The sequence below is a fragment of the Saccharopolyspora gloriosae genome, from assembly GCF_014203325.1.
In the GTDB taxonomy this organism is placed as follows: domain Bacteria; phylum Actinomycetota; class Actinomycetes; order Mycobacteriales; family Pseudonocardiaceae; genus Saccharopolyspora_C; species Saccharopolyspora_C gloriosae.
On record NZ_JACHIV010000001.1, the window covers coordinates 922,339 to 980,009 of the forward strand.

At 71.5% G+C, this 57,671-nt stretch carries 45 protein-coding genes, 1 tRNA gene and 1 riboswitch (2 of these 47 only partly in view); of the genes, 28 read left to right on the forward strand and 18 right to left on the reverse strand.

Annotated elements, in window-relative coordinates; all coding sequences use genetic code 11:
* Window positions 1-27, forward strand: the 3' end of a protein-coding gene (locus tag BJ969_RS04390) for a TetR/AcrR family transcriptional regulator (RefSeq protein WP_184477535.1). 588 nt of this gene lie to the left of the window's left edge; the window shows 27 of its 615 coding nt (coding positions 589-615); the start codon falls outside the window, past its left edge; its stop codon occupies window positions 25-27.
* Between the two features lie 118 nt (window positions 28-145).
* Here BJ969_RS04390 and metE read toward each other — a convergent pair whose 3' ends face one another.
* Window positions 146-2,434 (reverse strand): 5-methyltetrahydropteroyltriglutamate--homocysteine S-methyltransferase, encoded by a 2,289-nt coding sequence (gene metE, locus BJ969_RS04395; RefSeq protein WP_184477537.1) that lies wholly within the window; start codon window positions 2,432-2,434, stop codon window positions 146-148.
* Between the two features lie 127 nt (window positions 2,435-2,561).
* Window positions 2,562-2,800, reverse strand: a riboswitch (cobalamin riboswitch).
* Between the two features lie 206 nt (window positions 2,801-3,006).
* Between metE and BJ969_RS04400 the strand changes: the two genes are divergently transcribed.
* The 10 genes from BJ969_RS04400 (at window position 3,007) to BJ969_RS04445 (ending at window position 18,586) form a co-directional block, all read left to right on the forward strand.
* The gene (locus BJ969_RS04400; RefSeq protein ID WP_184477540.1) at window positions 3,007-3,627 is read left to right on the forward strand and encodes an FG-GAP-like repeat-containing protein; all 621 of its coding nucleotides are present in this window, start codon (window positions 3,007-3,009) and stop codon (window positions 3,625-3,627) included.
* A 248-nt stretch (window positions 3,628-3,875) separates the two neighbouring features.
* Window positions 3,876-3,949 (forward strand) — tRNA-Arg (locus BJ969_RS04405).
* A gap of 460 nt (window positions 3,950-4,409) precedes the next feature.
* A complete protein-coding gene (locus BJ969_RS04410; RefSeq protein ID WP_184477542.1) occupies window positions 4,410-4,577 on the forward strand; it encodes a hypothetical protein in 168 nt (55 codons plus the stop codon).
* A 129-nt stretch (window positions 4,578-4,706) separates the two neighbouring features.
* On the forward strand, window positions 4,707-6,740 hold the full coding sequence (locus tag BJ969_RS04415) for a bifunctional copper resistance protein CopD/cytochrome c oxidase assembly protein (protein WP_343071220.1): 2,034 nt from the start codon (window positions 4,707-4,709) through the stop codon (window positions 6,738-6,740).
* A gap of 158 nt (window positions 6,741-6,898) precedes the next feature.
* The gene (locus BJ969_RS04420) at window positions 6,899-7,336 is read left to right on the forward strand and encodes a single-stranded DNA-binding protein (protein ID WP_184477545.1); all 438 of its coding nucleotides are present in this window, start codon (window positions 6,899-6,901) and stop codon (window positions 7,334-7,336) included.
* Between the two features lie 128 nt (window positions 7,337-7,464).
* Window positions 7,465-9,141, forward strand: coding sequence for an energy-dependent translational throttle protein EttA (gene ettA, locus BJ969_RS04425; RefSeq protein ID WP_184477548.1), 1,677 nt, complete (start codon window positions 7,465-7,467; stop codon window positions 9,139-9,141).
* 129 nt (window positions 9,142-9,270) lie between these two features.
* Window positions 9,271-12,246, forward strand: a complete 2,976-nt coding sequence (locus BJ969_RS04430) for a hypothetical protein (RefSeq protein ID WP_184477550.1) — start codon at window positions 9,271-9,273, stop codon at window positions 12,244-12,246.
* Window positions 12,247-12,372: 126 nt separating this feature from the next.
* Complete coding sequence (locus BJ969_RS04435; RefSeq protein ID WP_184477552.1) at window positions 12,373-17,304, forward strand: NAD-glutamate dehydrogenase; 4,932 nt, start codon at window positions 12,373-12,375, stop codon at window positions 17,302-17,304.
* A 204-nt stretch (window positions 17,305-17,508) separates the two neighbouring features.
* Window positions 17,509-17,952 (forward strand): thioesterase family protein, encoded by a 444-nt coding sequence (locus tag BJ969_RS04440; RefSeq protein WP_184477554.1) that lies wholly within the window; start codon window positions 17,509-17,511, stop codon window positions 17,950-17,952.
* Entirely contained in the window at window positions 17,945-18,586 is a 642-nt protein-coding gene (locus BJ969_RS04445; protein ID WP_184477556.1) for a DUF8010 domain-containing protein, read from the forward strand. Before BJ969_RS04440 ends, BJ969_RS04445 begins: the two co-directional genes overlap by 8 nt.
* A 249-nt stretch (window positions 18,587-18,835) precedes the next feature.
* Here BJ969_RS04445 and BJ969_RS04450 read toward each other — a convergent pair whose 3' ends face one another.
* The 5 genes from BJ969_RS04450 to BJ969_RS04470 all read right to left on the reverse strand — a co-directional run bounded on the left by BJ969_RS04450 (window position 18,836) and on the right by BJ969_RS04470 (window position 25,387).
* Window positions 18,836-20,152, reverse strand: a complete 1,317-nt coding sequence (locus tag BJ969_RS04450; RefSeq protein ID WP_184477558.1) for a heparan-alpha-glucosaminide N-acetyltransferase domain-containing protein — start codon at window positions 20,150-20,152, stop codon at window positions 18,836-18,838.
* A 283-nt stretch (window positions 20,153-20,435) separates the two neighbouring features.
* Entirely contained in the window at window positions 20,436-21,680 is a 1,245-nt protein-coding gene (locus BJ969_RS04455) for an alpha-amylase family glycosyl hydrolase (RefSeq protein WP_184477560.1), read from the reverse strand.
* Between the two features lie 17 nt (window positions 21,681-21,697).
* The gene (locus BJ969_RS04460) at window positions 21,698-22,090 is read right to left on the reverse strand and encodes a globin (RefSeq protein ID WP_184477561.1); all 393 of its coding nucleotides are present in this window, start codon (window positions 22,088-22,090) and stop codon (window positions 21,698-21,700) included.
* A gap of 22 nt (window positions 22,091-22,112) precedes the next feature.
* Window positions 22,113-23,090: a mechanosensitive ion channel family protein gene (locus BJ969_RS04465; RefSeq protein ID WP_184477563.1), complete on the reverse strand. Its 978-nt coding sequence runs from the start codon at window positions 23,088-23,090 to the stop codon at window positions 22,113-22,115.
* A gap of 191 nt (window positions 23,091-23,281) precedes the next feature.
* Window positions 23,282-25,387: a prolyl oligopeptidase family serine peptidase gene (locus tag BJ969_RS04470; protein WP_343071222.1), complete on the reverse strand. Its 2,106-nt coding sequence runs from the start codon at window positions 25,385-25,387 to the stop codon at window positions 23,282-23,284.
* A gap of 255 nt (window positions 25,388-25,642) precedes the next feature.
* On the opposite strand from BJ969_RS04470, the gene BJ969_RS04475 reads away from it, so the two are divergent.
* From BJ969_RS04475 to BJ969_RS04490, 4 genes are all read left to right on the forward strand, one after another.
* The gene (locus tag BJ969_RS04475; protein WP_425503521.1) at window positions 25,643-26,272 is read left to right on the forward strand and encodes an HNH endonuclease; all 630 of its coding nucleotides are present in this window, start codon (window positions 25,643-25,645) and stop codon (window positions 26,270-26,272) included.
* Window positions 26,273-26,399: 127 nt separating this feature from the next.
* The gene (locus BJ969_RS04480; protein ID WP_184477565.1) at window positions 26,400-27,311 is read left to right on the forward strand and encodes a hypothetical protein; all 912 of its coding nucleotides are present in this window, start codon (window positions 26,400-26,402) and stop codon (window positions 27,309-27,311) included.
* A gap of 824 nt (window positions 27,312-28,135) precedes the next feature.
* Window positions 28,136-28,402, forward strand: coding sequence for an aa3-type cytochrome oxidase subunit CtaJ (ctaJ, locus tag BJ969_RS04485; RefSeq protein WP_184477567.1), 267 nt, complete (start codon window positions 28,136-28,138; stop codon window positions 28,400-28,402).
* A complete protein-coding gene (locus tag BJ969_RS04490; RefSeq protein ID WP_184477569.1) occupies window positions 28,389-28,871 on the forward strand; it encodes a DUF5130 family protein in 483 nt (160 codons plus the stop codon). Before ctaJ ends, BJ969_RS04490 begins: the two co-directional genes overlap by 14 nt.
* A gap of 87 nt (window positions 28,872-28,958) precedes the next feature.
* Here BJ969_RS04490 and pepN read toward each other — a convergent pair whose 3' ends face one another.
* Complete coding sequence (gene pepN / locus BJ969_RS04495) at window positions 28,959-31,538, reverse strand: aminopeptidase N (protein ID WP_184477571.1); 2,580 nt, start codon at window positions 31,536-31,538, stop codon at window positions 28,959-28,961.
* 315 nt (window positions 31,539-31,853) lie between these two features.
* Here pepN and BJ969_RS04500 point away from each other — a divergent pair, with 315 nt between their 5' ends.
* From BJ969_RS04500 to nfi, 5 genes are all read left to right on the forward strand, one after another.
* Window positions 31,854-32,465, forward strand: coding sequence for a mycothiol-dependent nitroreductase Rv2466c family protein (locus tag BJ969_RS04500; protein WP_184477573.1), 612 nt, complete (start codon window positions 31,854-31,856; stop codon window positions 32,463-32,465).
* A 70-nt stretch (window positions 32,466-32,535) separates the two neighbouring features.
* Window positions 32,536-33,276: an alpha/beta fold hydrolase gene (locus BJ969_RS04505; RefSeq protein ID WP_184477575.1), complete on the forward strand. Its 741-nt coding sequence runs from the start codon at window positions 32,536-32,538 to the stop codon at window positions 33,274-33,276.
* Window positions 33,277-33,361: 85 nt separating this feature from the next.
* Window positions 33,362-34,789: an aldehyde dehydrogenase family protein gene (locus BJ969_RS04510; protein ID WP_184477577.1), complete on the forward strand. Its 1,428-nt coding sequence runs from the start codon at window positions 33,362-33,364 to the stop codon at window positions 34,787-34,789.
* 66 nt (window positions 34,790-34,855) lie between these two features.
* Entirely contained in the window at window positions 34,856-35,266 is a 411-nt protein-coding gene (locus tag BJ969_RS04515; RefSeq protein WP_184477579.1) for a prevent-host-death protein, read from the forward strand.
* Between the two features lie 446 nt (window positions 35,267-35,712).
* Window positions 35,713-36,384 carry a deoxyribonuclease V gene (gene nfi, locus BJ969_RS04520; RefSeq protein ID WP_343071223.1) on the forward strand — a complete coding sequence of 224 codons (672 nt, stop codon included), beginning with the start codon at window positions 35,713-35,715 and terminating at the stop codon, window positions 36,382-36,384.
* A 352-nt stretch (window positions 36,385-36,736) separates the two neighbouring features.
* Here the strand turns inward: nfi and BJ969_RS04525 are convergent, their stop codons facing one another.
* The 6 genes from BJ969_RS04525 to BJ969_RS04550 form a co-directional block, all read right to left on the reverse strand.
* Window positions 36,737-37,075 carry a toxin-antitoxin system YwqK family antitoxin gene (locus tag BJ969_RS04525; RefSeq protein ID WP_184477581.1) on the reverse strand — a complete coding sequence of 113 codons (339 nt, stop codon included), beginning with the start codon at window positions 37,073-37,075 and terminating at the stop codon, window positions 36,737-36,739.
* A gap of 164 nt (window positions 37,076-37,239) precedes the next feature.
* On the reverse strand, window positions 37,240-37,797 hold the full coding sequence (locus tag BJ969_RS04530) for a hypothetical protein (protein ID WP_184477583.1): 558 nt from the start codon (window positions 37,795-37,797) through the stop codon (window positions 37,240-37,242).
* Window positions 37,790-42,463 (reverse strand): WXG100-like domain-containing protein, encoded by a 4,674-nt coding sequence (locus tag BJ969_RS04535; protein WP_184477585.1) that lies wholly within the window; start codon window positions 42,461-42,463, stop codon window positions 37,790-37,792. The genes BJ969_RS04530 and BJ969_RS04535 overlap by 8 nt, the downstream gene beginning before the upstream one ends.
* Window positions 42,464-42,504: 41 nt before the next feature.
* On the reverse strand, window positions 42,505-42,825 hold the full coding sequence (locus BJ969_RS04540; protein ID WP_343071224.1) for a WXG100 family type VII secretion target: 321 nt from the start codon (window positions 42,823-42,825) through the stop codon (window positions 42,505-42,507).
* Entirely contained in the window at window positions 42,822-43,382 is a 561-nt protein-coding gene (locus BJ969_RS04545) for a YbaB/EbfC family nucleoid-associated protein (protein ID WP_343071225.1), read from the reverse strand. Before BJ969_RS04545 ends, BJ969_RS04540 begins: the two co-directional genes overlap by 4 nt.
* Window positions 43,383-43,567: 185 nt before the next feature.
* The gene (locus tag BJ969_RS04550) at window positions 43,568-44,386 is read right to left on the reverse strand and encodes an MBL fold metallo-hydrolase (RefSeq protein WP_184477589.1); all 819 of its coding nucleotides are present in this window, start codon (window positions 44,384-44,386) and stop codon (window positions 43,568-43,570) included.
* A 56-nt stretch (window positions 44,387-44,442) separates the two neighbouring features.
* On the opposite strand from BJ969_RS04550, the gene BJ969_RS04555 reads away from it, so the two are divergent.
* From BJ969_RS04555 to BJ969_RS04565, 3 genes are read left to right on the forward strand one after another with little or no spacing between them, the layout of a single operon-like run.
* A complete protein-coding gene (locus BJ969_RS04555) occupies window positions 44,443-44,913 on the forward strand; it encodes a ribose-5-phosphate isomerase (protein ID WP_184477591.1) in 471 nt (156 codons plus the stop codon).
* Between the two features lie 7 nt (window positions 44,914-44,920).
* Window positions 44,921-45,262 (forward strand): hypothetical protein, encoded by a 342-nt coding sequence (locus tag BJ969_RS04560; protein ID WP_184477593.1) that lies wholly within the window; start codon window positions 44,921-44,923, stop codon window positions 45,260-45,262.
* 3 nt (window positions 45,263-45,265) lie between these two features.
* Entirely contained in the window at window positions 45,266-46,069 is an 804-nt protein-coding gene (locus BJ969_RS04565) for an Fpg/Nei family DNA glycosylase (protein ID WP_184477595.1), read from the forward strand.
* A gap of 289 nt (window positions 46,070-46,358) precedes the next feature.
* On the opposite strand, the gene BJ969_RS04570 is transcribed toward BJ969_RS04565, so the two are convergent.
* The 5 genes from BJ969_RS04570 to BJ969_RS04590 all read right to left on the reverse strand — a co-directional run bounded on the left by BJ969_RS04570 (window position 46,359) and on the right by BJ969_RS04590 (window position 52,920).
* Window positions 46,359-47,096, reverse strand: a complete 738-nt coding sequence (locus tag BJ969_RS04570; protein ID WP_184477597.1) for a hypothetical protein — start codon at window positions 47,094-47,096, stop codon at window positions 46,359-46,361.
* 425 nt (window positions 47,097-47,521) lie between these two features.
* Window positions 47,522-48,154: a 2'-5' RNA ligase family protein gene (locus tag BJ969_RS04575; protein ID WP_343071226.1), complete on the reverse strand. Its 633-nt coding sequence runs from the start codon at window positions 48,152-48,154 to the stop codon at window positions 47,522-47,524.
* Window positions 48,155-48,200: 46 nt separating this feature from the next.
* Window positions 48,201-49,685, reverse strand: coding sequence for an MDR family MFS transporter (locus tag BJ969_RS04580; protein WP_184477599.1), 1,485 nt, complete (start codon window positions 49,683-49,685; stop codon window positions 48,201-48,203).
* Between the two features lie 377 nt (window positions 49,686-50,062).
* Complete coding sequence (locus BJ969_RS04585; RefSeq protein WP_184477601.1) at window positions 50,063-51,529, reverse strand: dihydroorotase; 1,467 nt, start codon at window positions 51,527-51,529, stop codon at window positions 50,063-50,065.
* Window positions 51,529-52,920 carry an FAD-dependent oxidoreductase gene (locus BJ969_RS04590; protein ID WP_184477603.1) on the reverse strand — a complete coding sequence of 464 codons (1,392 nt, stop codon included), beginning with the start codon at window positions 52,918-52,920 and terminating at the stop codon, window positions 51,529-51,531. The genes BJ969_RS04585 and BJ969_RS04590 overlap by 1 nt, the downstream gene beginning before the upstream one ends.
* Before the next feature lie 204 nt (window positions 52,921-53,124).
* Between BJ969_RS04590 and BJ969_RS04595 the strand changes: the two genes are divergently transcribed.
* The 5 genes in view from BJ969_RS04595 to BJ969_RS04615 are tightly spaced (each overlapping or abutting the next) and all read left to right on the forward strand, a layout consistent with a single transcriptional unit that may run on beyond the window.
* Window positions 53,125-53,919, forward strand: a complete 795-nt coding sequence (locus BJ969_RS04595) for an IclR family transcriptional regulator (RefSeq protein WP_184477605.1) — start codon at window positions 53,125-53,127, stop codon at window positions 53,917-53,919.
* The gene (locus tag BJ969_RS04600; protein WP_184477607.1) at window positions 53,916-55,112 is read left to right on the forward strand and encodes a CaiB/BaiF CoA transferase family protein; all 1,197 of its coding nucleotides are present in this window, start codon (window positions 53,916-53,918) and stop codon (window positions 55,110-55,112) included. The genes BJ969_RS04595 and BJ969_RS04600 overlap by 4 nt, the downstream gene beginning before the upstream one ends.
* A complete protein-coding gene (locus BJ969_RS04605; protein ID WP_184477609.1) occupies window positions 55,109-55,984 on the forward strand; it encodes an aldolase/citrate lyase family protein in 876 nt (291 codons plus the stop codon). Before BJ969_RS04600 ends, BJ969_RS04605 begins: the two co-directional genes overlap by 4 nt.
* Window positions 55,981-56,799 carry a cyclase family protein gene (locus BJ969_RS04610; RefSeq protein ID WP_343071227.1) on the forward strand — a complete coding sequence of 273 codons (819 nt, stop codon included), beginning with the start codon at window positions 55,981-55,983 and terminating at the stop codon, window positions 56,797-56,799. Before BJ969_RS04605 ends, BJ969_RS04610 begins: the two co-directional genes overlap by 4 nt.
* Window positions 56,796-57,671: the 5' portion of an MmgE/PrpD family protein gene (locus BJ969_RS04615; RefSeq protein WP_184477611.1), read on the forward strand. The gene runs 543 nt beyond the window's last position; only the first 876 of its 1,419 coding nucleotides appear in the window; it begins with the start codon at window positions 56,796-56,798; its stop codon lies beyond the right edge, outside the window. Before BJ969_RS04610 ends, BJ969_RS04615 begins: the two co-directional genes overlap by 4 nt.

The following is a 57,671-nucleotide window of genomic DNA, read 5'->3' on the forward strand; positions in this document are numbered from 1 at the left end:
ATTCCGCCCCGCCCGCGAACAGGGTGAGCCACCCGGATCTGAGCGGCGCGAGAAGGGAACGGCCCCGTCCGGTTGACCGGACGGGGCCGCACGAGGGGTGCCGGGGGCGGGAGCGGTGGGAACGACTACCGCCCCCGGCTTCGGATCAGCCGGAGGCCGGGCGCACGGCCTCCGTCGCGCTGATCACGTTCTTGAGCGCGGTCTCCACCTCCGCGTAGCCGCGGGTCTTGAGACCGCAGTCCGGGTTGACCCACAGGCGTTCCGCGGGCACCGCCGCCAGCGCCGCCTTCAGCAGGTCGGTGACCTCCCCGGCTTCCGGGACGCGCGGCGAGTGGATGTCGTACACGCCCGGCCCGACCCCGCGGGCGAACCCGACCGCGTTGAGGTCGTCGAGCACCTCCATGCGCGAGCGGGCCGCCTCGATGCTCGTCACGTCCGCGTCCAGCGCCACGATCGCGTTGATCACGTCGCCGAACTCCGAGTAGCACAGGTGGGTGTGGATCTGGGTGCTCTCGGCGATGCCGGAGGTGGCGAGGCGGAACGATTCCACCGCCCAGTCCAGGTAGTCCTGGTGCGCGGCGGAACGCAGCGGCAGCAGTTCGCGCAGCGCGGGCTCGTCGACCTGGATCACCCGGATGCCCGCGTTCTCCAAGTCCTTGACCTCGTCCCGGATGGCGAGCGCGACCTGCCGCGCGGTGTCGCCCAACGGCTGGTCGTCGCGCACGAACGACCAGGCGAGGATGGTGACCGGTCCGGTCAGCATGCCCTTCACCGGTTTCTCGGTGAGCCGCTGCGCGTACTTCGCCCAGTCCACCGTGATCGGCTCGGGCCGGGACACGTCGCCGAACAGGATCGGCGGGCGCACGCAGCGCGACCCGTAGGACTGCACCCAGCCGTTGTGGGTGCTCACGAATCCGTCCAGGTGCTCGGAGAAGTACTGCACCATGTCGTTGCGCTCCGGCTCGCCGTGCACCAGCACGTCGAGGCCCAGGTCTTCCTGCAGCCGGATGACGCGTTCGATCTCGTCCCGCATCCGCTGCTTGTAGGTGGCCTGGTCGATGCTGCCGGAGCGCAGTGCGGCGCGAGCCTTGCGCACGTCGGTGGTCTGCGGGAAGGAGCCGATCGTCGTCGTCGGCAGCGGCGGCAGGCGCAGCGATTTCCGCTGCGCGGCGAGCCGTTTCGCGTAGTCCCCGCGCTGGGCGTGCTCGGGTTTGAGCGCGGTGAGCCGGGCCTGCACCCGGTCGTTGCGCACCCGTTCGGCGTTCGCCCGGTCCGCGATGCGCCGGCGGCCGTCCTCCAGCTGCTCGGACACCGAGTCGCGGCCCTGGTGCAGCGCGCGGTCGAGGACGACGACCTCGTCGACCTTCTGCGCCGCGAACGCCAGCCACGACTTCACCTGCGGGTCGATGTCGGTCTCGGCTTCGACGTCGTAGGGCACGTGCAGCAGCGAGCACGAGGTGCTCACGGCCACCTCGCCCGCGAGGCCCAGCAGCGTCGCCGCTTTCGCCAGCGCCCCGTCCAGGTCGGTGCGCCAGATGTTGCGGCCGTCGACCAGGCCCGCGACCAGCGTCTTGTCCCGGAGCCCGGAGACCGACGGCAGTTCGTCGACGGTGCGTTGACCTGCGACGAGGTCCACGCCGAGCGCTTCGACCGGTGAGGACGCCAGCACGCCCAGCGCATCGCCGAGGTCGCCGAAGTAGGAGGCGACCAGGATCTTCGGGCGCTGCGCGAGCTCGCCGAGCCTGCGGTAGGCGGTGCGCAGCGCGTCCAGGTCGGCCTGCGAGCGGTCCGCGGCGAACGCCGGTTCGTCCAGCTGGACCCACTCCACGCCCGCGCGGTGCAGCTCGCCCAGCAGTTCCGCGTAGGCCGAGACGAGCTCGTCGACCTTGTCCAGCGGCCGGAACGACGCGGGCGCGCCGTCCCGCGGCTTCGACAGCAGCAGGAACGTCAGCGGGCCGACCACGACCGGGCGGGTCTTGACGCCCAGCTCAGCGGCTTCGTGGTACTGGTCCACCACGGTCTGGTCGGACAGCCGGAACGCGGTCTCCGGGCCGATCTCCGGCACGATGTAGTGGTAGTTCGTGTCAAACCACTTAGTCATCTCCAGCGGTGGCGCGGATTCCACGCCGCGCGCCATCGCGAAGTAGGTGTCGAGCGGGCTCAGCCCCAGCTCCGCGAAGCGGGGCGGTACCGCGCCGAAGGTGACGGCGGCGTCGAGAACCTGGTCGTAGTAGGAGGAAGTGTTCCCCGGCACGGAGTCCAGACCGGCATCGCGCAGCGAGCGCCACGCGTCGGTGCGCAGCGTGCGGGCGACTTCGCGCAGCTCCGGCTCACCGATGCGGGACTTCCAGTAGTTCTCCAGTGCCCGTTTCAGTTCCCGGTTCGGTCCGATCCTGGGATACCCGAGCACGGTGGATCCGATGGTGCTGGTCAACGCTCTCTCCTCGCGAGCTGGACGACAGTTCTGCGAGGTTCGGGCAGGCGTGATCGGCACCCGTCGCCGCGGACGGCGACTCGTCGACCAGGTCCTCCCGCGAGACCTCGCAACAGCGCGCGTCGCGTGGACGCGCGCACCGGCGGCAGGTCTTCGGACTCGTGGGCGTTCCCGGAGGACCGGGGTTCCTACTGGCCGTCGCTTCCCGAGCTCGCGCCCAGTGCTGTGACCGGTCTTCTCAGACCGGTGACGGCGTTCGTTCCCACTCACCGCTGCGGGGCAGTCCCGGATTCGCACCGGGTTCCCTCTTGCCTCGCGCAGCGCCGCTTTCGCAGAGCTGTGCGAACCACCAGCACTTCGGAGGCTACTTGCTTCTGGCGGGAAGACAAGGCCTTGACGTCCCGGTCACCCGGCGTGCACGTGGCCGCGCACGCGAGGATTTCCCGGCCCGGCGGGCAACCCGCGGCGCTCGGGAGCGTCTTCAGGACAGGTGGGGGGAGCGGTTCCCGTCCTGCCGAGCAGGTGGATTCGAGAGGGAGAAAACTGTGGGGATCAACGGAATTCGAGTAACCGTGAGCATCGGTGCGTTGGCCGCGGCGATGGCCCTGGCCCCGTTCGGCGTCGCCACCGCGGATTCGACCGAGACGTCCACAGTGGACTTGAACGGTGATGGGACGCCGGACACCGCGACGCTGGCCGCCGTCGGTGACGGCTCGCGGCAGGTCCTCAAGTTCACAGTGGACGGACGCGTCACCGAGGCGACGCTGACCGGTGACGCCTACGCCGGTACGCGGCCCATGCGGGTGCTCGACGTCAACCACGACGGCAAGCAGGAACTGCTGGTGAGCGAGTCCGTCGGGGCGAACACCGAGTGGTTCGGCGTCTGGGATCTCGGCGCCGACGGCGCCCCGCGCGAGATGACCACTCAGGACGGTCGGCCGCTCAAGATCAACGAAGGTGGCGGCGTCGCCGCGCGGCTCGGCTACGAGTGCGCCCCGGCGGGGTCGGACGGCCGCGTGCTGATCACCCTCGCGGCGTCGAACGAGAGCCAGACGACCGAACCCGCCTACGACGGCAAGCGCGTCGCCTACGACGTGCGCGACGGCGTGGCCGCTCCGGTCGACGAGTACCCGTTCGCCGGGGTCGGCCAGGACGACCCGGTGCTGGTCGTGGAGCCCGGCAGCTGCGCGTGAGCGGACGTCGGGGCCGTCGTGCCGGAGAGCGGCGCGGCGGCCCCGGCGCACGTCCTCCGGCCGTGCGGCCGTGACTCCTTTGTGACCGTTCAGCGGGTTCGAGGACCCGTAGCGGGGTCCGTTCCCGGGCTGAGTTGTCGATCAGCTTGCCGTTCGATACCGGCTCTGCAACGCCGATGGCGTCGGTACCACTGTCGACGGAGTGGCCGGTTACCCTGCTTCCTGCAGCTCACGTGAGCGATGCGCGGGCCCTCGTAGCTCAGCTGGACAGAGCAAAGGACTTCTAATCCTTAGGTCGCAGGTTCGAGTCCTGCCGGGGGCGCTTTTTCCTGGTCACCGGGCGCAGAGCCGATCTCGATCAAGATCGGCTCTGACCTTACCCCCACTCCGCGCGGTAGTCGCACGGAGTGCGGCGGCAGCCGGATCGACGTGCGCCTCGCGGGGAAGGCGTAGGGTCGGGGTACCGGAGGCGATCGGCTGCCGGTGACCGCGAGTGCCGCCGCAGGCGCCCCGCGGTCGTCCCGATCGACATCGCGCCGGAACCGCCGAGATGATCTCGGCCTCGTCGAATCCACACTGCACTCGTGCCTCCGCGATCGCGGACGGCGCCGCAGTGCCCGGTCTCCCTCCGGTGCCGAAGACGGGGCCGACGTCCGGCACGAACGCACTTCCAGAGCTGCGGAGCGGTGGAAGGCCGACCGAGCCGCGCAGCGAGCGTCCGCCGAGCGGACGTGATCGCGCACCCGCCGCAGCCGATTCACCTGACGCATGAGGAGATTTCGATGAACACGCACACCCAGCAGTGGTCCACCGACGTCGTCGTGGAGCCCGCGGTGTTCAGCCACCCCGAGGACCAGCAGCCCGCCCCGCGCCCGGAGGCGGGTGGGCGGACCGACCTCCGCTCGCGCGACATCCGGTTCTCGGAGCAGCCGGCCACCGCGGGGCGGTGAGCGCGCCGCCCGATCCGCGGCGGACCTCGCGTGGCGTCTCCGCCGGTCATCTCCGGCCCCGTGCCGCTGCCACCGTTGTGATGTCCGACCCGAAACCGCAGGTCAGAGTCCGGAAGTTAGGCTCGTTGCGTGGCTTCTGAGACCGTTACGCCCGACCCGCGCACCAGGTCCACCACCGTCGGGATCTTGGTCGTCACGGCCGGGATCCTCGCCGCGGTGGTGGCCGCGGCACTCACCGCGATGTCGGCGAGCGACTCCTACGCCGCCTACGGACTGCCCGATCCGGGAACGGTCACCAGCCTCGGGCTGCCGGTCGTCCGGGTGCTCGCCGAGGCCGGTGCGGTCGTGTGCATCGGCTCGTTGCTGCTGGCGGCGTTCGGCATCCCCGCGCGGCGCTCCGGACCACTGCTCGCCGACGGCTACGCCGCGGTGCGCACCGCCGGCTGGGCCGCGGCGGTGTGGTGCGCCGGTGCCTTGCTGCTCGTCCCGTTCACCGCCGCCGACGCGACCGGCCGCCCGATCCACGAGGTGCTCAGCGCCGAGGTGCTGTTCGGGCTCGTCGACGCGCTGGAAGAGGCCAAGGCGTGGCTGCTGACCGCGGGGATCGCGCTGGTGCTCGCCGTGGGCTGCCGGGTCGTGCTGTCCTGGGGCTGGACGGTCGTGCTGTTCGCGATCTCGCTGCTCGGGCTGTTCCCGGTGATCGCCACCGGCCACTCCGCCAGCGGCGGCGCCCACGACATCGCCACGAACAGCCTGCTGTTCCACCTGTTCTCGGCCACGTTGTGGGTCGGGGGGCTGGTGGCGCTGCTGGCGCACCTGGCGCGCGGCGGCGCGCACGCCGGGCTGGTGGCGCGGCGGTTCTCCCGGATCGCGCTGGTGTGCTGGATCGTCATGGCCGTCTCCGGCGTCCTCAACTCCTTCGTGCGGGTTCCGCCGGACCAGCTGGTCACGACGACCTACGGGCTGCTGGTCCTGGTCAAGATCGTGCTGCTGGCCGTGCTCGGCGTCATCGCCTACTTCCAGCGGGAGCGGGCGGTGCGGCGCGTCGAGGAGGGCGCGGACACCCTGCTGCGCCTGGGCGCGATCGAAGTGCTGACCATGTTCGCGACGATCGGGGTGGCCGTCGCGCTCGGCCGCACCCCGCCGCCCGCGGAGCTGGGCGCGGTCCCGGACCGCACGGAGCTGCTGATCGGCTATCCGCTGGACGGGGCTCCGACGGCGCTGAAGCTGTTCTTCGACGGCCGGTTCGACCTGGTCTACGGCACCGCGTCGCTCGTGCTGGCCGGGCTGTACCTCTACGGCGTGCGCGTGCTGCGCCGCCGCGGCGACCGGTGGCCGGTGGGCCGCACCGCGGCCTGGCTGCTCGGCTGCGCGAGCATCCTGTTCGCCACGTCCTCGGGCATGGGCCGCTACGCGCCGGCGATGTTCAGCGTGCACATGGGCCAGCACATGATCCTGTCCATGCTCGCGCCGGTGCTGCTGGTGCTGGCGGGGCCGACGTCGCTCGCGCTGCGGGCGCTCAAGCCCGCGGGGAAGGGCGAACCGCCCGGCGCCAGGGAGTGGCTGCTGGCGTTCCTGCACTCACCGCTGACCCGGTGGCTGACGAATCCGTTCGTGGCGCTGGCGCTGTTCGTCGGCTCGTTCTGGGCGCTGTACTTCTCCGGGCTGTTCGACGCGGCGCTGCCGGAGCACTGGGCGCACCTGCTGATGAACGCGCACTTCCTGCTGGCGGGTTACGTCTTCTACTGGCCGGTGATCGGCATCGATCCCGCGCCGCGGCCGTTGCCGTCGCTGGCGAAGGTGGGGCTGGTGTTCGCCTCGATGCCGTTCCACGCGTTCTTCGGCATCACCTTGATGATGTCCAAGAACGTGATCGGCTCGGACTTCTACCGTGGCCTGTCGCTGCCGTGGGCGCCGGATCTGCTGGCGGACCAGAACCTGGGCGGCGGGCTCGCGTGGGCGTCGGGGGAGGTGCCGCTGGTGGTGGTGATGCTGGCGCTGCTGATCCAGTGGTCGCGCGCCGATGATCGGGAGGCCCGGCGCTACGACCGCAGGGCCGCCGCCGACGGGGACGCGGATCTGGTCGCCTACAACGAGATGCTGCGGCGGCTCTCCGGTGGTGATGCCGCCGGTTCGGGCTCGCAATCTCGTTCCGATGGGTGACCCACGAAGGTGGAATCAGCCTCGATCTCGGGTGCGGTTGTCCACAGGCGCTCGATCTGTGCACAGATCGTGAAATCGGGGTAGCGCGGCGTGATCGCCGCGGCGCACTCTGGAATCGGGCCGAGGGACGGCTCCGATGCTCCGAAGGGTGGGCCGTGATGTTCGAGACGACCGTGGCAGTGGTGGGGACCGTGCTCACCGAGCCGAAGATCCGGGAGACCTCCCGCGGCGAGCGGGTCGTCAGCTTCCGGCTGGCGGGCAATTCCCGGCGCTACGACAAGGAAGCCGAGAGGTGGGTGGACGGCGACCGCCTGGTGGTCACCGTCAACTGCTGGCGCAGGGTGGCCGACGGGGTGATCGGAGTGGTGGGCAAGACCACGCCGGTGCTCGTGTCCGGGCGGCTGCACACCCGCGAGTACGAGTCGGCCGCCGGGTGGCGCACCGCCGTCGAGGTGGAGGCCGCGGCCGTGGGACTGGATCTGGCGCGGGGCAACCGTTTTCCCGGATCAGCCGATCGGCTCGCCGCCGAGCTCGACGCCGTCCAGGGCGAATCCGGCGTCGACCGGCCGCGGCCCGCGGCGGCCAGGGGCGGGTGACCTGCGGGGGTGCGGGGCGGTCCGGTGACCAGCGGTGGAGCCGGGCGAGCACGGGACGTGCGCTGCCGGTGGAGCGGCAACCGACGGCGGTGCACGGGCCGACACGGGTCGCAACTACGATTCAGGGCATGGCCGAGTTCATTTACACCATGAAGAAGGTGCGGAAGGCGCACGGGGACAAGGTCATCCTCGAGGATGCGACCATCCAGTTCCTCCCCGGTGCCAAGATCGGCGTCGTTGGCCCGAACGGCGCCGGCAAGTCGACCGTGCTCAAGATCATGGCGGGACTCGAACACCCGAACAACGGTGAAGCGTTCCTCTCGCCCGGTTACACCGTCGGCATCATGCAGCAGGAGCCTCCGCTCAACGAAGACAAGACCGTCCTCGGCAACGTCGAGGAAGGCGTCGGCGAGATCATGGAGAAGCTGCACCGCTTCAACGCGATCGCCGAGCAGCTCGCCACGGACTACACCGACGAGCTGATGGAAGAGATGGGCAAGCTCCAGGAGGACCTCGACCACGCGGACGCGTGGGAGATCGACTCCCAGCTCGAACAGGCGATGGACGCGCTGCGCTGCCCGCCGCCGGACGCGGCGGTCACCCAGCTCTCCGGCGGTGAGCGCCGCCGGGTCGCGCTGTGCAAGCTGCTGCTGAGCAAGCCCGATCTGCTGCTGCTGGACGAGCCGACGAACCACCTGGACGCCGAGAGCGTGCTGTGGCTCGAGCAGTTCCTGGCGACCTACCCGGGCGCCGTCCTCGCCGTGACGCACGACAGGTACTTCCTGGACAACGTCGCGGGCTGGATCCTGGAGCTCGACCGCGGGCGCACCTTCCCCTACGAGGGCAACTACTCCACGTACCTGGAGAAGAAGCAAGAGCGGCTCGCCGTGCAGGGCAAGCGCGACCAGAAGCTCCAGCGCCGCCTCAAGGACGAGCTGGAGTGGGTCCGCTCCAACGCCAAGGCCCGCCAGACCAAGTCGCGCTCCCGGCTGGAGCGCTACGAGGAGATGGCGGCCGAGGCGGAGAAGACTCGCAAGCTCGACTTCGAGGAGATCCAGATCCCGCCGGGCCCGCGACTGGGCAACCAGGTCGTGGAGGTGGAGAACCTCAAGAAGGGCTTCGGCGACAACCTGCTCATCGACGGTCTGTCGTTCGACCTGCCGCGCAACGGCATCGTCGGCGTCATCGGTCCGAACGGCGTCGGCAAGACGACGCTGTTCAAGACCATCGTCGGCCTGGAGCAGCCGGACGCGGGCACCGTCAAGGTCGGCGACACCGTTCGGCTGTCGTACGTCGACCAGAACCGGTCCAACATCGACCCGAAGAAGAACGTGTGGGAGGTGGTCTCCGACGGTCTCGACTACATCCAGGTCGGCCAGGTCGAGATGCCGTCCCGCGCGTACGTCAGCGCGTTCGGCTTCAAGGGCCCGGACCAGCAGAAGCCGGCGGGCGTGCTCTCCGGCGGTGAGCGCAACCGGCTGAACCTCGCCCTGACCCTCAAAGAGGGCGGCAACCTGATCCTGCTGGACGAGCCGACGAACGACCTCGACGTCGAAACGCTGGGCTCGCTGGAGAACGCGCTCGAACAGTTCCCCGGCTGCGCCGTGGTGATCTCGCACGACAGGTGGTTCCTGGACCGCGTCGCGACGCACATCCTGGCCTGGGAAGGCGACGACGAGAACCCGGCCAAGTGGTACTGGTTCGAGGGCAACTTCGAGGGCTACGAGAAGAACAAGATCGACAGACTGGGGCAGGAAGCCGCCCGTCCGCATCGTGTCACCCACCGGAAGTTGACCCGGGGCTGATCCTGGCGGGGAGGCGTCTTGGCCAGCGTGCACGGAGCTCAACCGGGCGGTGCGCAAGAGTTGTTCGAACCCGCTTGGCAGATGCGTTGGCGGGTTCCCGAGCTTGCCCTGATGCTCGGCGATCAAGCCGTGGCACAGGCCAGACGTGTCGGAGATCGTTCGCTGCGGCTCCGTGCCGAGGCGGTGGCGCTGTTCGCGTCCAACCGCCTCGGGCACGGCGTCGCGGTGACCAACCGGGCCATCACGGCGGTGCGCGACGCGGAGCGCGCGGGTGATCATGAGATCGCCGCGGAGCTGCGCGTCGAACTAGCCTGCTGCGCGCGTACCGCCGGTGGGCACGAGGTCGCGCTGCGCGTGTTGCAGCCGGTGCTCGAGCGCGAGCGGATCGAGCCGTCGCTGCGCGCGCACGCACTGCTGGAGCTCGCGGCGGCCCTACCGGGCAAGCAGCGGGAAGCGGAACGCTCCGAGGCGCTCGACGAGGCCGATCGGCTCTACGCCGCCGCCACCGAGCTGAACCGGGACACCAGCAGGCTGCTGCTGGCGCGGGTGCGCACGGCACGGGCCGGGCACCTGCGGCGCAACGGGGACTTCGAACAGGCCGCTCGCGCGGCCGAGGCGGGTCTGGCCCTGCTGGACCGGCTCGGAGATCCCGCCGCGGAGAGCGGTGAGATCCGGGCGCGCCTGGTGCTGGAGCGGGTGCACTCGCTGCTGGACCTCGGTCGTCGCGTCGAGGCCGTCGAAGCCGCCTTCCCGGTGATCCGCACGCCCGTCCGGGCTGCGGCGGCCGGGCCGTCGGGGTGGCTGCGGCTGGCGTTGGCGACCCGCGTGCACCTGCCCTCCGGCGAGCTCGCCGCGGCGGTCAGGTTGCTCAACGACGCGGCGGCCAACGCCGAACGGCACAAGCTGGACTGCCTGCTCGCCGAATCGCTGAGCATGTCCTCGCAGACCCACGAGCGGGCCGAGGAGTACGTCGAGGCCCTGGCCATGCTGCGACGCGCGTACGCCGCCGACCGGCGGTGGCGTACCGCGGTGCACTCGGCGCGGGTCCGGCTGCTGGAGGAGTTCCCGGCGCTGGCGACCGCGAACCCGGCAGCGCAGGGCACCGCGGCGCGGCCCGCCGAGCCCGCGGAACCCGTCGTGCCCGCCGCCGAAGCGGGCGCCGGGCAGGCCGCCGAAGCGGTCGCCGAACCCGCGCCGGAACGCCCCCGGCGAGCGCGTGCCGCCGCCGAGCCCGTCAACGAGACCACCGCGCACGACTCGGACGGTGCGGGAACGCACGGCACCGACGTCCCCGCACCGCGGCAGACCGCCGGGCGCCGCCGCGCTGACGGCACCGGTCGCCCGCAGCGCCTCGCGGACCCCGAACCGCAGGCCTTCCCCGCCTCGGCCGCACCGCCGGAGACCTCCTGGCCGGAGCCCGAGCCGGAACCCGAACCCGAAGCGCGCACCGAGCAGCAGTCCCCGTCGGGCGACCCGCTCGACGAGTACCGCAAGCCGGGGGAGAGCAGCGTGCGCGACGCCGCGCGCAGGCTGATGGACACGCTCACCAGCCGCGTGGCCGACGACCGCAGGCCGCACTCGGACACCGCGGACCAGGACCGGCCCACCCCGGCGTCGGAGACCGCGGGCACCGCGATGCCCGAGCCCCGCGCGCCGGAACCCGCCGCGCCGACCGCGGGCGCCGCGGGCTCCGGCGGCAAGCGCCGCGCGCCGGAACCGGAACCGCCCGCCGCGGAAGGCCGTCACGGCGGCGTCGACGTGCCCGTCGGGCGCGTCACCGCCGCGCCGTTCGGCGAAGGGTTCCCGGTCTACGACTTCGGGTCCGGTGGCGCGGCCGACCGGGGCGCCGAGAGCAGCGCCGAGGACTTCCCGGAGTTCCGCACCCGGGGAGCGCGCCGCGAGGAACCCGTCGCCGACGAGCAGCCCGCCGACATGGGCGCCCCTTGGGATCGGAGCCCGGCCGCCGAGCCGGTCGCGCCGCCGGACGTGACCGCGATCATGCCGGTGATCTCCATCCCGGACGACGAGCCGCCGGCCCCCGCGGGGCAGGTCGGCGCCGTGGAGCACCTCGACGACTCCGCCGTGCCGCGCGGCCCCGAGCGGTGGTCGGCCGATCCGGGCCCGGCCACGCCGGAATCCTTCGGTGCGGCCCCGCCCGCGGCGTACGAGGAAGGCGGTCGCCGGTCCCGCGGCCGGTCGCTCGCGGAGATCCGCGAAAGCCTCGCGGAGATGCAGCGCCACGGCCGGGAGGACACCGGGCAGGACGCACCGCGCCGGGCCGCCCCGGATCCGCTGGACTCCGATCCGCTGGGCGACCGGGCCGACGACCCGCCGCGATCCGGCGCGTCGTGGGCGGACCGCTACCTGGGCGCGTACCTCGACGGCGATCCGCAGGAGTCCGCGCCGGAGCCGCGCTCCGGCGGCAGGCGCCGCGCCCGGCACGCCGATCCCGACGAACAGCCCGACACCCCCGCCCTGCCGGAGACGCCGCGCTGGGGGGCCGAGCCGGAGGCGTACCGGGATTCCCCGCAGTGGGGCTCGAACGCGACGCGGTCCGGCACGTCCGACCCGCTCGGAACGGCCGATTCGGGGTTGCCGCCGAACTTGGGCGCGCTGTCCGAATCTCCCTACGCCGAGCCGTACTACGCCGGAACGTCCTACGCGGAGTCCGTGTTCGCGGATCCGGGCGACGACGCGTCCCCGCACGACAGGACCCGTCCCGAGTTCGGCCCGGCGCATTCCGCGGGCGCCGACTCCGCCGGTTCGGCGCTCGCCGATCCCGGCCGTCCCGCCGCGGAACGGCTCGAATCGGCCGCGGAACTGCTGGCGCGCCACCGCGACGGCGGAACCGAGCAGTCCTCCGACGACGAGCCCGGCAACGAGGTCGGCCTGGCGGACCTGCTGGCCGAAGCGCTGCTCGCCTACGAGAACGGCAGACGCGGCCAGGACGACACCGACGGTGCGGGAAGGCACGGGCAGCCCACGGCGAACGGGCACCCGATCGGCCTGCCGCACCCGCACGACGCGGAGCCGGAAGATCCCGGCACGCCACGCCATCGGCGGCCCGCGTCGCACCACGAGCCCTGGTCGTCATGGGGCCACTGAACGTTGTGCCGGGGGGTCTCCCCAGGGGGCGGTGCCGCTCCCACCTGATCCGCTCTCAGCCTGGCAGGCTTAGGGTGGAATCCGTGTTGGCACAACGCGGTGCCGTCAAGCGTGGAGCAGCTGAAGATGACCTCGAAACCCCGATCCGCCATCCCTGACGCCGACACCGTCAGGCCTGCCGTGCTGGAGAATCCGGAGGCCTCGAAGGCCTGGTTGCTGGATCGCTCCGCCGAAGCCGCCGGGGAGCTCGGCGAGCTGTTGCGGACCTACTTTCGGCATGTGCCTGCCGAAGAGCTCGCGGGCGACGAACCGGCGGAACTGGTCGCGGCCCTGCGGTCGCACCACGCGCTGGCCGGTGTGAGAGCGGCGGGCCGTCCGCTGGTGCGGATCGTGAACCCCAGCCTCGAACCGGACGGCTGGCGGAATTCGGCGACCGTGCTGCAGCTGGTCACCGACGACATGCCGTACCTGGTGGACAGCGTGATCGCCGAGCTGACCCGGCACGGCGCCGAGGTGCAGCGCATCATCCACCCGATCGTCGTGGTGCGCCGCGACGCCGCGGGCGAGCTGCTCGAAGTGCTGCCGCAGGCCGATCCGGGCGACCCGCCGCAGGACGCGCTGGCCGAGTCGTGGATGTTCGCCGAAGTCGACCGGATCACCGACGCCGACCGGTTGCAGGCGCTGGAGCAGGGCCTGCTCACCGTGCTCAGCGACGTCCGGGAGGTCGTCGAGGACACCGAGCGGATGCTGGCGAAGGCCCGTTCGGTGGCCGACGAGCTCGAAGCGCAGCGCGGCCAGCAGGCGCAGGACGGCGCGGGGCTGCTGCGCTGGCTCGCCGACGGCCACTTCACCTTCCTCGGCTACCGGCACAACGAACTCGCCGAGCAGGACGGCCGGCCGGAGCTGAGCCCGGTGCTCGCGTCCGGGCTGGGCGTGCTGCGCAGCGACGCGGTGGCGGCCGAGGACCTCACCACCGGCCCCGACGTGCTCACCAGCACCGGGTCCGGGGAGCCGCTGGTGCTCACCCAGGCCAGCGCACCGTCCACTGTGCACCGTTCGGTGCACCCGTTCTACGTCGGCGTGCTGACCTACGACGAGGGCGGCGCGGTCAACGGGGAACACCGCTTCCTCGGCATGTTCACCACCACGGCACTGCACGAGAACGTGCTCGACATCCCGTTCATCGAGCGCCGGGTGCGCAAGGCGATCCACGGCGCCGGGTTCCCGCTGGAGTCCTACTCGGGGCAGCGGATGCTGGAGGAGATCCAGAACTACCCGCGCACCGAACTGTTCTCCACCGACCTGGAGATGCTGCGCGACACCGTGACCGGTGTGCTGGCGCTCGCCGAACGCCGCAAGCTCAAGCCGTTCGTGCGCCGCGACCCGTACGGCCGGTTCTTCTCCTGCCTGGTGTACCTCCCGCGGGACCGCTACACGACCCGTTCCCGGCTGGCGATGCAGGAGGTCCTGCTGGCCGAGCTGGGCGGCGGCAGCGTCGAGTACAGCACCCGCGTCGGCGAGTCGGCGCTGGCCCGCGTGCACTTCGTGGTGCACACCAAGCCCGGCGGGCAGGCCCCGGAGCCGGACTTGGCGCGCATCCAGCAGCGGCTGTCCGAAGCGATCCACACCTGGGAAGACCAGATGGTCGACGAGGTGGAGATCGCCCCCGCCGGCGGCGAGGAGCCGCGCCGGGTGCGCCGCTCGGAGGCCGCGAGCGAAGCCGCCCAGCAGTACGCCGCCTCGTTCCCCGAGGCGTACAAGGAGGACTTCAGCGCGGGCGAGGGCCTGCTGGACCTGCGCAAGCTGGAGTCGCTGTCCGGCGAGCACGACCTGCGGATGTCCTTCTACACGCCGCGCGACGCGGCGCCGGGCGAGCGCCGGTTCAAGATCTACGTCGCCGGTGAGCGGGTGACGCTCTCGCGCGTGCTGCCGGTGCTGCAGAGCATGGGCGTCGAGGTCGTCGACGAGCGCCCCTACGAGGTGGTGCCCGAGGCCGGCGAGCAGTGCTGGATCTACGACTTCGGCCTGCGCCTGGAGGCGGGGCTGCTCGAAACCGAGGGCGCCGAGCGGCTGGACACGTTGCGCGAGCGGTTCGAGGACTCGTTCCGCGCCGCCTGGCAGGGCGAGGCGGAGGTGGACCGCTTCAACTCGCTGGTGCTGCGGGCCGGGCTCAGCTGGCGCCAGGCGTCGGTGCTGCGCGCCTACGCGAAGTACCTGCGCCAGACGGGCGTTCCCTACAGCCAGGAGTTCATCGCCGACGTCATCCTCACGCACCGGGCGACGACGGTGGCGCTGACCCGGCTGTTCGAGGTGCGCTTCGACCCGAAGCTCGGCGAGGAGGACCGCGCCGCGCGCCAGGAGGAGCTGCACACCCAGATCACCCGGTTGATCGACGATGTGACCAGCCTCAACGCCGACCGGATCCTGCGCAGCTACCTGAGCCTGATCACCGCGACGCTGCGCACGAACTACTACGCCGACGGCGCGCGGGAACGTTCCTACCTGGCGATGAAGCTGGAGCCGAAGGGGATCCCCGGGCTGCCCGAACCGCGGCCGGAGTACGAGATCTTCGTGTACTCGCCGCGCGTGGAGGGCGTGCACCTGCGCTTCGGTTCGGTGGCCCGCGGCGGGCTGCGCTGGTCGGACCGGCTGGAGGACTTCCGCACCGAGATCCTCGGCCTGGTCAAGGCGCAGGCGGTGAAGAACGCGGTGATCGTGCCGGTCGGTGCGAAGGGCGGCTTCGTGGTGAAGCGCCCGCCGCTGCCCACCGGCGACCCCGGCAAGGACCGGGAGGCGAGCCTGAACGAGGGCATCGCCTGCTACCGCATGTTCATCTCGGGCCTGCTGGACCTGACCGACAACCTCGTGGCCGGTGAGGTCGATCCGCCGCAGGGCGTGGTGCGCCACGACGGCGACGACACGTACCTGGTGGTGGCCGCGGACAAGGGCACGGCGGCGTTCTCCGACATCGCCAACGAGGTCGCCGGTTCCTACGGTTTCTGGCTCGGTGACGCGTTCGCCTCCGGTGGTTCCGTCGGCTACGACCACAAGGCCATGGGAATCACCGCGAAGGGCGCGTGGGAGAGCGTCAAGCGGCACTTCCGCGAGCTGGACATCGACACGCAGCGCGAGGACTTCACCGTCGTCGGCATCGGCGACATGGGCGGTGACGTGTTCGGCAACGGCATGCTGCTGTCCGAGCACATCCGGCTGGTCGCGGCGTTCAACCACATGCACGTGTTCATCGACCCGGAGCCGGACGCGGCGAGCTCGTTCGCGGAGCGCCGCAGGCTGTTCGAGCTGCCCCGGTCCACGTGGGACGACTACGACCGCAGCAAGATCAGCGAGGGCGGCGGCGTGTGGTCGCGGTCGTTGAAGTCGATCCCGCTGGGCGACAAGGTCCGCACCGCGCTCGGCATCGACTCCTCGGTGACGGCGCTGCCCCCGGCCGAGCTGATCAAGGCGATCCTGCAGGCACCCGCCGACCTGCTGTGGAACGGCGGCATCGGCACTTACGTGAAGGCCGGTACCGAGACGCACGGCGAGGTGGGCGACAAGGCGAACGACGCGGTCCGCGTCGACGGCGGCCAGCTGCGGGTGCGGGTGGTCGGTGAGGGCGGCAACCTGGGCCTGACCCAGCTGGGCCGCATCGAGTTCGCCCGCGCGGGCGGCAAGGTCAACACCGACGCGCTGGACAACTCCGCCGGGGTGGACTGCTCGGACCACGAGGTCAACATCAAGGTCCTGCTGGACCACCTGGTCTCCGAGGGCGCGCTGGACGGGGCGCAGCGCAACGAGCTGCTGGCGGAGATGACCGACGAGGTCTCCGACCTGGTGCTGGCCGACAACTACCGGCAGAACGCGGTGCTCGGCATCTCCCGCGCGCACGGCGCCGAGATGGTGTCGGTGCACGCCAGGCAGATCACCGCGCTGGAGGACAACGGGCTCGACCGCGAGCTGGAGGCGCTGCCCGGCAAGAAGGAGCTGCGCGACCGGGAGAAGAACGGAACCGGCCTGAGCTCGCCGGAGCTGGCGACGCTGATGGCGCACGTGAAGCTCTCGTTGAAGGCGCAGGTGCTGGCCAGCGACCTGCCGGACGCGGACGCGTTCAGCGGGCGGCTGCCGGACTACTTCCCGAAGCCGCTGCGGGAGCGCTACGCCGACGCGATCCCCGCGCACCCGCTGCGCCGCGAGATCACCTCGACGCTGCTGGTCAACGAGGTCGTCGACGGCGCGGGCGTGTCCTACGCGTACCGGTTGTCGGAGGAGATCTCCGCCACCGCCACCGACGCGGTGCGGGCGTTCGCCGTGGTCACCGGCGTGTACGACCTGCCGGAGCTGTGGCGGCGGATCGACGAGCTGGACAACGTGGTGCCCAGCCGGGTCGCGGACGAGATGGTGCTGCAGGTCCGCAGGTTGCTGGACCGGGCCGCCCGCTGGCTGCTGTCGAACCGGCCGCAGCCGTTGGCGATCGGTGCCGAGATCAGCCGGTTCCGGCCGGTCGTGGCGGAGCTGTCGGCGAGCGTGCCGGGCATGCTGCGCGGCCGGGCGGCGGCGGGTGCTCAGGAGAAGGCCCAGCGGCTCATGGCCGAGGGCGTGCCCGCGGACCTGGCGGAACGCATCGGGGCGCTGCTGGACACCTACGCGCTGCTGGACATCACCGAGGTCGCCGAGCTGGCCGAGCGCGACGCCGGGTTCAGCGCGGAGCGCAGCCCTCGGGAGAGCGCGGAGCTGTACTACGTGCTCTCCGAGCACCTCGACATGGAGCGGCTGCTGCTGGCGGTCAACGGGCTCGAACGCGGCAACCGGTGGCATTCGCTGGCGCGGCTGGCGCTGCGCGACGACCTCTACGCCTCGTTGCGGGCGTTGACGATCGACGTGCTCAGCACCAGCGACCCGGAGGAACCGGCGGCGGACAAGATCGCCCAGTGGGAGGCCACCAACGCTTCCCGGATCGGGCGGGCCAGGACCTCGCTGGAGGCGATCAAGCGCTCCGGCACCTTGGACCTGGCGACGTTGTCGGTGGCTACCCGGCAGTTGCGCAGCATGGTGCGGTGATGCCGGCCGCCGCTGCGACGGGTGCGGCGGTGTGAGCGCAGGAGGGGCGGGCCGGGAGGTCCGCCCCTCCTCGCGTCCGCGCCCGGCGATCCGGCGCGGGGCGCGACTGTGCGAGGCTCGGGGCGCGAGGCCGATCGTGCGCACCGGCGTGCGGACTACGATCTGGGTGAGCCTCAGCCATCACCACGGAAAGGACACCGACGAGTGGGTGCGTTCGTAGCCGATGTTCCGCTGCGCTGGTCCGACATGGACGCGTTCGGGCACGTCAACCACGCCAGGACGGTGACCCTGCTGGAAGAGGCCCGGGTGGAGCTGCTGTTCACCGAAGCGGGCAGGCAGGGCCTGCTCGGCATGGCCGAAGGCATGGTGGTGGCGCGCCTCGCCGTCGACTACCGGATCCCGGTGGCGCATTCGGCGGGCACCTTGCAGGTGCGGTTGTCGGTGCGCGACCTCAAATCGGCTTCGTTCGTCATCGACTACTCGGCGTCCACGAGCGGTTCCGCCGAGGTCGCCACGGCCGAGACGGTCATGGTGCCCTACGACCTCAAGGCCGGGCGTCCGCGCAGGCTCACCTCCGACGAGCGGACGTTCCTCGCCGAGTGGCAGCTCACCCTCGCGGCGTCGGAAGCGGGGCACGACCATGCCTGAGCTGCGGATGCCGGATCCGGTGGAGCGCGACGACCTGGGCGCGTTCGTGGCGCGGTCGGTGCGGCTGGACTCGCAGACGGCGATCCGGCTGCGCAACCGCCGCGACACCGGTCGCATCGACGTGTGGGCGGCGACGCCGTTCGACGCGTTGTGCACGCGCTCGGTGGAGGGCGAGGCCGATCCCGCGGACCTCACGGTGTCCGGCAACGAACTGCTGGCCGCGCTGACCGTCGCGGGCGGCCCGAAGATGGATCCGGGGCCGCCGCGGGACCTGCTGTGGCGTTCCGAGCTGCCGCCGCCGGAAGGCTGGCGGCGGGTGGACGACCTGCCCGCGAAGCTCGTCGGCGAGGTCGCCGATCGCGGGATCGGAGTGGCGAAGGAGAACGTGGGGCCGAAGGGCACCCCGCCCGCGTCGCTGCTCGATCAGGAGGTGTTCACGGTCAGCGGTGCCGGGCTGGACGTGAAGGTCCCGCTGCGCTGCCTGTTCGTGCTCTCCGGCATGGGTTTCCTGGTCTCCGACCCGGCGGAGTCGGAGATCGTGCGGGTCAGCGCCACCGATTCCTGGCTGCGCCTGGACTCCCGCTTCGGCGCAGTGGTCCGCCGCCGCCACGCACTCCTACCCCTGCTCATGTGACCGAAACCCCGAGTCCAAATGCCGAGCAAGGGCGACGAAACCGTGCCTTGGGCGAAGCACGCCTGCCTTGCGGCCGAAGGCCGTGCCTGTATGTGCGAAGCACATAGCCCACGTCGAAAAGGTGACCACCGGCGGGTTCTCAGCGTTCTTCTCGCGAGGACGGCTTTTTCCCTCGTGGCGGAGCCACTTGGGGAAAAGATCCCGCAGCGAGAAGAACGCTGAGGTTCCGCTAGATGACCACCCGAGCCATCAAGCCCGGCGGGGTTGAAGCCGTTCGACGCACCAACTCACAGCGCTGCTGACCGCGCCCTCCAACGGCCCCCGCCGGAAGAACCGCTTCCACACCGTCGCGAACACCAGCGAGAACACCAGGAACAGCTCCGACATGTAGGTGTTCACGAGTCCGACGATGCCCTCCGGGCGGTGCCCGTCCGGGGGGAACGCCGGGAGGTCCGGGACCCAGGTGGCGGCCTGGCCCATGCTCGCGAGGTTGTCCAGCGTCTCCGGGACCCCGCTCATCGGCCAGCCGCCGACGACGATCTGCCAGGCCATCACCAGGGCGTGCAGCGCGTACAGGGTGAGCGCCATCGTGCCGGCCTTGATCAGCGGCAGCAGCGGGCGTTCGAAGCGGTCCGCCAGTTCCAGGCACAGCACCAGGACCGCGACCGCGACGCCCAGCGAGCCCAGCAGTTCGAAGGAGGAGCCGCTGTGCGCGCGGGCCGCGAGCAGGAACTCGGGGTGCTCGATCGGCACGGTGCCTTCGGTGAGCACGTCTGGCAGCGGTCCCGTCACCAGTCCGAGAAGCGCCGAGGTCGTGTACGTCACCACCGCCAGCAGCACGCTGCCGATGCCCAGCCGCAGCCGCACCGCGCGGGAGCGCAGGTCGAGCCTGCCGACGGTGATTCCCGCCAGCACCAGCCCGAGGTACGTCGCGGCCGGGTAGAAGTCCAGCAGCGTCAGGTCGAGCACGCCCAGTTCGGCGAACAGGTGCCCCGGATCGACGGAGTTGAACGCGCCCACCGCCGCCGCCACCGAGTTGTTCCCGGCGAGCACGGTGCGCAGCAGGTACGAGGCCTGGGGGCCGACGATCATCATGGCCCCGGCGGCGATGGCGGTGCCGCGCGGCCCCAGCCCGAGGAACGGCAGCGACAGCAGGAAGTACACGCCGTAGAACGGGATGATCACGGTGAGCAGGAAGCCCGTCGCCTCGGTCGCCTTCGCGAGCGCCAGCCCGATGATCAGCAGCAGCACCGCCCGGAGCGCGACCCGCACCCGCGCGTCGCGCAGCGCGGCCCCGGTCAGCGGGGTTCCGCGCCCGGTGAGCATCGCCAGCGAGACCCCGGCCAGGAAGGTGAACAGCGCGGTCGCGCGTCCGCTGGAGGCCTGCGCCATGCCGATCTCGACGAAGCCGCCGCTGAACGGGGCCCCGAAGTGGATCACGAACATCCCGAAGATGGCGACGAATCGGGCCAGGTCCACACCGAGCAGCCGGTTACCGCGGGCTGTCCGGGGGCGTTGATCACGGCGCTGGGCCTCGTGGCGAGGTGCCGGGCTCGCTGCGGTCATGACGTCCTGAAAGAGACTGAAGGCGGAACTCGGGCGTTGCACAACTTACCCGCCGGTCGTGGTCCGCTCGTCGCAAGGTCGTCCAGCGCGTTCGGCCCGCCTCCGGGTGCGGTGCCGACACCCGCTCCGGCCTGCGCGTTCGCCCTGAGCCGGTGCCCCGGCGACCGCGTGATTGGGCTGATCGGGTGACGTTGTCGTGACCTGTTCATCGCACCGGAAGCGCCAGGGAAGGGCGCAGCCGGGCACTGCGATCGGGCCAGCGCCCCGCCCGTAGCGCGAACGGTCAGATGAGCCACACCGCGGTGTTCGGCGGCAGCCGGTCGCCCTCCAGCGCTCCGCTGGCGAGCAGCACTTCGCCCGGCGGCAGCGTCACCGATTCCGCCGACGCGTTCAACGCGCAGGTGAGCTCGCCCGGTTCCCGGCGGAACGCGAAGCACCCGGGCGGGGCGCCGAACCACGACACCTGGTCACCGCGCAGCGCCGGGTGCTCCTTGCGGAGCTCCAGCGCGCGCCGGTACAGCGACAACGTCGAGTCCGGGTCTTCCAGCTGGGCCTCCACGGTGTACGGGGCCCACTCCACCGACATCGGCCACCAGCCGCCCGGCACCGGTGAGAAGCCGAACGACGGTTCCTCGCCCTCCCACGGCATGGGGCCGCGCGCGGGCGACGCGGAGCGCGCGCCGCCGGCGCTGGGCAGGCCCAGCTCCTCGCCGGTGTCCAGCCCGACGATGCCCGGCAGGCCCAGCGAGACCAGGGCCAGCGCCCGAGCCCGCGCCTCGCCGGTGGCGCCACCGCCGAACCGCGTCACCGGGTGCATCCGGTCCTCACCGGTCACGACCCACACCGCGGGCACGCCCAGCATCTCCGCCGAGGCGAGCATCCGGGTGATGACCTCGCGCAGCTCCGCCGCGTCGAACAACGTGCGGCCCAGCCGCAGATCGATGCCGATGTCCCAGCCGTCGTGGTCGTCGTACCCGTCGAACCACGACTCGTCGATGAGCACCCCGATGCCGCGCCCCGGGTAGTCCGCCGCGATGGGCGAGAGCTCGGCCAGCACCTCGCGCACCGCGGCGCCCGCGGGTTCGCCCGCGCCGGGCGCCACCGCGACGCGCAGGGCGTCCACGCCGCGGTCCAGCCAGAACCGCACCGACGTCGCGAACACCTCGTGCCCGTCGGTGCCGATCCGGTCGACGAGGTCGCGCTGCGCGGTCACGTCGATCGCGACCCGCAGGCCCGCGGCGTGCGCCTCGTCCACCAGCGACTCGAACGACTCCAGCTCGCCGAGCACGGGGTCGACGCCGCGACCGCGTTCCGGATCGGTCAGCGGGCTCGCGGTCAGCGCCGTGAGCCACAGCGCGTCCACGCCGAGCAGCTCCAGGTACCCGAGGCGCAGCCGCGCGCCGTCGAGATCTCCCACGCCGTCACCGTTGGCGTCGGCGAACGAGCGCAGGTCGACCCGGTAGAAGACGGCGTCGCGCCACCAAGGCGCGACGGCCGCCGCTGCCGAGTCCCCCACCGGTGCGTTCATGACAAACGATCAGGCTCCTAGAACCACGAATTCATCATGCTCTGCGCTGCCATCTCCAAGTACTGCCAGAGCTGCCGGCGATGCTCGTCGTCGAGCTCGGCCTCGTCCACCGCGATCCGCATGCAGCGCAGCCACGCGTCCCGCTCCGCAGGGCCCACCTTGAACGGTGCGTGCCGCATCCGCAGCCGGGGGTGTCCCCGACGGTCCGAATAGGTGTGCGGCCCGCCCCAGTACTGCATCAGGAACAGCCGCAGCCGCTCCTCGGCGGGTCCGAGGTCCTCCTCGGGGTACAGCGGGCGCAGCAGCTCGTCCTTGGCCACCTCCTCGTAGAACCGGGCCACGATGAAGTGGAAGGTGGGTTCGCCGCCGACTTGGTCGTAGAAGGTCTCCGGTGCGCTCACGCGTTCCATCCTCCCCTGCCGGCGGCGGTGCTCATACCTGGGCCGAGTCGATCTGCGGCCGTCCGTTCGGGTAGGGCGGCTGGATGTCCTCGTCGTCGTAGGCCCGCTTGATCGCCACGCGGAGCCTGCGCTGCACCGCCCACTGGGTGCTGGGCCGCACCTTCACGGTCAGGCGCAGCGTGATCGTGTCGGAGGTGATCTGGTCCACGCCCAGCATCTCCGGCGGGTCCATCACGTCCTTGGACAGCGGCTCCCTGGAGGCGGCTTCGGTGGCGACCCGGGTGGCGACCTCCATCGCCTTCTCCACGGAGCTCGTGTGCGAGATCGGGAAGTCCACGACGGCCACGGCGAAGCCCTGGCTGGAGTTGCCGACGCGCAGGATCTCGCCGTTGCGCACGTACCAGACGGTCCCGTTGAGGTCGCGCAGCGTGGTGACCCGCAGCCCGACGGCCTCGACGGTGCCGGTGGCCTCGCCGAGGTCGACGATGTCGCCCACGCCGTACTGGTCCTCGACCATCATGAACATCCCGGACAGGAAGTCCCGGACCAGGTTCTGCGCGCCGAACGCCACCGCGACGCCGAGCACCCCGGCGGAGGCCAGGATCGGGCCGAGCTCGATGCCCAGGGACTTCAGCACGTACATCAGCGCGAGGCCGAAGATCACGAACGAGGCCAGCGACTTGAGCACCGACCCGATCGTGCGGGCGCGCTGCACGCGGCGCTCCGAGAGCAGCGCCATCCCGGCGGCTTCGCTACGGCGCTCCTTCAGCGGCACCAGCAGCTTCGGCGTCTTGCCGCCGCTGCCCCTGGTCAGCCGGGAGATCGTGCGGTGCACGAAGTAGCGGGCCAGGAACGCGATGATGACGATCATCAAGATGTTCAGCGGCTTGGCGATGAGCAGGTCCGAGTACATCGCCAGCCAGTGGTTGTCCGTCCAGGAGTAGACGGTCTCGCACCAGCTTCCTTCGTCCCGGACGCAGTCGGGCTGGGTTAACAGAGGGGGTGTCATGGGTCGGGGGTCTCCATGCTCGGGTGTTTCGGCGACCTGTGCGCGCCGCCGAAGGCCGCCACCACGTCGAAGGTGCCGTCCGGCCGAAGATCGGGAGCTGTGGACGCCCCGCCGTCCGCAGCTCCCGCAGCCGGCCGCGCACAGGACGTGGCGCGTGCCTTCCGCGACTGGTTGTCAGAAGTGGCGACCGCTCAGGCGAGGGGGAGCCCGGTAGCCTCCGCTAGGAAGGCGATCTGGTCGGTCGCCAGGCCTACCGTACGCGAAACGGAACGGGCGGAATGTCCTACCTCGGTCTCCCTGCGCAGCAGCACGGGACGTCGTGCGAGGTCGGAAGCGGTCGCGTGCTGCAGCGCCGCGCACATCTTGCGCGCGTGGTTCGGATCCACCCGCGTGTCCGACTCGTAGACGGTGAACAGCACCGACGGGTAGGCGGTGCCCTCGGTCACCGCGTGGTACGGCGAGTACGACAGCAGCCAGTCCAGCTCCGCCGGGTCGTCAGCGGTGCCGTACTCCTCGTTCCAGGTGCGGCCCAGCAGGAACTTCTCGTAGCGCACCATGTCCAGCAGCGGAGCCGAGCACACCACCGCGCGGTAGAGGTCCGGGCGCTGCGTCAGCGCCGCCCCCACGAGCAGGCCGCCGTTGGAGCCGCCGGTGATCGCCAGCTGCTGCGGTGAGCTCCACCCGGTGGCGACCAGGTGTTCGGCCGCGGCGTGGAAGTCGTCGAAGACGTTCTGCTTGCTCTCGCGCATGCCCGCGCGGTGCCACTGCTCGCCTTCCTCGCCGCCGCCGCGCAGCGACGGCAGCGCCCACACTCCGCCCGCGGCGACCCAGGCCAGCGCGGTGGGGGAGTAGGAGGGCTCCATCGACAGCGAGAACCCGCCGTAGCCGGTGACCATCGCCGGTCGCGGCTGATCGGGTTCCGCGGTGGGCGTGAGCAGGAACATCCGGACGGTGGTGCCGTCCTTCGAGGTGTACTCGACCTGCGAGGTGTGCACCTCCGGCAGCTCCGCCGCGCCGGGAGCGCGCCGATCCTGCCGGGTCGTGCCGGAGGCCCGCGTGTAGAGCTGCACGCACGGCGGGGTGGCGAAGTCGGTCCAGCCGATCCACAGCCGGTCCCGGTCGCCCTCGGTGTCCTCGTCCACCGCGGTCAGCGCCGTGATCTGACCGGTGCCGGGCAGCGGCACCTCGTCGGTGCGCTCGCCCGTGACGGGGTCGTGCAGCGCCAGGTCGGAGACCGCGTGCCTGGTGCGCAGCACCGCGAGCTTCGGGTCGTCGGTGCCGTCGTCGAACCAGCGCACCGCCTCCAGCACCGAGTCCGGTTCCTCCGGGATCAGCTCCTGCCAGTGCGCCGGCTCGGGGGTCTCGGGGTCGGTGACGCACAGCCGCCAGCGCGGCGCGTCCAGCGTGGTCTGCACGTACAGCCTGCCGTCGCGCTCCACCCACGCCGAGGCCCGGATGCCCTCCGAGGTGTCGATGACCTGGCGGAGCTCGCCGCCCGCGGACAGGTCCGCGATCCACATCGAATCCCGCCGGGCGGTGCCCGGACTGCCGTGGATCAGCAGCCAGCGGCCGTCGCGCGACACGCGGGCGTCGTAGTAGAAGGTGTGCTCCAGGCCGTCGCCGTGGACCAGCAGGTCGTCGTCGGGGTGGTTGCCGACCTGGTGGCGCCACACCCGGCGGTGGAACTGCTCCTCGCCCGCGGGCACCGCTTCCGGGGGCAGCCGCCGCACGTAGAAGAACTCGGCGCCGCCCGGCATCCAGGAGATCGACGAGTAGCGGCAGCGGTCGATCGGGCCCTCGACCAGCTCACCGGTGGTCACGTCCAGCACGTACAGCAGCGACTCCTCGTCGCCGCCGACCGACACCTGGTAGGCCAGCCGGTCGCCCTCCAGGCTCGGCGACCAGCGGTCCAGGGTCGTCAGGCCGGACGGGTCCAGCTCGGTGACGTCGAGCAGCGGCCGCTCGGAACCGTCGTCGTCGCGCAGGTACAGCACCGGGAACTCCTGCCCCGGCGCGCGGCGGGTGAAGAACGCCCGTCCGGCGCGCCACACCGGGGCCGACACCGACCCGGCCGCCAGCAGGGACGTCAGGCGCTGCGCGATCTCCGCGCGGCCGGGGAGCTCGTCGAGTCGCGCCCGCGCGAACTCGTCCTGCGCGGCCGACCACGACTCGGTGCGCGGGTCGGCCGGGTCCTCAAGACCTCGGTACGGGTCGGGAACCCGCCTGCCGTGCAGGTCGTCGACCGTGTCGGCGCGTTCGGCGGGCGGATAGGACAGGGGCGGCTGAACCTTCGTCACGCCCGCCGACGATACGGGTGCGGACGCCCCCGGCGGCGGTTCGGCACCGGCGTTCACCGAATTCACCCTGAACGATCAACACCGGAGCCCATACGATCGACACCAGTGGTGCCGGTCGGCTCATCGACCTCTCCCGGACCGTCGCGACCTCGGGTTCGTACCGCGGCGCGGGTGACTAGCACGTGGTGAATCACACGTGCGTTCGGGGTGTCGATTGTGGTCGACTGGTTCTTGCCAACCGGTGGAGGTGGTCGCGTGCACGACCGAATACCGACTCCGACAGGCGCGGCCACGGGGCTCGCGTCTCGGGCAGCGCTGTGCCGGGCACCGGCGCAGCACTGCGCGCAGTCGGGTGATCCGGTACCCCCGTGGCGCAAGCGGCGGGTGCTGTTGCTCAACACGACCTTCGAACCCCTGACCGCGCTTCCGCTGCGCAGGGCGATCGTGCTGCTGGTCTGCGGTAAGGCCGAGGTCGTCCACGGCGACTCGGCGGGCATGACGCTGCACTCGGCGACGAGCAGCCACGAAGTGCCGTCGGTGATCCGGCTGAGCAACTTCGTGCGGGTGCCGTACCGGGGGCGCGTTCCGCTCACCCGCTCCGCGCTGATGCACCGCGACGGGCATCGCTGCGTGTACTGCGGCGTTCGAGCCGAGACGATCGATCACGTGGTGCCCCGCAGCCGAGGTGGCCCGCACGCGTGGGAGAACTGCGTGGCGTGCTGCACCAAGTGCAACCACCGCAAGGCGGACAAGACGCTCAGCGAACTCGGCTGGCAGCTGCCGGTGGCTCCGCACGCGCCGCGCGGCAGGCACTGGCGGCTCATCGCGGGCTTGTCCGAGACCGATCCGCTGTGGTTGCCCTACCTGGGCGAGTCCGCGGCGTGATCCTGCTGGGAGCACGTCAGGCCGCCGCGGCGAGCTGATCGGCACCACGCCCGCTGATCCGCACGCCGCGGTCTTCGCCGCTGATCCGAACCCCGCGCTGCTCTCCGCTGATCCGAACCCCGCGCTCTTGTCCGCTGATGCGGACTCCGGCGCGTCCGCTGATCCGCACGCCGCGCTGGTCTCCGCTGATGCGAACTCCGCGCCGACCACCGCTGATGCGCACGCCGCGCCGACCACCGCTGATGCGCACGCCGCGCCGACCACCGCTGATGCGCACGCCGCGCCGACCACCGCTGATGCGCACGCCGCGCTGGTCTCCGCTGATGCGGACCCCGCGGTCTTCGCCGCTGATGCGCACGCCGCGCTGGTCTCCGCTGATGCGGACCCCGCGGTCTTCGCCGCTGATGCGCACGCCGCGCTGGTCTCCGCTGATGCGGACCCCGCGGTCTTCGCCGCTGATGCGCACGCCGCGCTGGTCTCCGCTGATGCGGACCCCGCGGTCTTCGCCGCTGATGCGCACGCCGCGCTGGTCTCCGCTGATGCGAACTCCGCGGTCCTGGCCGCTGATGCGGACGCCGCGATTTTGGCCGCTGATCCGGACGCCGCGCTGGTCTCCGCTGATGCGGACCCCGCGTTCGGTGCCGCTGATGCGGACACCTCGGTCGTGCCCGCTGATGCGGACCCCGGCTTGCGAGCTGATCCGGACCCCGCGGTCGGCGCCGCTGATGCGAACACCGCGCTGCTCTCCGCTGATCCGCACGCCCCTGTCCGCGCCGCTGATCCGGACACCTCGATCAAGGGAGCTGATGCGCACGCCCTGCCTGCCGCTGATCCGGACTCCGCGCTGGTCTCCGCTGATCCGCACACCTCGGTCGGTACCGCTGATCCGCACGCCGCGGTGGCCGCCGCTGATCGGCACGCCACTGGCTGTGTGCGCACCGTGTTCAACAAGGGGCTGCGCATCGAAGGAATTGGTGACAACATTACGCTGAGCGGCGGTTTCGATGATCGACATGGTGTGCCTCCCGCAGGCCAATAGACGAGTTATGGGGCTAGTGATCAAATATGCAAGACCCATACAGGTGAAAAACTAGAAGCGCGGGAGCGTTCAAACAAGCCGCCAAGTTGCCGCCTGCTGCGACCTTCTGGATGGGCTCCATTCGGCGGCGGCGATTACTCTGAAAGAGTTAGATTACGTGAGGCGCAACACGCTTGACTAGTGACTTTCGGTAGCCTTTGTCCTGCTCAGGCCCAGAATGAACACGGTGAGTCACTGATCCGGCGCGTACTGCCTACCTGTCGTAGCCAGGTGTCGTGTTCCCGTCGCCGGCGTGCGATTCGGCGGACGCGAGCGGTGTTCCCGGTGTTCGCGAGGTCGCGAACGGGCCGGATTTCGGAGTGGAATCGCAGCTCAGCGGGATTTTCTGGCTGCGCGGACGACCTGGGGCGGCCGGTGGGCTCGACTGGAGCTTCCTCGCACGGAACCGACATCGTGTCAAGAGTGGCGGCGTTTCACTCGTTCGGCGGTATGGGATTTTCACTAGGAATTGAGGAGTTGTTCGCGCGGAGCTCGACCGGGATCGGCGTGGCGCGCGAAAGGCGAGCTTTCTCGCGTTCCCGTTTCCGCGACGTCCGCAGCTTCGTGCGTTTTCGCAGGTGATGACGATTCTTCCCGGGGAGTCGCGGTTTCTCCGTTCGCAATTGCCCGGGATTACGCTGCGTTGTCCACAGGTTCATCCACAGGTGCGGACGCCCTCGCCGCGCGCGGTCGCGAGGACGTTCCGAGCGGCCCCGCGCACCGGAAGGCGACCGGTAGCCGTGGCGTCGTCCCACGAGGCGGCGTGATCGGCTACCGTGCTGGGCGTGACTGTGGTGGAGACCTTCCTCGTGCTGGCGGTGATCCCAGCGTCCGTGTACCTCCTGGTCACGGCGATCGCCTTCCGGTCGAGCCTGACCCGTACCCGTTATCGCGCAGGCCAGGACTGGGAGTTCGCGCCCGTGTTCTGGGTCGCGAACCCGGCAGGCGTGAGCACTGCTCCGCCCGGCGACCTGGACTCGTCCGAGACCGCGTCCGACGCCGTCGAGCACACGCACAGCACCGACCGGGGAGGCGCACGTGGGAACTGGTGAGATCACCGGCGCGAGCCGGTCCGGTGAGCAGGAACTGGCGGCGGGCGAGGCCGTGACGGCGACCGGGCGGCTCTCCATCGCCCGCCGGGTCAAGCCGGAGGCGCGGCACCTGCCGTTCAGCACCGGCCAGCTCGCCCGGCTCGACGAAGCGCTCACGCTCTCCAGCCGCAGCACCGGCCTGGAGTTCGCGATCTACCTCGGCGACCTCGGTGAGCAGACCCGCGAGTCCGCGGCGGCGCTGCACGCCAACCTGGGCGCGCGCGCCGAGGAGGGGGTGCTGCTGGCGGTGTCCCCGCAGCAGCGCGCCGTCGAGATCGTCACCGGCGCGGAGTCGAAGCGCCGCGTGCCGGACCGCAGCTGCCAGCTGGCCTTGATGACCATGGTCGCCTCCTTCAAGGAAGGCGAACTGATCGACGGCCTGATCAGCGCGCTGCGGATGCTCTCCGACGCGGCGGGCACCCAGCGCTGAGCACCGCGCCGGTCACGACCGGCGCAGCGACCTCCGCACGAAGCGGGAACGGGGCCGGACCGATGCGGTCCGGCCCCGTTCGCACGCTCAGGAGCGGTCGAACTCGCGGGCCGCGAGCGCCCGCACGATGCCCGCCCGGCCTTCCGAGACGAGCCTGCGCAGCGAGGCCGGACGTTCGGCGGCCAGCCAGGCGTCCGCGGCGTCGACGGTGCTCTGCCGCACCGCCCAAGACGGGAACAACCCGATCACCGTCGGCTGCGCGCGTTCGCTGGAACGCCGCTGCCACACCTCGTCGATCTCCGCGAAGTAGCGCTCGACGTAGGGCACCAGCAGCTCGCGCTGCCCCGGGTGCTGGAAGCCCGCGATGATCGAGTCGCTGACCGCGTTCGGCAGCTCGTCGTCGTGCACCGCGCGCTGCCAGGCGCGTTCCTTGGACTCCGGGGTGGGGATCAGCGAGCGGGCGCGCTCGGCCTTGCGCCTGCCGGTGGCGGTCTTGTCCTGCTCCAGCTCCGCGTCGATCTCCGCCTCGTCCGCCGCGCCGTGCGCGACCAGGGCCTGCAGCAGCAGCCAGCGCAGGTCGGTGTCCACGGCGAGCCCCGCCAGCGGTGCCGACCCGTCCAGCCAGCCGCGCACCACCTCGAGGTGCTCGGCGCCGAGCACCGAGGACGCCAGCGAGTTCACGAACGCCAGCTGGTGGTCCGACCCCGGTTCGGCGGCCTGCGCCAGTTCCAGGACGCGGGTGGAGAACCGGTTCCAGCCCTCCGGCTGCCAGTCCGCATCGGCGTAGGAGGCCAGCGCGGTCTGGGTCTGCAACAGCACCCGCTGCACCACGCCGATCTCGCTCTCCGCGCCGATGCCGGACTCCGCGGAGCGCCCCAGCACGAGGCTCACGAAGTCCCGGGCCTTCAGCTCCGCCTCGCGGGTCATCTCCCAGGCCGTGGACCAGCACAGCGCTCGCGGCAGCGACTGCTCGACGTCGCCGATCCGGTCGATCAGCGTGGCCAGCGACTCGGGGTCGAGCCGCATCGTGCAGTAGGTGAGGTCGTCGTCGTTGACCAGCACCAGCTTGCCGCGGTGCACGCCGACGAGGTCCGCGACGTCGGTGCGCTCGTCGCTCACGTCGAGTTCGACGCGGTGGGTGCGGACCAGCTTGCCGGTGGCCGGGTCGTCGTCGTAGACGCCGATCGCGAGCCGGTGGGTGCGGTGCTCACCGGCGCCGGGACGGGCACCGCTCTGCACGACGGTGAACTCGGTGAACCGGCCCTCGTCGTCGGTGGTGAACCGGGGGCGCAGCATGTTCAGGCCGGTGGTCTGCAGCCACTGCGCGCTCCACCAGGACAGGTCGCGCCCGGAGGCCTCTTCGAGCGCCAGCAGCAGGTCGTTGAGCGTGGCGTTCTTCCAGGCGTGGCGCTCGAAGTAGACGCGCAGCCCGGCGAGGAAGTTCTCCAGGCCCACGTAGGCGACGAGCTGCTTGAGCACCGACGCGCCCTTGGCGTAGGTGATCCCGTCGAAGTTGACCTCGACGGCCTGCAGGTCCGGGATGTCGGCGGCCACGGGGTGCGTGGAGGGCAGCTGGTCCTGGCGGTACGCCCAGGACTTCTCGACGCTCGCGAAGGTCGTCCAGGCGCTGGTGTACTCGGTGCCGCCGACCTGCGCGAGCACGCTGGCCCAGGTGGCGAAGGACTCGTTGAGCCACAGGTCGTCCCACCAGCGCATGGTCACCAGGTCGCCGAACCACATGTGCGCCATCTCGTGCAGCACGGTCTCGGCGCGGCGCTCGTAGAGGTAGCCGGTGACCTTCGAGCGGAACACGAAGTCCTCGAGGAAGGTGACGCAGCCCGCGTTCTCCATGGCGCCCGCGTTGAACTCGGGCACGAAGCACTGGTCGTACTTCCCGAACGGGTAAGGCACCCCGAACGCCTTGTGGTAGAAGGCGAAACCCTGCTTCGTCTCGGTGAACAGCCGCTCGACGTCGAGGTGCTCGGCGAGGGAGGCGCGGCAGTACAGCCCCAGCGGGATCGGGGCCTGGCCGTCCTCGCCGGGGAACTCGTCGCGCCACTCCGCGTAGGGGCCCGCGACCAGCGCGACCAGGTAGGTCGACATCGGCTTCGTGGTCTCGAAGACGTGCGTGCGGTGCTCGCCGGAGCCGGTGATCTCGGCGGGCGCGTTCGAGATGACCTTCCAGGACGCGGGCGCGTGCACCGTGATCTGGTAGGTGGCCTTGAGGTCGGGCTGGTCGAAGCAGGTGAACATCCGCTTCGCGTCGGCCGTCTCGAACTGGCTGTAGAGGTACACGCCGCCGTCGACCGGGTCGATGAAGCGGTGCAGCCCCTCACCGGTGTTGGTGTACTGCAGGTCGGCGCGCACGACGAGTTCGTTGTCGGCGGCGAGGTCCGGCAGCGCGAGCCCGGCGTCCTCGGCGTAGCCGGACACGTCGAGCTCGACCCCGTTGAGCGTGGCCCCGCGCACCTGGGCGGCCATCAGGTCGATCCAGGTGGAGGCCCCCGTTCGAGCGCTGCGGAACCGCACCGTCGTGGTGGAACCGAAGGTCCGCACGTCCGGCCCGTTCGCGCCGTCGGAGAGGTCCAGTTCGATCACGTAGGACTCGACGTCGAGCAGCGCCGCGCGCTGTTCGGCTTGGTCCTGGGTGAGGTTCGGCGGGGCCACGGATCACCTCGTTGTTCGTAGGATTCTGCGCACCGGCGTTCCGCGCCGGTGCGGGGCGCTGGAAATCCAATCACGCCGCGGCGTCGCGGTGCCGCCCGACGCCTGATCACCACCGCCGGGCGTGTCGGCGGCGCGGACGAACCCCTGGGAGATCGGGGTGCGGCGGCCGTTCATCCGGGAATATCGGCACATTCCCCATTCGGTTCGGCGTTCTGGGAAGAAGTTCGGGGTGGCGCGGAGTTGTACCTGTCGCGGGTGTCCGCCCGCGCCGAACCGACTTCCGTGCCGTGCACGGAACATTGTGGAGGGTTGTCCATGAGCACCGAGCGCCCCAAGGTCGACTTCTACTTCGACCCGCTCTGCCCCTTCGCGTGGGTGTCGTCGCGCTGGATCCTGGAAGTCGCCCAGGTGCGGGACATCGATCTGAACTTCCGGGTGATGAGCCTGGCCGTGCTGAACTCGGGCCGGGACCTCCCGCAGGAGTACCAGGACCTGATGCTCAAGGCGTGGGGCCCGGTCCGCGTCGCGATCGCCGCCGCCAAGCACCACGGCGACGACGTGCTCGGCCCGCTCTACACCGCCCTCGGCAGCCGGATCCACAACGAGGGCCGCAAGGACTACGAGCAGGTGATCGCCGAGTCGCTGGAGGAGATCGAGCTGCCCGCGTCGCTGGCCGCGGCCGCCACCAGCACCGACTACGACGACGAGCTGCGCGCCAGCCACCACGCCGGGATGGACCCGGTCGGCGAGGACGTCGGCACGCCCACCCTCCACGTGGACGGCGTCGCGTTCTTCGGCCCGATCACCACCCGCATTCCGCGCGGTGAGCAGGCCGGTGAGCTGTTCGACGCGGCGCGCACGCTGGCCGGTTACCCGTACTTCTTCGAGCTCAAGCGGACCCGCACCGAGTCGCCGCAGTTCGGCTGATCCGGATCGTCGCGCAGGTGGCCCGGACCTCGTCGCCGACGTGGGCCGGGCCGTGACTTCGGGAGGTCGGGTGCGGGAGGTGTCGGTCGTGCGGCCGGCGGGCCGGAAGCCCGGTGTCCCGGCGCTGCTGTGCGTGCCGGGGACGATGTCGGACCCGGTGATCTTCGACGGGCTCGCGGAGGCCACCGGGACCGACGTGGTCGTGGCGCCGTGGCTGGAGTGGCCGGGTCCGCACGACATGGCCTCGCTGGGCGCCGAAGTGGCACTGCTGGCGGAGCGGCACGCTCCGGTCGTGCTGCTCGGGCACTCCACCGGGGGCGTGATCGCGTTGTCCGCGGCGTTGCGCACCGACCGGGTGCGCGGCGTGGTCGTCTGCGACAGCGGCGTGAACATGCGCGGGCACGGCGACGTGGACGCGATCATCGACCGGGTGCGCGCGCAGTGGGGCCCGGAGCTGTGGCGCGCGGTCGCCCGGCGGTCGGTGCACCTGCCGCTCCCCGCGGAGGTCGCGGAGCGGCTCGACTCCTATCCGGCCGCTCTGGAGCGGGACGCCGTGCTGGTGGCGTTGCGCAGCCAGCGGGACACGGACCTGGCTCCGCGGCTCGCCGAGCTCGGGCGGCTCCCGGCGCTCGTCGTGCACGGCAGGTTCGACCGCGCCCGCACCCTCGCGCACGCGCAGGAGCTGGCGGACTCGCTGCCGGGTGCGGAACTGGTCGTGCTGGAGTGCGGGCACACGCCGCCGGTGGAGCTCCCGGACCGGTTCGCGGCGGAACTGGTGCGGTTCCTGGCCGGGTTGCCGGACGGGGGTTGATCGGCTCCGCGGCAGCGGTGTGCTCCGCGCTCGCGTTGTGACACGCTCGGTGTCGTATCGATCAGGTCACCCTCGGGAGGAACGCATGGCGGCGCCCACGACCAGCCGAACCGACCATGTCATCGGAGGCGAGCACGTCGCCGGTTCCGGAGCGCGGATCGAGGTGGTCAACCCGGCCACCGAGCAGGTGATCGGTTCGGTCCCCGCCGGAACCGCGGCGGAGGTCGACGCGGCGGTCGCCGCGGCCCGCGCCGCCTTCGACGGTTGGGCGGCCCGCCCGGTGGCGGAGCGGTCGGCCGCGGTGCGCCGGATCTCCGAGGGCATCGCGAAGCGCCGCGACGAGATCGCGGCCACGGTCACCGCCGAGATGGGTTCGCCGATCGGCTTCTCCACCCAGGTGCACGCGAGCGTCCCGGTCGCCACCTCGCGCGGCATCGCCGACCTGCTCGACGCGGGCTACGCGTGGACCGAGGAGTCGGGCAACTCGCTGATCGTCCGCGAACCGGTCGGGGTCGTCGCCGCGATCACGCCGTGGAACTACCCGCTGCACCAGATCGTGGCCAAGGTCGCCGCCGCGCTGGGCGCGGGCTGCACCGTGGTGCTCAAGCCCAGCGAGGTCGCGCCGCTCACGTCGGCCGTCTTCGCCGAGATCGTCGCCGAGGCGGGCGTGCCCGCAGGGGTGTTCAACCTCGTGCACGGCACCGGGCCCGTCGTGGGGGAGGCGCTGGCCGCGCACCGCGACGTGGACATGGTGTCGTTCACCGGTTCCACCCGCGCCGGCCGCCGCGTCTCGGAAGTCGCCGCGCAGACCGTGAAGCGGGTGGCCCTGGAGCTCGGCGGCAAGTCCGCCAACGTGGTGCTGGAGGACGCCGACCTCGCCAAGGCCGTGAAGCTGGGCGTCGCGGGGTGCTTCCCCAACGGTGGTCAGAGCTGCAACGCGCTGACCCGCATGCTCGTCCCGGAATCGCGTTACGAGGAGGCCGTGGAGCTCGCCGTGGGCGCGGTCGCCAAGTACACCGTCGGTGACCCCACCGACGAGACGACCCGCATCGGCCCGATGGTCTCCGACGTGCAGCGCGACCGGGTCGCCGACTACATCCGCAGGGGCGTCGCCGAGGGGGCCTCGGTCGCCGTCGGCGGGCCGGAGGCGCCGGAAGGGCTGGACACCGGCTACTACGTGCGTCCCACCGTGTTCACCGGCGTCACGCCCGAGATGACCATCGCGCGCGAGGAGATCTTCGGCCCGGTGCTGTCGATCCTGTCGTACCGCGACGAGGACGAAGCCGTGGCGATCGCGAACGACTCCGAGTACGGCCTGTCGGGCGCGGTCTTCGGCTCCGACGAGCGCGCGCTGGCCGTGGCGCGGCGCATCCGCACGGGCCAGATCGCCGTCAACGGCGGCGCCTTCAACCCGAACGCCCCGTTCGGCGGCTACAAGCAGTCCGGCAACGGCCGCGAGTTCGGCAGGCACGGCCTGGAGGAATTCCTGGAGATCAAGTCCATCCAGCGATGACGTCGAGTACTTGACGTACGTCAAGTACTCGACGTACTTTCGACGCAGGCCGGAAGGAGTGCGTCGATGGTGCACTACGACAGTTACACCGAGGCGCGGACGCACCTCAAAGACCTGCTGGATGCGGCGGAGCGGGGGCGCACGGCCACGGTCCGGCGGGACAGCAGCACTGCTGTCGTGGTGGACAGCGGCCGATTGCGTCATTTCCTGGTCAGCACCACCGCGGTCCGGGCGCATGTCGTCGCTGAGGACGAGGGGTGGTCGGTCTTCCTCGACGGCGTCCCGGTGGCGGCTGACGGGGCGACCTTCGACGAAGCCATCGACGAGATGATCGCCGCGCTCCGCGAGTACGCCGAGGACTGGCAGGAGCGGCTTCTGGACGCCCCGAACCATCAGGAGAACTGGGGGATGGTCCAGCTCGTCGAGCTCAGCGACGACCCGCAGTTGCGCGCGTGGTTGCTGGGAGCGGCGGAGTGAAGCCTCCTCGCGCCACCCGGGCCGACCACGAGCGGTTCTGCGCGCGCGAGGGTTGGACGCGCGTCCGGAACGCGAGAGGGCGTACCGGGACGCACCACGTCATCTACGAGCTGACGTTGCCCGATGGCCGGGTGCTGCGCACGAGGATTTCCCATCCCCCTGACCGGAGCACGTACGGCCCGAGCCTCTGGGCTCACATCTTGCGTGACCAGCTTCAAGTGTCGGAGGACGATTTCTGGGCGTGCGTCGACCGAAAAGTGCTGCCGGATCGAGGGTTCCCGGTTCGTTCGTCGTCGGAGTCGCTTCCCGCGGAGTTGGTCCGCTTGCTGGTCCACCGGGCCGGGGTTCCGGAGGCCGAGATCAGGACGATGACCAAAGACGAGGCGATCACTCGGCTGAACGCGTACTGGAACGGTCTCTGACCGCCTGGCGCCTAGGGTGGTGGCGTGGTTCAGGTTCGGGAGTTGCACGAGTGGCCGTCCGCCGAGGCGGAGGCCGTCGCCGTCCAGGAGCGGTTGAGGTCGATGGTGCGCTTCGACGGCGCCCCGGAGGAGGTTCGGACCGTCGCCGGGTTGGACGTCGCCTACGCCGAGGGATCCGATGACGTCATCGCCGCGGTCACGGTGCTGAACCTGGCTGATCTGTCCGTTGTGGACAGTTCGGTGGTCCGGGCGCGGGCGGAATTCCCCTACGTGCCGGGGTTGTTCGCGTTCCGCGAGGCTCCGTCGCTGCTGGAGGCGCTGGCCGGGCTCGACGTCGAGCCGGACGTGCTGGTCTGCGACGGGCAGGGGCTGGCGCATCCGCGGCGCTTCGGCCTGGCCTGCCACCTCGGAGTGCTCACGGACCTGCCGAGCATCGGTGTCGGCAAGACCTCGCTGGGGAAGTACGACCCGCCGGGCCCGGAACGCGGCGACCGATCACCGCTGCTGCTCGACGACGAACCGGTCGGGAGCGCGCTGCGCACGCAGCCGCGCGTCAAGCCGATCTTCGTCTCGGTCGGCCACCGCTGCACCCTCGACGCAGCCTGCGACCTGGTGCTCCGCCTCGCCCCCCGCTATCGCCTCCCGGAAACCACCCGAACCGCCGACCAACTGGGCCGAGCCGAATCCCGACGCTGACGTGATGAAGCGGCCAGCTCCCCGCGGGAGCTGCGTGCCCATTGTGCGGGTGGTCATCGAGAGTCCCTCGTCAGTTTTCCGGACTCGTCCCAGGTTTGCACTCGGATAGGCGTGCCCTGCGCGTCGAACTCACGTTCTTCGGCGATATGATTGTTCCGGTGCCATTTGCGAGAGATTCCAGTGGGACGTCCGAGTGTGAAGTGTTCCTCTACGCGGACGTTCCCATCCGGATACCATTCCCAGGTCGAGCCGTGTTCTTGTCCGTCCCGGGTGCAAGCGGGTTTCGCCGACGTGTTCGTGGCAAGGCTGCGGTTGGCTGCATTCAGTGGGGGTGAGCCGGGTCGTTGTGGCCCTAGATCTGGATCCCGTTCTCGTCCCAAGCTCGGAAGTCGACTTGTGAGCCGTGATCGTCGAAATCGGATTCCGTGGCGATCTGGCCGTTCGGATGCCATTCGCGATGCGTGCCGATCGGTATCCCGTTTCGCATCTGCCCTTCCTTGCGCAGGAGATCCGGGCTCCGCCATTCCTGGTAGGGGCCGTCCGGGTATCCCGCGAAGTAGGAGTGGGTTGATACCACGCGGCCGTCCTGACTTGTTGCTACCGTGACGCCGGTGAACGGCTCGCCTTGGTGGAAGACGTGTCCGGACGCGTCCAGAACGACGTCCTCTTCGTCGATGCGGAGATTGATCACTCCGGCCGGAACTCCTCGAGTCGATTTCGTCCGTGCTATCGGTCAAGGCGTTCGGCGTCGTAGCGGTCTGGTGGTCTCGCTCGGCCCCAGCGTTCGCCGCTGCCCGCTTGCCCGTAACAACGAAACCGGTTGGTAGATGGGAATTGCTGTTCCATGGATGGGTTCTAATGTGAAAAATACTTGCGAACCAGCTCTTCGCCGCTTCCTGGGCGTGCGGCGAGGGTTTCCCGCCAGCGCAGAACGTTGTTCGACGCGGATCGGAACCACTCCACGACGCTGGGCCAGGTCTCCGTCACCACCGGTTCGTCGCCTTCATCCTCGTCATCGGCTTCGCGCGCCATCCAGACGGGAGGTGCTTCCAGGTTGATGAGTGGAGCGGGGATGAACTGGTACTCGTATCCGCCATGGCCGGTAAGCACCAATGCTTCCCGAACGTCGATGGCGGTGTCCTTGAGTAGGTCCGCTGCCTCTTCCTTGAGCTGGGGGCCCGTATCGATCACGCCGAAGGTGCTGCCCGAGAACCACAGTCCCGGGGCTGCTCCGATGAGTCGATAGACTTCCCGCAGCGCTTCGGGAATGGCAGGGGCCCCCTGGCTGCGAGTGAACTCCCAAATTTGCTCGTCGCTCGCGCCTCTGCTGGTTTCCGGCTTCCAGCCCTGGCTTGTCGTATCTGTGAAGATGGCTTGGATCTGAGCTGTGGGGCTGTTTTGTGAATCAGGCACTGAAAACAACCTCTCCATGTGTGTTGCGCGCTTCGATGTTGATATTGGGGAATACGGTTTTAAAGGTGTTGAGGACATTCTGGCACGAACGGCAAACGTCTTCCGTTGGGGTTCCCGGTTCCGGGCGCCTTCCCGGGAAATCGATCAGCATTCGAAGGTCCCCGGTGACCGCTTCTCGCAATGTCGACGCCTGATCTCTGAGCTCAGGCGGGAGGGTGCGGGCGAGCACGCGATCGATGATCTCCGGGTGATCGTCCGGGGTCGTCGCGAGGCGTTTGCCGCTGTGGTCCGGGGCGCGTTCGTTGCTGACCTCGGCCAGCACTTCGCGGATGTGCTTGTCCAAGTCTTTTCGGGTCGAACCGTCAGGGCGACGGGTCATCTCTTCGAGGACTTGGCGAGTGAGTCTCTCGATCTGCTTTGGTTCGGAGTCGGAGGCCCTGTTGGTTCCGCCGATATCGGTTAGCGACCCTTGGTCGTCGACATTGAGGGTGGGGAATATTTGTTCGCTGAAGTTGACCCGCTGTGTCCCGTTCTGCCGTTGCCCCATGTAGGTCTTGGTCAGATCCTTGCCCCCGCTGGACGAGTCCTGCTCGGAGTGCACAGCGCGCCCGTCGATGTCCAGGCGTGCCGTGCTGGAGGTCAACGTTCGACTCTTTCCACGGACAGGTTCGGCTTGAACGGGCTTATTCGGATCGTTGTCGAGGCGCTGGTTCGGATCGCCTTCGATCTGCTTTGCTCGATTTTCTTCCACGCGGCCATTGAGCCGCTGGAAGTCGGCTTCGCGTTGTGCATCGACGTCGAGATCATCCCCCCGTGCTTCCGCGTCGTCCGGGGCGGGGCCGGGGTCTTCGCCGTCGCGGGGCGGGTGGAAGCCGTCGTTGCCAGCCGGGGTGTCGGTGCCGTCGGGGTGGTGGGTGTCCCAGCTGCCGTTCGGGGGCCAGCCGGGGCGGCCGTCGGGGCCCATGTCGGAGGCGAAGACGCGGCCGGTGCCGTCGGTCCAGGCGAGGCCGCGGGGCGCGGTGACGGGGACGCCGAGTTCGCGGGAGAGGTCGCGGGCGAGGCCGCTGGTGCCCGCGTCGCAGGACAGCAGGCGGACGGGTCCGCCGTCGTAGGCGGGGTCGCGGCGCAGCATGTCCGCGAACTCCTTGGCGCTGAAGGTGTGGTCGCCGACCCGGACGCGGCCGTCGGGCAAGGCGTGCACGTCGACGGTGTGGTGCACACCGTCGTCGGGGACGCGTTGCGCTAGGTCCCGCATGTTCTGGTCGTGGTGGTACGACGAGCCGCTGGGAGTCCGGTCGCGGGTCGCTTCGGCCTGGTCGAGCTGGTGCTGGCGTTCCGGCGTGCCGGGCTCGGCGTCCGGGTGCTGCCGGTCGCCGTCGTGCGTGCGCTGGTCCGCGTCGTGCGGCCGTTGCTCCGGGCGGTCGTTCGGGCGGTCGGCCTGCCGGTCGGGCCGCGCGTCGGAGGAGTGGCGGCCGTCGGGACGCGCCGATCCGTCCGCTCGTGATCCGTCGGTGGCCGATTCCGGTCCGTCTCGGCGAGGTGCTGAGGAGTCCGGTCGCGCGTCCGGGCGAGCCGAGTCCTGGGTGCGCGGGGGAGCGGGGTCGGCTCCTTGCGGGTGCGTGCCGGCTCGGGCGTCGCGCGGCGACGGGCCCTCCGGAGTGCGAGAGGGCGAGGCTGCGCCGGGCGCTTCCGGGGCGCGGTTGCTCTGAGGGTGTCCGCTGGGAGCCGGGCTCGCGTGTTGCCGGCCCGCTCCGGTGCCGTCAGGGCGCCCGGGTTGCCCGCTCGGGTCAGGGCGCTGCCCAGGAACCTCCGGGCGTGCCGCAGGACCGTTGGCGCTCCCGATGCCGTCCGGACGGCCGGAGGTTCCGGCGTGCGACGGGCCGTCGGGTCGAGCGGAAGTACCTGGGTGCGACGGGCCATCGGGTCGACCAGGGTTTCCGGCGTGAGATGGGGCGTCGGGTCGGGAGGGCGCGGCGTGCTGTGGGCTCGGGCCGTCGGACCGTGACGGGGACTGGCGAGGGGATTCGGCGTGGCGACCGCCGGGGGAAGGTGGCGGGGTCGAGGTGCGCCCGCTGTCGGGACGGGCGGGGGCGTCCGCGCCTCGGGCGGACGGGGCGAGCGGCCGGTCCGAGCGCGAGCCGCCGGGGCGGGAGCCGTCGGCCGGGTGGTGAGCGGCACCCGGAGTGCCGGAGGTGCCGGTCCAGCTCCCGGCGGAGCCCGGCCGGTTACCGCCGGAGCCGGGCGTTCCGGCTGCGCCCGGTGCGCCACCGGCGGGTGCGCCGCCCATCGCGCCACCGCCCGCGCTCGTGCCCTGGTCGGCGCGGCCCGCGCCTCCCGGGGCCGCGGGAGGGGGTGCCGCCGCGGGCTCCGCGGGACGCGCCGGAGCGTCCACATTGGACGCGGACGTGGTGCCGGCGGGTCCGGAAGGCTGCGTGCGCGTGGAATCGCCGCCGTGCGGCATCGAGCCCGAGCCGCCCGCGGATCCGCCGGAAGCCGAACCCGAGTCGCCCGGAGTCGTTGCGGACGCGTTCCCGGATCCGCCGGACGCCGAGCTCGACTCGCCCGGAGTCGTGCCGGAGTTCGAGGATCCGCTGGAGGCATCCGAACCACCGGAGCCGGACTCGGACGACGTGTCGGTGCCCCGGGACCCCGTGCCGCCACTGCCGGTGTCCGGCGTGCCGCTCGAATCGCCTGCGCCCGAGGTGGCTGTCGTGCTGCTGTCGCCGTACCCGGAGCCATAGCCGGAGCCGTACCCCGAGCCGCCGGTGGAGGCGGTGTCGGCTCGGCCCGCGCCGGGACCGCCGTCGGCGGATGTAGTCGACGGGCCGCTGGAACCGCCGTCGGCGGACCTGGTCGACGGGCTGCCGGAACCGCCGTCGGCGGACGTGGTCGACGGGCCGCTGGAGTCGCCGTCGGTGGACGACCTGGGTGTCGCTCCGGAATCGCCCGTGGGTGTGGGATCAGACGTCCGCGTGGCAGCGCCGTCGGAGGCGGACGGGGAGTCCGCCGCGTCGGAGCGAGTGCTCGGGCCCTCCGCGCCGGGGGAGGGCGACGCCGCGTCCGAGCCGGACCGCGCACCACCGGAGTCGGTGTCACCGGACGTGCGTGACCCGGAATCCTCGCCGGACGACCGCGAACCGCCCTCGGAGACCGAGCCGCCGTCGGCGGTCGAGCCGCCGTCGCTCGACGAACGGCTCCCGTCCCCGGCCGACGACGACCCGGTGTCGGAAGAGCTCGTGGCCCCTTCGGTGGACGAGGTGCTTCCGCCGCTGCTCGAATCCGCGCTCGCCGTGGACGAATCACCGGACAGCATGTCCTCAATGGACGAACGAGGCGAGGAAGAACCGCTGTCCGACGAGGAATTCGAGCCGCCGGAGTCGCCGGACGATCCGCCCTCCGCGGTGGCGGACGCCGTGCTGCCCGTGGACGTCGAGCTCGCCGCGTCACCACTGCCACCGGTCGAGCCGCTGTCGCCGGACCTGGCGGAACCGCTGTCACCGCCAGCGGAGGAGCCGCTGCTCCCCGAGGAATCGCCCGATCCGCTCACGTCGGGCACGTCCGGGGCGCTGAAGTGGTTCGACAGGGCCGCGCCGCCCGCTCCCATGCCCGCGCCCATGGCGCCACCGGACATCGCGCCGGTGCCGACGGCGCCCCAGTCGACCTTGCCTTCGGTGATGAGCTGCTCGGCGACGCTGCCGATGGCGCCTTGCGCGGCACCGCTGGCGCCTTCCTTGAGGGCCGTTGCGCCGAGGTTCTTGGCGGCGCTCTCGCCCGCCGCTCCGGCGGCGTCCCCGGCGGCACGGCCCGCGGCTCCGGCGGCGTCGCCAGCCGCGTCACCCGCGGCTCGCCCGGCCGCACCGGCCGCGCTGCCCGCCGCGTCACCCGCGGCTCCCGCCGCGTCCCCGGCGGCCCGGCCCGCGGAGCTCGCCGCGTTGCCCGCGGCATCGCCCACGGCGTCGCCCGCCGCGTCGCCGACGGCCCCCGCCGCCTTGCGCGCCGCCACGTTCCCGACGCCCTCGAAGACACCGCCGACGGCGCCGCCGATGGCCCCGCTGATCGCCGCGTCCTTGAACTTGCCGCCGTCGAGGCCCTTGCGCTCGCCGGAGGCGATCTGGATGCCCTGCACCGCGGCCTCGATCGCCATGGACGTGGCGACCTCGATGGCCACGTTCTTGGCGATGCTCAGCACGAGCTGCTTGAAGATCTGCATCACCACGGTGCGGGTGATGCCTTGCGCGATGGGAATCCCCGCCGTGGAAGCGCCGAAGCTGAACGCCGCGCTGGCGATCATCGCCGCGATCTGGATCGCGAGCGCGATCAGCGAGGCGATGATGGTCAGCTTGGTGTGCTCGACGTCCAGCGCCGCGTCGTCGCAGCCCTGGCCGAGCTGCTCGCACGCCTCCTGGAGCTTCGGCAGCGCGGCCTCACCGCCGTTGCCGATGTCCTGCCAGAGCTTCTCGAACGCGTCGTGCGTCTGGCCTTCCATGCCGCTCAGCGACTGGCTCGCGCCGCCGTTCGCGTCGCCGGTGACGCCGTCGATGCCGTCGCCCGCCGCCCGCCACGCGTCGGCGAGGCGGCGCAGCGCGTCCTCGTCACCTTCCGGCCAGGACTGTCCGACGACGATCGGCAGCAGCCATTTGACCTCGTCGGGCATCTCGATGCTCATGGCGGTAGGACTCCCCAGTCACTGGTCGGCCAAGTCGGTGTTCAGCTCCGCGGCACGTTGCCGATGTCGGAGGCGGCCTGCTCGTCGCGGCCCTCGGTGTCGTCGGCGGTGGCCGTCAGGTTGTCCTCGATGTTGCCGAGCGCCTCGGCGAGCTTCTTCATGCCGTCGCTGACGTCGGTGCTGTTCTTGACGTAGCTCTCGGCGAACTTCTGCCCGGCCTCGTCGCCGCCCCAGCACTCGCCTTCGGCGTCCAAACCGGACTTGAGCTGCTGGAGCACGCTGCTCAGCTGGTCCCCGGCGTCGCCGATCCGCCTGCCGCCCGCCCGGATCTCCTCCGGGCGCATCTCCATCTGGCCGCTCACCAGCGTCCCTCCGTCATGAAGGACTGCGGTGGCTCGTCGTCGTCCGCGTCGTCGCGGCGGGTGCTCGGCTGTTGGGCCGGCGGCTGCTTGCCGGTGCGCGCGGCACGTTCGGCGGCAGGGTCGGGCGGGGCGACCAGCGGGCCGCTGCTGGGCAGGAAGTCCGTCAGCGACGGCGCCCCGGCGAACACGTCCGGCAGGTCCGGGGTTTCGGCGAGCGCGGCGAAATCGGACTGCAAGGACTGCTGCGCGTTGCCGGTGGCCTCCCGGACGACGCTGGTGATGGTGCGCGCCAGCTGTTCCGGCGTGGTGCGGTCGAAGGCCTTCGTCGACAGCAGGAGCTGTTCCAGCGTGCCCGTCGCGTCGACCCGCGCGGTGACCACGCCGTCGTCGGAGACGACCTCGTGGGTCTTGGCCGCGGCCTCGGTCTGCTTCTCCTGGATTTCGGCCGTGCGGCGGCGCAGGTCCGCGAGCATGCCGTCGATCTGGCCGCGCAGGGCGTCGTTGCTGGTGCGCAGTTCCTGCCGCCGCGCCGCGCCGGTCGGGTCCGGATCGGACACCGTCGCCTCCCCAAGTAGTCGTTCGCCGCACCACGGCGATGTTGATCGCCCCAGCGTAGTGCCGTCGTGCGGGTCACCGGCCGGGTGATTTCCGGCCATTGGTGAGCATGACGTTCCCGGCCGGAGATCGGTGCCCCCCGCTCGCGAAATGACTCCGAACGGCCGCACGCGTACCGCTGAACGGCCTAGCGGAAGTTCCGCAGGGCTTGCTCAGTGGTGTCGGCGGGATACGGGGAGTGATGCAGCGCTTCACCGGCGGTGAGCTCGCCGCGGGCGTGCCGCGCGCACACGTCGGCCAGGCGGACGAGTTCGTCGCGCTGCCCGCGCACGAACTCCGCGTCGACCGGGGCGCCGTGGCCGGGCACGACGATCTCCGGTCGCAGCGCGAGCACGCCGCTCAGCGCCGTCGGCCAGTGCTGCGGGTCGGCGTCCTCGAAGTCCGGGGGCGCGCCCTGCTCGACGAGGTCGCCGGCGAGGACCACCGCCACGTCCGGCACCGACACCACCAGGTCGTGATCGGTGTGCGCCGGTCCGAAGTGGTGCAACCGCACGACGCGCCCGCCCAGGTCCACTTCGGCCGAACCGGTGACCGCGCGGTCCGGCGGGACCACCTCGCTGGCGGCGAGCGCGTCGGCGACGTCGGCGCGCCCCTCGCGGCGGTAGTGCGCGCACCACTGCGCGCGCTGCCGCTCGGCGTGCTCGCGCAGGTAGGCGGCGCATCCCCGGTGCGCCCACACCGGTGCGGGCCGGAACGCGGCGGTGCCGAAGCAGTGGTCGAAATGGCCGTGCGTGAGCACGACGACGCAGGGCAGCGAAGTCTCGGCCCGCACCGCCGCGGCGAGCTCCGCGCCCTGGCGATGATCGCCCCGGGTGTCGATGACCAGCGCCCGCTCCGAGCCCAGCACCAAGCCGGTCGTGAGGTCGAGCTCCTCGTGGCGCCGGGCGCGCACGCCGTCGGCCACCTCCAGCCACCGGCCCGCCCGCTCGGTGTCGCCATCGGTCACGCGGCAACCCTAACCAGGGTGCGAGGCAGCGGCGGGGCGTTTGACACACTGCCTCCGTGCGCGTCTACCTAGGATCTGATCACGCAGGGTTCGAACTCAAGAATCACCTGGTCAAGTGGCTGACCGAGCGCGGTCACGAGGTGACCGACGTGGGCCCCGCGGCCTACGACGCCCAGGACGACTACCCGCCGTTCTGCGTCGAAGCCGCTCGCCAGGTCGTGGCCGACGAAGGCAGCCTCGGGCTGGTCATCGGCGGCTCCGGCAACGGCGAGCAGATCGCGGCCAACAAGGTCCCCGGCGCCCGCGCGGCCCTGACCTGGAACGTCGACACCGCCAAGCTCGCTCGTCAGCACAACAACGCACTGCTCGCCGGCATCGGCGCGCGGATGCACTCCGTCGAGGAGATCGAGGCGATCGTCGAGGCGTTCCTCGGCACGGAGTTCGAAGGCGGCAGGCACCAGCGCCGCATCGACCTGCTCTCCGACTACGAGCGGACCGGCGAACCGCCGGCGCTGCCCGCGGAGTGACCACGACATGACCGAAGCACGCCCGGCCACCGCCCTGCTGACGCCGCTCGTCGCGTTCGGTGGTGCGGTGGCCGGCGTGCTCGTCCTCTTCTTCGGGCAGAGCGCGCTCGCGCCCTACCTGGCGGGCGGCCCCGGCGCCGCCTGCGCGCAACCCGACTGCGCCCTCGGCGTCGGGATCTGGCTGATCGTCGGCGGTTTCCTCGCCGTGTGCCTCGCATTCGTGAGCGGAGTCGTCGTGGCGCTGCGCCGCGGCGCGGCCCCCGGTGCGGTGCGGCGCGGACTGGTCGTGAGCGCCTGCTGCGTGCTCGCGTACCTCGCCGAGTCGATCGTGCTCTGGGTGTTGTTCTGACCCATGCCCGAAGGTCACACCCTGCACCGGCTGGCCGGGCTGCACGACTCCCGCTTCGGCGGCCACCGCGTCCGCGTGTCCAGCCCGCAAGGACGGTTCGCCGCCGGTGCCTCCCGAGTGGACGGCGCGCCGTTCGAGCGCGCGGAGGCGCACGGCAAGCACCTCTTCCACTTCTACGGCCCCGAAGTCGTGCACGTGCACCTCGGGCTGTACGGGACCTTCACCGAATTCCCGCTGCCGCCGCAGGAACCGCGCGGCCAAGTGCGGATGCGCCTCATCGGGCCGGACACCGGCACCGACCTGCGCGGACCCACCGCGTGCGAACTGCTCACCCTCGACGAGGTCACCGCGCTGCGGGAACGGCTCGGACCGGACCCGCTGCGCGCCGACGCCGAACCCGAACGGGCGTGGACGCGGATCTCGCGCTCCCGCACCAGCATCGCCGCGCTGCTGCTGGACCAGAAGATCCTCGCCGGAGCGGGCAACGTGTACCGCGCGGAAGTCCTGTTCCGGCACGGGATTGCGCCCTACACGCCGGGACGTGACCTCACTGAGCAGCAGTGGAAGCTCATCTGGGACGACCTGGTCGAGCTGATGGCCGACGGCGTCCGGGTCGGCCGCATCGACACCGTCCGCCCCGAACACGAACCCGAGGCCATGGGGCGGGAACCCCGGCAGGACCGCCACGGCGGCGAGGTCTACGTCTACCGCCGCGCCAACGCGCCGTGCCTCGTTTGCGGCACGCCGATCGCGACCGCGGACCTATCCGGCCGCAACCTCTACTGGTGCCCTGAGTGCCAGTCTTAGATCTTGCTTCCACGGCTCGTGTGGCTTGGGTGTCCGGATAGCGGAATCTCAGGCGGTCTGTCGCTGCGGGATCTTTTTCCCGAGTGGCTCCGCCACGAGGGAAAAAGCCGTCCTCGCGACAGACCGCCTGAGAACCCGCCGGTGAGGGCTTTCGACGTGGGCTATGTGCTGCGCACATACAGGCACGGCCTAAGGCCGCTAGGCACGGCTTCGCCGCTAGGCAGACTTGCTTCGCAGCCCAACTGCAGGGGCTTTGCTGTCTAGGTACGGGCTTTGGGGGCCGGGTGGGTTAGAAGCCGAAGTCGCCTAGGTCGAAGTCGAAGTCTCCGAAGTCGCCGCCGTCGCCTGCGTCGGCCATGTCGCCCGGGTCGCCCATGTCGGCTTGACCGTCTTGGAAGCCGTCTGCGTAGGCGGCTTCGGAGACGCCGGGCATGCCGCTGAACATGGCGCTCATCAGGAGGAACGAACCGGCGCCCCAGGCTCCGGCGACGAGTGCGGGCTTCCACCACGGCTCGCTGTACCAGCCCTCGGGGACCGGACGGCCCGCGACGCGCCCACCGGGGTAGTAGTGCGGGGTCTGATCGCTCGGTGACGGGGAGGCGACCTGCTGCCTGCCCTCGACTTCGACCTCGCGGTGCTCGGTGACCTTGCCCGCGCCGTGGCTGAGGTCCGGCAGCTCCGGGCCGGGGTCCAGGCCCATCGCGGTGCGCGCGGCCCGCACGTAGTACAGGCCTTCCATCGCGGTCTGCGTGGTCAACCTGCACTGCTCGGCGGAGCTCGCCTGGTCGAGCTGGGACACGGCGGCGTTGTGCCGTTCGGCCGCGTCGGCCATCGCCTGCTTCGAGGCCTCGTCGGTGCCGTCGATGTTGAGCACCTGGCCGCCGAGGCGCTCCACCCAGCGGCGAGCCTCGGCCCGCGAGTCGTCCAGCTCCTTGCGCGAGCGCTCCAGGGTCTGGCGGCGGGACCACCACAGCGCGCCCACGAGGACGACGGCCGCGACGATGATCAGGATGAGTGCGCCCGACATGGTCCCTCCGAACGGATTCCGGCCCGACGTGTCCGCCACGGCGTCCACGCTTTCGAAGGTACCCGTTCGGACGACCACCCCGGCGAGATCGAGCTCCCAACGGCTGCAGCGAACGCTCGACCGGCACCGCTGAACCCGGTCTCCGCCCCCACTGACGGCCACACCCCAGCGGCGAAGCCGTGCCTAGCGGCGAAGCCGTGCAGTGGGCGGCGAAGCCACGCCTGCCTTGCGGCCGGAGGCCGTGCCTGTATGTGCGAAGCACATAGCCCACGTCCAAAAGGTGACCACCCGCGGGTTCTCAGCTTCCTTCTCGCGAGGACAGCTTTTTCCCTCGTGGCGGAGCCACTAGGGAAAAAGATCCCGCAGCGAGAAGGACGCTGAGGTTCCGCCACCCGGACACCACAGCAAAACGAGCCCGATACGACTCACCCAAGCGGTACCTGCGCGAGGGTTTCCCATTCTGAGCAGGAGTGGTCGCGGTTCAGGCGCACCAGGGAGACCGCGGAGGTCTTCGCCGTCGTCGGGTCGACTTCGGTGCCGCCGAGCGTGGCCACGGCGAAGATCGCGGGACCTTCGGTGGTGGAGAACGCGAGGCTGATGTGCCGGTCGACCTCTTCCGGCTCGCCGGGGACCTGGTCGTCCCCGAGCGCGTCGGCGGTCGCGGCCCGGAGCCCGGCGCGCAGGTCCAGCAGCGTGGTCTGCGGTTCGGCGGGCAGCGACAGCGACTCGGGCAGCACCACGGCGCGGTGGAACGCCAGCGACAGCGGGTTGAACCCGGTGAGGCGCTTGCGGGCGGCCTCCACCAGGGAGTCGATCTTCTCCGGCGGTACCTCGTCGGTGAACCCGACCTCCTGCACCAGGATGTGCATCCACTCCAGCGGGACGAGGTCGAACCCGGGCAGGTCGCGCAGCGCGTACTGGTACTGGTTGACCAGGTGGCGGAGTCCGGGCTGGTCGGCGAACGGCAACAGCCAGGCGTAGCTGGTGCGGCCGGAATGCCATCCGGGACGCCAGCGGGCGTGGTTGCGGACCTGGTCGGCGTGCGGCAATTCGGTCACCCTTCAAATAGTGCACCGGTGCGAACCGTTGTGGGGATACCTTGAGCTATCTCACGGTCGTGGTGCCCGAGGGGTCACCGCCGCGTTTCCCCGCCCGCGCACGCGGTTTCTCCCGGTCGTCCAGCGTCGCGGCGGCATCGGCGTTGCGCACGCGCAGCGACAGCAACAATCCGAGAACGCCGAAGCCGATCGAGGCGAGGAACGCCCCGCGGTAGGCGGCCATCTGCACCTGTTCGAGGGCGCCGGGCGCGGCGAGGTCCACGGTGGACGAGCGGGCCTCGGTGATCGCGACCAGGATCGTGGCGCAGACCGCCGTGCCGAGCGCGGTCGCCACCTGCCTGCTCGCGTTGAACAGCGAACTCGCGTGCCCCATCGCGTCCCCGGAGATCCGGGCGAAGGCGGCCGTCTGCAACGGCGTCATCAGCAGCCCCATGCCCAACCCGAGCCACATCAGCAGCACGATCAGGAACCACACCGGTGTCGTGGTGCTCAGCAGTTGCAGCGCCAGTCCCACCGTGATGAGCACGGTGAAGCCGATCAGCAGCAGCGGCCGCGGCCCGAAGCGCCCGTAGATGCGGCTGACCACCTGCGTCGCCGCCAGCATGGTCAGCGCCTGCGGCATCAGCACCAGGCCGGACTCGAACGGGGAGAACCCGTGCAGCTTCTGCAGGAACAGCGGCAGCAGGAACAGCGTCCCGAAGATCGCCCCGGTGGAGCACACCAGCAGCGCGTTGCCGGTGCCGAACAGCCGGTCGCCGAGCAGCCGCAGGTCGAGCATCGGTTCCGGCGTCCGCAGTTCGCGCAGCACGAGCCCGCCGATGAGCAGCGCGGAGACGAGCAGCGTGCCCCACACCGACGGGCGTCCCCAGCCGAGCTGCGCGCCCTGGTCGAGGGAGACCAGCAGCGTCGCCAGGCCCGCGCCGGCGAGCACGAAGCCGGGCAGGTCGAACCGGCCGGGGCGTTCGCGGTGCTCCTCCTTGAGGAACAGCACGGTGAACAGCAGGGCCACGGCACCGACCGGCACGTTGATGAAGAAGATCCAGCGCCAGCTGGCGTACTCCACGAGCACGCCGCCGAGCAGCGGTCCGAGCGTGGGGGCGATGGTGATCGGGATGGACAGCACCGCCGAGGCCTTCGCCCGCTCGTTGGCGGGGAACGCGCGGAACAGCATGGCCTGGCCGACGGGGACGAGCATGCCGCCGCCGACGCCCTGCAGGATGCGGGCGCCGATGAGCATCCACATCTCCGTCGCGAGCCCGCACAGCACGGAGGCCAGCGTGAACAGGACGACGGCGAGCTGGAAGGTGCGCTTGCTGCCGAAGCGGTCGGCGATCCAGCCGGAGGACGGCACGAACACGGCGAGGCTGATCATGTAGCCGGTCAGCACCCACTGCAGGGTGCCCTCGCCGACGTGGAACTCCCTGCCGAGCGTCGCGAGCGCCACGTTGAGCACGGTCATGTCCAGGATCTGCATGATCAGACCGAGCACGAACGTGATCCCGACCAGCCACTTGTACTCAAGACGTCGCAACGGTCATCTCCGACTCCGCTCATCCGCGCCCGTGCCCGCGTCACGACCGCGCGCCACGGGTCCTCCGCCCCACCCGCCAGCATGGGCCACGCCACCGACGGCGGGCCACGGATTTGCGCGACCCCGCGACGCCCACCAGCGGACATGCCACGAAGTGGCGTTGCTCACGCCACGGCGAACCGTGCAAGGCGGACTCCTCCGGGCACGCCCGGTCCACCGGTTCGGCGTGGTGCGCGGCGGCGAAACCCGCGGACGCGGGGAGCGGAGCCGGAGATGCGCGAGGGGAGAGCGGCCCGGGTTCGAAGGCCCGCTCTCCCCTCGCGCACGTCGACCGCACGAACGGGCGTCCCGCGGTGGCGCGACCGCGGGACCCCGGCTCAGCGGCCCGTCGGGCGGTGCAGGTAGCGCCCCGCGGGCTCGCCCAGCACTTCGCCGCCGTCGAAGATCCGCTTGCCGCGCAGGAACGTGGTCTCGACCGTGGCGCCGATCTCCGCCCCGCGGAACGGGGTGTACTCCTGGGTGGATTCCGAGGCCGCCGGGTCCACGACGAAGGAGCGGTCCGGGTCGACCAGGACGATGTCGGCGTCGAAGCCCGCCGCGATGTCGCCCTTGGTCGGCAGGCCGAGGCGCCGGGCCGGGTTCGTCGAGACGAGCTCGGCGACCGTCGACATCGGCAGCCCGCGCCTGCGTCCCTCGCCGACGAGGCCGGGCAGCAGGTACTCGGCCCCGCCGAAGCCGGACTTCGCGGCGAACACGTCGGAGGGGTCGTCGCCGAACTTCTTCTCCTCCTTGCAGCAGGCGTGGTCGGACACGACCCAGCTGACGTCTCCGGCGAGCAGGTGCTCCCAGAGCGCCTCGACGTCGGCGCGCGGGCGCAGCGGCGGGTTGACCTTGCCGCCGACGCCGTCCGCGGTGGTCACATCGGTCAGCAGGTGCCCGATCGTCACCTCGCGGCGGAAGTCGACGTGCGGGAACGCCTTCGCCATCACCATCGCGGCCTCCATCGCCTTCGCCGACGACAGGTGCAGCAGGTTGATGGTGGGCAGGCCCGTCTCGTGGGCGAGGTAGGAGGCGATGGTCACCGCCAGGCCCTCCGAGTGCGGCGGGCGCGACGCGCTGTAGGCCTCCAGGCCGGAGAGGGTGCCCTCCTCCTCGACCAGGCGGGTGTAGGCGGTCATGATCTCCGCGGTCTCGCAGTGCAGGGACAGCGAGATCTGGTCGGCGATGTCCGGGTTCGCCTCGCGGGCGGCCTGGATCCCGCGCATCACGAACTCGAAGTGGGCGATGTCGTAGCGCTCGCCCTCCGGGATCATCAGGAAGTCGCTCTGGTCGGTGGAGCGGCCGTGCAGCCCGTGGCTGCCGTAGAACATGAAGATCTTGAACGAAGTGACGCCGTGGTCCCGGACCAGCGCGGGGATCTCGTCGATGTGCGAGGACTGCATCGGGGCGAGGTGGAAGGCGTAGTCCACGTACGAGCGACCCTCGGAGGAGGCCAGCACCTCCGGGAAGACCTCGGAGTACGGGCCGCCCCGGTTCAGGTAGTACTGCCCGGTCCGCATGTAGGTGAGCGAGGTCGTCACGCCGCCCTGGGCGCAGGCCCGGCTCTCGGTGGCGGTGTCGTCCGACAGCGGGTTGTAGATGCCCCAGTGCTGGTGGGCGTCGACGACTCCGGGGAAGGCGAGCCTGCCGCGGCCTTCGTGGACCTCGGTGCCCTCCGGCACCGGCAGGCCCGGCCCGACCTCGGAGACGACGCCGTCGGTGATCGCGATGTCGGCGGGGAACGGCTCGCCGCCGCCGGGGCGGACGACGCGGACGTCGCGGACGATCAGGTCGGGTCGGGTCATCAGGCACCTTCCGGGGTGAGGTTGCGGGTGGGGTCGGCCGAGCGGGCGAGGTGCCCGGCGGCCAGGTAGGCGAGGCCCAGCGCGGGGAGCAGGCCGTTGCCCGCGAGGTAGCCGGCCGCGCCGTGACCGGAGATCCCGGCGGCGGCGCCGCCGGAGGCGTAGAGGCCGGGGACGGGTTCCCCGGCGGTGTCGAGCACGCGGGCGTGCTCGTCGACGAGCAGCCCGCCCTGGGTGTGGAACAGCGCGGGGACGATCTCCACGGCGTGCAGCGGGGCGCGCAGCTCGGCGGCCGTGCCGCGGCCGAACCGGTCGGCCCGGGTGCCCGCGGCGACGTCGGCCAGCGCACCGATCTCCGATTCCAGCGCCGCGGCCGGAACCCCGATCAGCCGGGCGAGTTCCGCCGGGTCGTCCGCGGTGCGCACGGCCCCCGCCGACAGCACGTCCTGGTAGTCGCCGAACGCGCGGCACAGCCCGTCGATCCGCGAGTCGAAGACCATCCAGCCGCGCCCGCCGGGACGTCCGGCGAGCACCGCCGCGTATTCGGAGTATCCGGCCGTCTCGTCGCCGAACCGGGTTCCGCCGGAGTCGACGACCGCGGCGCCGTGCATCACGGCGGTCCAGGTCACGAGGGTGTGCGCGGCGGCGGACAGGGCGGCGTGGCCCTGGTAGGCGTCGAGGTACCCGGTGGCGGCGCCGAGCGCCGTGCCGATCCGGATCGCGTCGCCGCGGGAGTGCTCGCCGCCGTGGTAGTGGATTCCGGCGATCTCCGGCAGGTGCTCGGCGACCAGCCCGATGTCGGCGCCGTAGCCGTTGGTGGCCAGCAGCACCGCGCGGGCGGTGATCTCCTCGCGCTCCCCGGCCGGGTTCTCCAGCACGGCGGTCCGGCCGCCGTCCGGGCCCGGCTCGACCGCGACCAGCCTGGCCGGGACGAGCAGGTCGATCCGGTCGCTGCGGTCGGCGGCGTCGAGCAGGTGTCCCAGCAGCGCCGATCCGTGGCGGCCGGGGATGCTGTGCACCCGCGGCACCGAGTGGCCGGGGTAGCTGAAGTCGGTCGGCAGTTCGATCGGCACGCCGACGTCGTCGGCCAGCCACTCGACGAGTTCCGCGCCGACGTGCGCCAGCGCGGCGGCGATCCGCTGGTCGGCGGTGCCCCCGGTCTTGCGCGCGACGTCGTCCAGGAACAGCCGCGGCGAGTCGGTGACTCCGGCGGCGGTCTGGAAGCGCGATCCGGGGCCCGGAACCATCGCGGTGGACATCGAGGTGTTGTTGCCGCGGCGGAAGTTCTCGTCGGCGTCGACCACCAGCACGTCGAGTCCCAGCTGCGCCGCCCGGATCGCGGCGATCAGCCCGCCGCCCGCTCCGGCGACCACGAGATCGACATCGATCGTCATCGTTTCTCCTCACTGCCAGCTCGGTCATTCGTTCCGCTCAGCGGTACGAACACGAGCGTGACTGGCATCTCGATAAGAGCACTTGGCCTGGCGATACGCAAGAAGCGAGGCGAAACTTCTTGACATCGCAAGGGTGTACCGCTCAATCTCGTTCCGGTAAGCGGTACGCGAATAGTCCGAATCGAAAGGGATGACGTGGCGGAGATGACCGGGGGCACCGGAGCCACCGAGCGGGTGGCGGACGTGCTGCTGCTGTTCGCCGCGGGACCGCCCACGCTCGGCGTGAGCCGGGTTTCCCGCGAGCTCGACCTCTCCAAGGCCGTGGTGCACCGCATCCTGAAATCGCTCGGCTCGCGGGACCTCATCGCCTACGACCCGGAGACCCGCGAATACCGGCTGGGCCCGGCCGCCGCGGCGCTCGGCAGCCGCGCGCTGCGGGAGTCCGACCTGCGCACGACCGCGCTGCCGTTGCTCACCGAACTGCGCGACCGGCTGCACGAGACCGTCACCGTGAGCTCGAAGGTGCACGGCGGTCGGATCTACCTCGACCAGGCCGTCGGCACCCACGAGATCACCATGTCCGTCGAGCTCGGCCGCGCGTATCCGCTGCACGCCGGCTCGTCCGGCAAGTGCATGCTCGCCTACTCCGCCGCCGACGAGGTGGACCGGCTGCTCGCCGGTGAGCTCGCCGCGCTCACCTCTTCCACCCCCACCGACCCGGACGCGCTGCGCCTGGAACTGGACCGCATCCGCGAGCTCGGCTACGCGGCCTCCGCGGGTGAGCGCCAGAGCGACGCCGGCTCGGTCGCCGTGCCGGTGTTCGGTCCCGGCGGCCTCGTCGGAGCGGTGTCGGTGTGCGGCCCCCGATTCCGCGTCACCGGCGACTTCGTCGCCGCCACCGCCCCCGAAGTGATCGAGATCGCCGACCGCCTCACCGCCCGGCTCGGCGGGATCGCGCCCGATCGAGCCCGCCCGACCAGCAGTGGAAGGACACGATGAGCCACGACCAGCCCGGGGCCCTGCGAGGCCTGAAGGTCCTCGACGCCTCCACCCTGTTCGCCGGTCCGCTGGCGGCCACGCTGCTGGCCGACCACGGCGCCGACGTCATCAAGATCGAGCACCCGCGCGGCGACCCAGCCCGCACGCACGGCGCGCAGAAGGACGGCGTCGGGCTCTGGTGGAAGATGCTGGCCCGCAACAAGCGGGCGATCACCCTGGTGCTGTCCACCCCGCGCGGCCGGGAGCTGTTCCTCGACCTCGCGGCCGACGCGGACGTGGTGATCGAGAACTTCCGCCCCGGCACCCTGGAGCGCTGGGGCCTGGGCTGGGAGGAGCTCTCCGCGCGCAACCCGCGGCTCGTGCTTGCGCGGGTCACCGGGTTCGGGCAGAAGGGCCCGTACTCGTCCCGCCCCGGGTTCGGCACCCTAGCCGAAGCCATGAGCGGGTTCGCCGCCATGACCGGTGAGCCCGACGGCCCGCCGACGCTGCCGCCGTTCGGCCTCGCCGACGGCGTCGCCGCGTTGACGACCGCGTTCGGCATCCTCACCGCGCTGCGGGCCCGCGAGGACACCGGCCGCGGCCAGGTGCTCGACACCGCGATCATCGAGCCGCTGCTGCACCTGCTCGGGCCGGGCCTCATCGCCTACGACCAGCTCGGCGTGCTGCAGCCGCGCACCGGGAACCGGTCGTCGAACAACGCGCCGCGCAACACCTACCAGTGCTCCGACGGGCGCTGGGTCGCCGTGTCCACCAGCGCCCAGTCCATCGCCGAGCGGGTGATGCGGCTGGTCGGCGCCCCGGAACTGATCGACGAACCGTGGTTCGCCAGCGGCGCGGGCCGCGCCGAGCACGTCGAGGAACTCGACGCGGCCGTCGGTTCCTGGATCGCCGCCCGCGACCGGGACGAGGTCGTCGCGGCCTTCGAGGAGGCCCAGGCCGCGGTCGCCCCGATCTACACCGCGGCCGACGTGCTCGCCGACCCGCACTTCAACGCGCTCGGCAGCATCGTGACGATCGACGACGAGGAACTGGGCCCGGTCCGCTTCCAGAACACCCCGTTCCGGCTGTCCGAGACCCCCGGCTCGGTCCGCACCACCGGACCGCGCCTCGGCGCGCACACCGCGGAAGTCCTCGGCGATCTCGGCGTCGACGCCGGTGAGCTGGACCGGCTGCGCGAGCAGGGGGTCGTGTGAGCGCCCTCGGGTGGGCGCGGAGCTGGCTCTACGTGCCCGCCCACCGCGACGACCTGGTCGCCAAGGCCCTCGCCGGGCCCGCAGACGCCGTCGTCCTCGACCTGGAGGACGCGGTCCCGCCCGCCGACAAGGCGCGCGCCCGCGAAGTCGCCGTGGCCACCGCCGCTCGGGACGCCCGGATCTGGGTGCGGATCAACGCAGCCGGGACGCCGTGGTCCGACGAGGACGCCGCCGCGCTGGCGGGCACCGGCATCGCCGGGCTGCGGGTCCCCAAAGCGCAGGACCCGGACGCGGTCGCCGAGCTCGCCGAACGCACCGGGCTGGCGCTGCACCTGCTGGTGGAGAGCGCCTGCGGGCTGCGCCGGGCCTTCGACCTGGCCGAGAGCCACCCGCTCGTGGCCGGGATCTCGCCGGGCGAGACCGACCTGGCCGCCGACCTGCGGGTCCGCGACCGCGCCGAGCTCGGCTGGGCCCGAGCGCGGCTCGTCACCGCGAACCGCGCGGCCGGGCTGCCCAGCCCCGTCGCCAGCGTCTGGACCGAGCTCGCCGACACCGCCGGGCTCGCCGCCGACAGCACCGCCCTGCGCGACGCCGGGTTCTTCGGCCGGTCGGTGATCCACCCCCGGCAGATCGCCCCGGTGCACGCGGCCTTCACCCCCGACGCCGCGGAGGTCGAGCGGGCGCGCGCCCTGCTCGCCTCCGTCGACGCCGCGGACGGCGACGCCGCCTGGGTCGACGCCGACGGCCGCTTCGTCGACCCGGCTGTCGTCGCGGGCGCCCGCTGGGTGGCCGACCTCGCCGACGCGCTGGACCAGCACGCCCCCGACCACCACGAACCGGCCCGTGCGACGGCCGGGAAGGAGAACTCGTGAGCGCCACCGACGGACTGCTCGGCGCCGTGCGCGCCGGGACCCGGACCATCGAGCTCGGGCACCCGCTCTACACCGGGATGGCCGGTTCGCCGAACCACCCCGGTTTCCGGATGACCCTCGAACGCCGCCACGGCGACGCGGTGCGCCCCGACGGCGGGTCCGCGTCCAACGAGGTCATCGTCACCGGCGGCCACACCGGCACCCACGTCGACGCGCTCGCCCACGTCAGCCACGAGGGGCGGCTGCACGGCGGTGCCGACGCGGCCGAATCCCAGCGCGGCGGCAAGCACACCGTGCACGGCGCGGAGACGATCCCGCCGATGGTCACCCGCGGCGTGTTCCTCGACGTGGCCGCGCTGCACGGCGTGGACGTGCTGGAACCCGGCTACGGCATCACCGCCGACGACCTGGCGCGGGCGGCGCAGCGGGTCGGCGCCGAGCCCGGACCGGGCGACGTCGCAGTGGTGCGGACCGGGTGGGGGCGGCTGTTCTCCGACGCGACCGCCTACGTCGGCAAGGAGACCGGCGTGCCCGGCATGACCGTCGACGGCGCCCAGTGGCTCGTCGAACGCGGCATCGTCGCCACCGGCACCGACACCACCGCCTACGAGCAGATCCCCGCCGGGGCCGGGCACCGGGTGCTGCCGGTGCACCGGGTGCTGCTGGTGGAGCACGGCATCCACATCGTCGAGCACCTCGCCCTGGAGGACGCCGCGGAGGCCGAGCTCGGCGAATTCCTCGCCGTGTTCGCCCCGCTGCGCATCGTCGGCGGCACCGGCGCCCCGGTCCGCCCGCTGGCGGTGGTGCCGGCATGAGCACTCCCGCGCAGCGGATCGGCGAGGTCGGGGCCCGGCTGGCGGCCGACGGCGTCGACGACGCGTTGGCCGAGGACGTGGTCCGCCGGATCGTCGACGTCCTCGGGAACTCGCTCGCCGCCACCCGCGAGGAACCCGCCCGCATCGCCGGGGCGGTGGTCGCCGAGTGGGGCGGCGCCCCTGCGGCGACCGCGATCGGACTGCCGGACCGGGTGCCCGCCCCGTCGGCCGCGCTGGTCAACGGAACCTTGGCGCACAGCCTCGACTTCGACGACACCCACCTGCCGTCGGTGCTGCACCCCTCGGCCTCGGTCGTCCCGGCCGCGCTCGCCACGGCGGAGCGCACCGGTGCCGGTGGCCGGGCGCTGCTGGCCGCGACCGCGATGGGCATCGAGGTCACCTGCCGGCTCGGCATGGCGGGCTACGACGAGGACCTGGGCAACTCGGTCTTCTTCGAGCACGGGCAGCACGCCACGGCGATCTGCGGCGCGATCGGCGCCGCCGTGGCCTCCGGCATGGTCCAGGGCCTCGACGCGGACCGGCTGGCCTCCGCGGTCGGCATCGCCGCGAGCATGGGCGCCGGGGTGATCGAGGCGAACCGCACCGGCGGCACCATCAAGCGGGTGCACTGCGGCTGGGCCGCGCACTCCGGGGTGGCCGCCGCCGACCTGGCGCGCCACGGGCTCACCGGCCCGCCGACCGTGATCGAAGGCAGGTTCGGCTTCCTGCGCGCCTTCTGTGGCGAGCGGGTGCACCCGGAGCGGGTCACCGACGGGCTCGGCGAGCAGTGGGAGACGCCGGGCGTGTTCTTCAAGCCCTACCCCTGCAACCACTTCACCCACGCGGGCATCGACGCCGCCCTCCGGCTGCGC

Bases quoted from the DNA above. Each gene is read 5' to 3' on its own strand.
- BJ969_RS04410 (WP_184477542.1), top strand. From the start codon at position 4,410: ATGAACACGCACACCCAGCAGTGGTCCACCGACGTCGTCGTGGAGCCC.
- BJ969_RS04420 (WP_184477545.1), top strand. From the start codon at position 6,899: ATGTTCGAGACGACCGTGGCAGTGGTGGGGACCGTGCTCACCGAGCCG.
- ettA (WP_184477548.1), top strand. From the start codon at position 7,465: ATGGCCGAGTTCATTTACACCATGAAGAAGGTGCGGAAGGCGCACGGG.
- BJ969_RS04435 (WP_184477552.1), top strand. From the start codon at position 12,373: ATGACCTCGAAACCCCGATCCGCCATCCCTGACGCCGACACCGTCAGG.
- BJ969_RS04445 (WP_184477556.1), top strand. From the start codon at position 17,945: ATGCCTGAGCTGCGGATGCCGGATCCGGTGGAGCGCGACGACCTGGGC.
- BJ969_RS04450 (WP_184477558.1), bottom strand. From the start codon at position 20,152: ATGACCGCAGCGAGCCCGGCACCTCGCCACGAGGCCCAGCGCCGTGAT.
- BJ969_RS04455 (WP_184477560.1), bottom strand. From the start codon at position 21,680: ATGAACGCACCGGTGGGGGACTCGGCAGCGGCGGCCGTCGCGCCTTGG.
- BJ969_RS04460 (WP_184477561.1), bottom strand. From the start codon at position 22,090: ATGGAACGCGTGAGCGCACCGGAGACCTTCTACGACCAAGTCGGCGGC.
- BJ969_RS04465 (WP_184477563.1), bottom strand. From the start codon at position 23,090: ATGACACCCCCTCTGTTAACCCAGCCCGACTGCGTCCGGGACGAAGGA.
- BJ969_RS04500 (WP_184477573.1), top strand. From the start codon at position 31,854: ATGAGCACCGAGCGCCCCAAGGTCGACTTCTACTTCGACCCGCTCTGC.
- BJ969_RS04510 (WP_184477577.1), top strand. From the start codon at position 33,362: ATGGCGGCGCCCACGACCAGCCGAACCGACCATGTCATCGGAGGCGAG.
- BJ969_RS04515 (WP_184477579.1), top strand. From the start codon at position 34,856: ATGGTGCACTACGACAGTTACACCGAGGCGCGGACGCACCTCAAAGAC.
- BJ969_RS04535 (WP_184477585.1), bottom strand. From the start codon at position 42,463: ATGAGCATCGAGATGCCCGACGAGGTCAAATGGCTGCTGCCGATCGTC.
- BJ969_RS04560 (WP_184477593.1), top strand. From the start codon at position 44,921: ATGACCGAAGCACGCCCGGCCACCGCCCTGCTGACGCCGCTCGTCGCG.
- BJ969_RS04565 (WP_184477595.1), top strand. From the start codon at position 45,266: ATGCCCGAAGGTCACACCCTGCACCGGCTGGCCGGGCTGCACGACTCC.
- BJ969_RS04570 (WP_184477597.1), bottom strand. From the start codon at position 47,096: ATGTCGGGCGCACTCATCCTGATCATCGTCGCGGCCGTCGTCCTCGTG.
- BJ969_RS04585 (WP_184477601.1), bottom strand. From the start codon at position 51,529: ATGACCCGACCCGACCTGATCGTCCGCGACGTCCGCGTCGTCCGCCCC.
- BJ969_RS04590 (WP_184477603.1), bottom strand. From the start codon at position 52,920: ATGACGATCGATGTCGATCTCGTGGTCGCCGGAGCGGGCGGCGGGCTG.
- BJ969_RS04595 (WP_184477605.1), top strand. From the start codon at position 53,125: ATGACCGGGGGCACCGGAGCCACCGAGCGGGTGGCGGACGTGCTGCTG.
- BJ969_RS04600 (WP_184477607.1), top strand. From the start codon at position 53,916: ATGAGCCACGACCAGCCCGGGGCCCTGCGAGGCCTGAAGGTCCTCGAC.